At 63.1% G+C, this 57,671-nt stretch carries 46 protein-coding genes, 1 other RNA gene and 2 pseudogenes (2 of these 49 running past the window's edge); 16 read left to right on the plus strand and 33 right to left on the minus strand.

Features of this window, described 5'->3' with window-relative positions:
- The 6 genes from J3A71_RS09255 to puuE all read right to left on the minus strand — a co-directional run.
- A protein-coding gene (locus J3A71_RS09255) for an outer membrane protein OmpK (RefSeq protein ID WP_023047851.1) crosses the window boundary here: on the minus strand, positions 1-596 show its 5' portion. The gene continues 190 nt to the left of window position 1, outside the view; the window shows 596 of its 786 coding nt (coding positions 1-596); its start codon is at positions 594-596; the stop codon falls past the left edge of the window.
- 140 nt (positions 597-736) lie between these two features.
- Positions 737-2,092 carry a nucleobase:cation symporter-2 family protein gene (locus J3A71_RS09260; protein ID WP_016488367.1) on the minus strand — a complete coding sequence of 452 codons (1,356 nt, stop codon included), beginning with the start codon at positions 2,090-2,092 and terminating at the stop codon, positions 737-739.
- Positions 2,093-2,317: 225 nt separating this feature from the next.
- A complete protein-coding gene (locus tag J3A71_RS09265; protein WP_016488366.1) occupies positions 2,318-3,646 on the minus strand; it encodes a urate hydroxylase PuuD in 1,329 nt (442 codons plus the stop codon).
- A gap of 43 nt (positions 3,647-3,689) precedes the next feature.
- On the minus strand, positions 3,690-4,193 hold the full coding sequence (locus J3A71_RS09270) for an ureidoglycolate lyase (protein WP_016488365.1): 504 nt from the start codon (positions 4,191-4,193) through the stop codon (positions 3,690-3,692).
- A gap of 48 nt (positions 4,194-4,241) precedes the next feature.
- Complete coding sequence (uraD, locus tag J3A71_RS09275; RefSeq protein ID WP_016488364.1) at positions 4,242-4,757, minus strand: 2-oxo-4-hydroxy-4-carboxy-5-ureidoimidazoline decarboxylase; 516 nt, start codon at positions 4,755-4,757, stop codon at positions 4,242-4,244.
- Complete coding sequence (gene puuE, locus J3A71_RS09280) at positions 4,757-5,683, minus strand: allantoinase PuuE (protein WP_016488363.1); 927 nt, start codon at positions 5,681-5,683, stop codon at positions 4,757-4,759. The genes uraD and puuE overlap by 1 nt, the downstream gene beginning before the upstream one ends.
- Before the next feature lie 399 nt (positions 5,684-6,082).
- Between puuE and uraH the strand changes: the two genes are divergently transcribed.
- Positions 6,083-6,436 carry a hydroxyisourate hydrolase gene (gene uraH, locus J3A71_RS09285; RefSeq protein WP_003254328.1) on the plus strand — a complete coding sequence of 118 codons (354 nt, stop codon included), beginning with the start codon at positions 6,083-6,085 and terminating at the stop codon, positions 6,434-6,436.
- A 200-nt stretch (positions 6,437-6,636) separates the two neighbouring features.
- Positions 6,637-6,870 (plus strand): annotated as a pseudogene (locus tag J3A71_RS09290) (RHS repeat-associated core domain-containing protein); the annotation flags it as partial.
- 492 nt (positions 6,871-7,362) lie between these two features.
- Here J3A71_RS09290 and J3A71_RS09295 read toward each other — a convergent pair.
- The gene (locus tag J3A71_RS09295; RefSeq protein WP_219740318.1) at positions 7,363-8,682 is read right to left on the minus strand and encodes an NCS2 family permease; all 1,320 of its coding nucleotides are present in this window, start codon (positions 8,680-8,682) and stop codon (positions 7,363-7,365) included.
- A 313-nt stretch (positions 8,683-8,995) separates the two neighbouring features.
- On the opposite strand from J3A71_RS09295, the gene J3A71_RS09300 reads away from it, so the two are divergent.
- Together J3A71_RS09300 and aqpZ are read left to right on the plus strand one after the other, a co-directional pair.
- A complete protein-coding gene (locus tag J3A71_RS09300; RefSeq protein WP_012273431.1) occupies positions 8,996-9,751 on the plus strand; it encodes a GntR family transcriptional regulator in 756 nt (251 codons plus the stop codon).
- A 150-nt stretch (positions 9,752-9,901) separates the two neighbouring features.
- Positions 9,902-10,600, plus strand: a complete 699-nt coding sequence (gene aqpZ / locus J3A71_RS09305) for an aquaporin Z (protein ID WP_096426581.1) — start codon at positions 9,902-9,904, stop codon at positions 10,598-10,600.
- On the opposite strand, the gene guaD is transcribed toward aqpZ, so the two are convergent.
- The 4 genes from guaD to xdhA are packed head-to-tail and all read right to left on the minus strand — an operon-like array spanning position 10,597 to position 16,654.
- Complete coding sequence (gene guaD / locus J3A71_RS09310) at positions 10,597-11,901, minus strand: guanine deaminase (RefSeq protein WP_016488360.1); 1,305 nt, start codon at positions 11,899-11,901, stop codon at positions 10,597-10,599. The two genes, aqpZ and guaD, sit on opposite strands and share 4 nt — an antisense overlap.
- Before the next feature lie 10 nt (positions 11,902-11,911).
- Positions 11,912-12,757, minus strand: a complete 846-nt coding sequence (gene xdhC / locus J3A71_RS09315; protein WP_016488359.1) for a xanthine dehydrogenase accessory protein XdhC — start codon at positions 12,755-12,757, stop codon at positions 11,912-11,914.
- Positions 12,758-12,807: 50 nt separating this feature from the next.
- Positions 12,808-15,207, minus strand: a complete 2,400-nt coding sequence (gene xdhB, locus J3A71_RS09320; RefSeq protein WP_096426580.1) for a xanthine dehydrogenase molybdopterin binding subunit — start codon at positions 15,205-15,207, stop codon at positions 12,808-12,810.
- The gene (xdhA, locus tag J3A71_RS09325) at positions 15,200-16,654 is read right to left on the minus strand and encodes a xanthine dehydrogenase small subunit (protein ID WP_060519350.1); all 1,455 of its coding nucleotides are present in this window, start codon (positions 16,652-16,654) and stop codon (positions 15,200-15,202) included. Before xdhA ends, xdhB begins: the two co-directional genes overlap by 8 nt.
- 268 nt (positions 16,655-16,922) lie before the next feature.
- Between xdhA and J3A71_RS09330 the strand changes: the two genes are divergently transcribed.
- From J3A71_RS09330 to ffs, 5 genes are all read left to right on the plus strand, one after another.
- Positions 16,923-17,582 carry a GntR family transcriptional regulator gene (locus J3A71_RS09330; RefSeq protein ID WP_016488356.1) on the plus strand — a complete coding sequence of 220 codons (660 nt, stop codon included), beginning with the start codon at positions 16,923-16,925 and terminating at the stop codon, positions 17,580-17,582.
- Between the two features lie 3 nt (positions 17,583-17,585).
- Positions 17,586-21,074 (plus strand): chromosome segregation protein SMC, encoded by a 3,489-nt coding sequence (gene smc, locus J3A71_RS09335; protein WP_096426579.1) that lies wholly within the window; start codon positions 17,586-17,588, stop codon positions 21,072-21,074.
- A gap of 205 nt (positions 21,075-21,279) precedes the next feature.
- Positions 21,280-22,173, plus strand: a complete 894-nt coding sequence (gene zipA / locus J3A71_RS09340; RefSeq protein ID WP_016488354.1) for a cell division protein ZipA — start codon at positions 21,280-21,282, stop codon at positions 22,171-22,173.
- Between the two features lie 232 nt (positions 22,174-22,405).
- Entirely contained in the window at positions 22,406-24,736 is a 2,331-nt protein-coding gene (ligA, locus tag J3A71_RS09345) for an NAD-dependent DNA ligase LigA (protein ID WP_095116919.1), read from the plus strand.
- Between the two features lie 293 nt (positions 24,737-25,029).
- Positions 25,030-25,126, plus strand: an RNA gene (gene ffs / locus J3A71_RS09350) — signal recognition particle sRNA small type.
- Positions 25,127-25,154: 28 nt separating this feature from the next.
- Here ffs and J3A71_RS09355 read toward each other — a convergent pair.
- Positions 25,155-25,566, minus strand: a pseudogene (locus tag J3A71_RS09355) (MerR family DNA-binding protein).
- A 120-nt stretch (positions 25,567-25,686) separates the two neighbouring features.
- On the minus strand, positions 25,687-26,454 hold the full coding sequence (locus J3A71_RS09360) for an ABC transporter substrate-binding protein (protein WP_095116925.1): 768 nt from the start codon (positions 26,452-26,454) through the stop codon (positions 25,687-25,689).
- A gap of 124 nt (positions 26,455-26,578) precedes the next feature.
- Between J3A71_RS09360 and dnaX the strand changes: the two genes are divergently transcribed.
- From dnaX to recR, 3 genes are all read left to right on the plus strand, one after another.
- The gene (dnaX, locus tag J3A71_RS09365) at positions 26,579-28,648 is read left to right on the plus strand and encodes a DNA polymerase III subunit gamma/tau (protein WP_096426577.1); all 2,070 of its coding nucleotides are present in this window, start codon (positions 26,579-26,581) and stop codon (positions 28,646-28,648) included.
- 64 nt (positions 28,649-28,712) lie between these two features.
- On the plus strand, positions 28,713-29,048 hold the full coding sequence (locus tag J3A71_RS09370) for a YbaB/EbfC family nucleoid-associated protein (RefSeq protein WP_016488349.1): 336 nt from the start codon (positions 28,713-28,715) through the stop codon (positions 29,046-29,048).
- A gap of 187 nt (positions 29,049-29,235) precedes the next feature.
- On the plus strand, positions 29,236-29,838 hold the full coding sequence (gene recR / locus J3A71_RS09375) for a recombination mediator RecR (RefSeq protein ID WP_003254304.1): 603 nt from the start codon (positions 29,236-29,238) through the stop codon (positions 29,836-29,838).
- Between the two features lie 132 nt (positions 29,839-29,970).
- Here recR and J3A71_RS09380 read toward each other — a convergent pair whose 3' ends face one another.
- From J3A71_RS09380 to ccoN (J3A71_RS09460), 17 genes are all read right to left on the minus strand, one after another.
- A complete protein-coding gene (locus J3A71_RS09380; RefSeq protein WP_009683910.1) occupies positions 29,971-30,519 on the minus strand; it encodes an adenine phosphoribosyltransferase in 549 nt (182 codons plus the stop codon).
- A 55-nt stretch (positions 30,520-30,574) separates the two neighbouring features.
- Positions 30,575-31,309 (minus strand): Crp/Fnr family transcriptional regulator FnrA, encoded by a 735-nt coding sequence (gene fnrA, locus J3A71_RS09385; RefSeq protein WP_012273416.1) that lies wholly within the window; start codon positions 31,307-31,309, stop codon positions 30,575-30,577.
- A 186-nt stretch (positions 31,310-31,495) separates the two neighbouring features.
- Positions 31,496-32,878, minus strand: a complete 1,383-nt coding sequence (hemN, locus tag J3A71_RS09390) for an oxygen-independent coproporphyrinogen III oxidase (protein ID WP_016488348.1) — start codon at positions 32,876-32,878, stop codon at positions 31,496-31,498.
- Between the two features lie 105 nt (positions 32,879-32,983).
- Positions 32,984-33,667: a sulfite exporter TauE/SafE family protein gene (locus J3A71_RS09395; protein ID WP_095116933.1), complete on the minus strand. Its 684-nt coding sequence runs from the start codon at positions 33,665-33,667 to the stop codon at positions 32,984-32,986.
- Positions 33,660-33,875, minus strand: coding sequence for a cbb3-type cytochrome oxidase assembly protein CcoS (ccoS, locus tag J3A71_RS09400; protein ID WP_016488346.1), 216 nt, complete (start codon positions 33,873-33,875; stop codon positions 33,660-33,662). The genes J3A71_RS09395 and ccoS overlap by 8 nt, the downstream gene beginning before the upstream one ends.
- Positions 33,854-36,328 (minus strand): heavy metal translocating P-type ATPase, encoded by a 2,475-nt coding sequence (locus J3A71_RS09405; RefSeq protein WP_096426576.1) that lies wholly within the window; start codon positions 36,326-36,328, stop codon positions 33,854-33,856. Before J3A71_RS09405 ends, ccoS begins: the two co-directional genes overlap by 22 nt.
- 139 nt (positions 36,329-36,467) lie before the next feature.
- A complete protein-coding gene (locus J3A71_RS09410) occupies positions 36,468-36,998 on the minus strand; it encodes a FixH family protein (protein ID WP_016488344.1) in 531 nt (176 codons plus the stop codon).
- A 15-nt stretch (positions 36,999-37,013) separates the two neighbouring features.
- Positions 37,014-38,429, minus strand: coding sequence for a cytochrome c oxidase accessory protein CcoG (ccoG, locus tag J3A71_RS09415; RefSeq protein WP_060519318.1), 1,416 nt, complete (start codon positions 38,427-38,429; stop codon positions 37,014-37,016).
- Positions 38,430-38,738: 309 nt separating this feature from the next.
- Positions 38,739-39,719, minus strand: a complete 981-nt coding sequence (ccoP, locus tag J3A71_RS09420) for a cytochrome-c oxidase, cbb3-type subunit III (protein WP_096426575.1) — start codon at positions 39,717-39,719, stop codon at positions 38,739-38,741.
- Positions 39,716-39,907, minus strand: coding sequence for a CcoQ/FixQ family Cbb3-type cytochrome c oxidase assembly chaperone (locus J3A71_RS09425; RefSeq protein ID WP_024718181.1), 192 nt, complete (start codon positions 39,905-39,907; stop codon positions 39,716-39,718). The genes ccoP (J3A71_RS09420) and J3A71_RS09425 overlap by 4 nt, the downstream gene beginning before the upstream one ends.
- A 5-nt stretch (positions 39,908-39,912) precedes the next feature.
- Positions 39,913-40,521, minus strand: coding sequence for a cytochrome-c oxidase, cbb3-type subunit II (ccoO, locus tag J3A71_RS09430; RefSeq protein ID WP_016488340.1), 609 nt, complete (start codon positions 40,519-40,521; stop codon positions 39,913-39,915).
- Complete coding sequence (gene ccoN, locus J3A71_RS09435; protein WP_016488339.1) at positions 40,521-41,963, minus strand: cytochrome-c oxidase, cbb3-type subunit I; 1,443 nt, start codon at positions 41,961-41,963, stop codon at positions 40,521-40,523. The genes ccoO (J3A71_RS09430) and ccoN (J3A71_RS09435) overlap by 1 nt, the downstream gene beginning before the upstream one ends.
- A 726-nt stretch (positions 41,964-42,689) precedes the next feature.
- Complete coding sequence (locus J3A71_RS09440) at positions 42,690-43,625, minus strand: IS110 family transposase (protein ID WP_016489612.1); 936 nt, start codon at positions 43,623-43,625, stop codon at positions 42,690-42,692.
- 284 nt (positions 43,626-43,909) lie between these two features.
- Positions 43,910-44,851, minus strand: coding sequence for a cytochrome-c oxidase, cbb3-type subunit III (ccoP, locus tag J3A71_RS09445; protein WP_016488338.1), 942 nt, complete (start codon positions 44,849-44,851; stop codon positions 43,910-43,912).
- Complete coding sequence (locus J3A71_RS09450) at positions 44,848-45,051, minus strand: cbb3-type cytochrome c oxidase subunit 3 (protein WP_016488337.1); 204 nt, start codon at positions 45,049-45,051, stop codon at positions 44,848-44,850. Before J3A71_RS09450 ends, ccoP (J3A71_RS09445) begins: the two co-directional genes overlap by 4 nt.
- Before the next feature lie 5 nt (positions 45,052-45,056).
- On the minus strand, positions 45,057-45,665 hold the full coding sequence (gene ccoO / locus J3A71_RS09455; protein ID WP_016488336.1) for a cytochrome-c oxidase, cbb3-type subunit II: 609 nt from the start codon (positions 45,663-45,665) through the stop codon (positions 45,057-45,059).
- A gap of 13 nt (positions 45,666-45,678) precedes the next feature.
- Complete coding sequence (gene ccoN / locus J3A71_RS09460) at positions 45,679-47,103, minus strand: cytochrome-c oxidase, cbb3-type subunit I (protein WP_016488335.1); 1,425 nt, start codon at positions 47,101-47,103, stop codon at positions 45,679-45,681.
- A gap of 50 nt (positions 47,104-47,153) precedes the next feature.
- Between ccoN (J3A71_RS09460) and J3A71_RS09465 the strand changes: the two genes are divergently transcribed.
- Positions 47,154-47,846 carry an alpha/beta family hydrolase gene (locus J3A71_RS09465; RefSeq protein ID WP_016488334.1) on the plus strand — a complete coding sequence of 231 codons (693 nt, stop codon included), beginning with the start codon at positions 47,154-47,156 and terminating at the stop codon, positions 47,844-47,846.
- A gap of 51 nt (positions 47,847-47,897) precedes the next feature.
- On the opposite strand, the gene J3A71_RS09470 is transcribed toward J3A71_RS09465, so the two are convergent.
- Positions 47,898-48,182, minus strand: coding sequence for a pyrimidine/purine nucleoside phosphorylase (locus J3A71_RS09470; protein WP_016488333.1), 285 nt, complete (start codon positions 48,180-48,182; stop codon positions 47,898-47,900).
- A gap of 74 nt (positions 48,183-48,256) precedes the next feature.
- Positions 48,257-48,808, minus strand: coding sequence for an exonuclease domain-containing protein (locus tag J3A71_RS09475; RefSeq protein ID WP_016488332.1), 552 nt, complete (start codon positions 48,806-48,808; stop codon positions 48,257-48,259).
- Between the two features lie 171 nt (positions 48,809-48,979).
- Between J3A71_RS09475 and J3A71_RS09480 the strand changes: the two genes are divergently transcribed.
- Both J3A71_RS09480 and J3A71_RS09485 read left to right on the plus strand, forming a co-directional pair.
- Complete coding sequence (locus J3A71_RS09480; protein ID WP_016488331.1) at positions 48,980-49,780, plus strand: transporter substrate-binding domain-containing protein; 801 nt, start codon at positions 48,980-48,982, stop codon at positions 49,778-49,780.
- Between the two features lie 63 nt (positions 49,781-49,843).
- Positions 49,844-50,857 (plus strand): GNAT family N-acetyltransferase, encoded by a 1,014-nt coding sequence (locus J3A71_RS09485; RefSeq protein ID WP_095116937.1) that lies wholly within the window; start codon positions 49,844-49,846, stop codon positions 50,855-50,857.
- Between the two features lie 115 nt (positions 50,858-50,972).
- On the opposite strand, the gene J3A71_RS09490 is transcribed toward J3A71_RS09485, so the two are convergent.
- On the minus strand, positions 50,973-51,503 hold the full coding sequence (locus J3A71_RS09490) for an RNA polymerase factor sigma-70 (protein WP_023048844.1): 531 nt from the start codon (positions 51,501-51,503) through the stop codon (positions 50,973-50,975).
- Between the two features lie 305 nt (positions 51,504-51,808).
- Here J3A71_RS09490 and J3A71_RS09495 point away from each other — a divergent pair, with 305 nt between their 5' ends.
- Positions 51,809-57,671 carry the 5' portion of a non-ribosomal peptide synthetase gene (locus J3A71_RS09495; RefSeq protein WP_096426574.1) on the plus strand. It continues 7,091 nt past the right edge of the window, so the window shows 5,863 of its 12,954 coding nt (coding positions 1-5,863); the start codon lies at positions 51,809-51,811; the stop codon falls past the right edge of the window.

The following is a 57,671-nucleotide window of genomic DNA, read 5'->3' on the forward strand; positions in this document are numbered from 1 at the left end:
GTGCCCCGACGTGTCTGGTCGTTGTCGGGGACCCAGTCCATGTAACCGTCGATCAGAATGTCCGACCTGCCCACCGGGATGGTGTAGGACCAGCCGGGGGTGATCTGCCAGACGTTGTCGCCTGGGCGGCTGCCTTCGGTGTTGCGCACGTAGAAGTTGAGGGTGAAATAGTTGAAGCCGGGGATGTTCAGGTCAAAGCCGGGGCCGATCAGGTAGGCTTCGTTGTCGCCTTCGCCCCGCTCGTAGGTCATGGCCAGCAGCACGTCCTTGATCGGGCCGAAGGCCAGCTTCTGGTCGAAGATCTTGCCGAACGACAGGCGCGGGCTGAACTCGCCGTAGTAGGTGGTCACGCCTTTGCTGGCGTCGGCTTTGCCGTTGTAGAAGATCTTGTCGACGAACATGAAGGTGTCGCCGTACTTCCATTTGTTGGCGTGCTCGAACGTGATGGTCTGTTGGATATCAGGGTTGACCTTGAAGTCCTTGCCATACAGGTATGTCAGGCTTTCGCCATGCCATTGCAGCCATTCGCCTGCATGCGAGGGTAGGGTGGCCAGCAGGCTGCTGCCCAACAACAGGGACGTGGTGATGCGCTTCATGTTGTGATTCCCGGACTTATTGTTTTTGTTGGCGGTTTTTTTGGCGCAAAAGCACCCCGGGCGACCCATTCCGGCGGGTCGACGGCGTAGCGGTTACTGCAGGTGTAGGTGAGGGGCGGCAATGCGCCGCCCCTGCAGGCTCAATGCTGGTGACAGACGTCGTTGTGCACCGCGCGGTCGGCGCCACCGAGGATGTTGAACAGAACGTTCAACACCAGGGCACTGACCGTGGCCATGGCGATACCACTGTGGGTGATGGGTTCCATCCACTGCGGCATCTGGGCAAAGAACTCAGGACGCACCACGGGAATCAACCCGAAGCCGACGCTCACCGCCACCAGCAACTGGTTGCGGCGGTCGCCGATGTCCGCCTCCTGAAGAATCTTGATCCCGGTGGCGGTGACCATGCCGAACATGGCAATGGAGGCACCGCCCAGTACCGCAGGCGGGATCGAGGCAATCAGGAAGGCCGCCTTGGGCAGCAGGCTGAGCAGGATCAGCAATGCACCGGCCACGATGGTGACAAAGCGGCAGCGCACCCCGGTCATCTGCACCAGGCCGATGTTCTGGGCGAACGAGGAGTGGGTGAAGGTGTTGAAGAAGCCGGCAATGAACGATGCACCGGCATCGCACAGCAGGCCGCGACGCAGCATCCCTGGCGTGACTTCGCGATCAGTCACCTTGCCCAGGGCCAGGAACATGCCGGTGGACTCGACGAAGATGATCACCACCACCAGGCACATCGACAGGATCGGCGCCAGGCTGAAGGTCGGCATGCCGAAGTGCAGTGGAGTTACCACCTGCAACCACGGAGCGTCTTTCAGGCCAGACAGGTCGACCATGCCGATGGAGCCGGCCAGGATGTAGCCAAGGCCCATGCCTACCAGTACCGACACGTTGACCCAGAAGCCGCGCATGAAGCGGTTGATCAGCAATATCACCGCCAGCACCAGACCGGCCACCAGCAGGTAGATGGGCGAGCCGAAGGTTTCGGCTTCATGGCCGCCACCGGCCCAGTTGACCGCCACCGGGAACAGCGACAGGCCAATCGAGGTGATCACCGTACCGGTGACCAGCGGCGGGAAGAAGCGCACGACTTTGGACATGAACGGCGCGATCAGCATGCCGAAGAACCCGGCGGCGATGGTCGCGCCGAAGATCCCCTGCAGGCCTACGCCGGGCATGCCGGCCATGGCCACCATGCTGCCGACGGCAGCGAAACTGGCACCCATCATCACCGGCATGCGGATGCCCACCGGGCCGATACCGAACGACTGGATAATGGTGGCGACGCCAGCGACCAGCAGGTCGGCGTTGATCAGGAATGCGACTTCTTCACGGGACAACCCGGCGGCTTGGCCGATGATCAACGGCACGGCAATCGCGCCACCGTACATCAGCAGAACGTGTTGCAGGCCAACCAGGAACAGTTGGAACAGGGGCAAGGGTTCGCGCGGCGGCGCAATGGGAATATACGCCTTGCGTGACTCGGACATGCAGCACCTCGAGTTTTGTTTTTATTCTCGGATCCAAGCGACAAGCTCCAAGCGGCAAGCTTCAGGAAGAAGCTTGGATTTCCCGCTGTGAATGCTGACGCTCGATGCTTGCTTGTTGCGTAACACATGAAGCTTTGAGGCCGGGGCTACCGGCCTGTTCGCGGGCAAGCCCGCTCCCACAGGGGAGGTGATCCCCCTGGGAGCGGGTTGGCTGGCGAGGTGCTATCAGTTGACCTGGGCGCCTTTGGCGATCCAGTCGCCGACGAGCTTGCGCTCTTCGGTGGTCATCTGGGTGATGTTGCCCAGCGGCATGATCTGGCTGGCGACCGCTTGCGCCTGGATGCGCGCGGCCTGGGCCTGGATCTGCTGCGGGGTGTCGAACATCACGCCGGCAGGGGCGGCGCTGAACAGTGGGCTGGTCGGCTTGGACGAGTGGCACACGGTGCAGCGTTCCTGGATGACATTGTGGATCTTGTCGAAGTCGCCACCGCCGGCCTGGGCAGCGGCCTGGGCCGGTGCTTGCGCAGGTGCAGCCGGCGCTTCGGCAGCCTTGGCGGCGTCTTCGGCGCGCTGCTCGGCAGCGGTCTTGCCACCGACGGCAGTCGCAGGCAGCGGCTGGTACTCCACTTTCGCTGCGGCTTGCTCAGGGCTTACGGCCATCGGTTTCGGACCGGTGACGTAGGCCAGGCAGATCATCGCCAGGGCGCCGACCGGCAGGGTCCAGGCGTACTTGTTGCTGTCGTGGCGGGTGTTGAAGTAGTGGCGGATCAGAACCGCAGCTACCGCAATACCGGCCAGGATCAGCCAGTTGTACTGGCTACCGTAGGTGCTCGGGAAATGGTTGCTGATCATGATGAACAGCACCGGCAGGGTGAAGTAGTTGTTGTGACGCGAGCGCAGCAGGCCCTTGGCCGGCAGTACCGGGTCGGGTGTCTGGTTGTTCTCGATCGCCGCCACCAGCTGGCGCTGGGCCGGCATGATGATGCGGAACACGTTACCGACCATGATGGTGCCGATGATCGCGCCGGTGTGCAGGTATGCACCACGGCCGCTGAACACCAGGCTGAAGCCCCAGCAGGCGGCGATGATCAGCACGAACAGCACACCGCCGAGCAGCGCTGGCTTCTTGCCCAGGGGCGAGTCGCACAGGAAGTCGTAGATGAACCAGCCAGCGATCAGCGAGCCGATACCGATGGCCACGCCTTCGGCACCGCTCAGGGTGCTGCCAGGTGCCAGCAGGTACAAGGCTGGGTTCCAGTAGAACACCACGCACAGCAGGGCGATACCGGACATCCAGGTAAAGTAGGCTTCCCATTTGAACCAGTGCAGGTTCTCGGGCATTTTCGGGGGCGCGAGTTTGTATTTCTCCAGGTGGTAGATACCACCGCCGTGAATCGCCCAGAGATCACCCGACAACCCATCGCGCGGGTTGCTTCGGTTCAGGTGGTTCTCCAGCCAGACGAAGTAGAACGATGCACCGATCCAGGCGACACCGGTGATCATGTGAACCCAGCGAATGCTCAGGTTCAGCCATTCGTGAAGGTGTGCTTCCACAGTATGTACCTCTGCCGATCACCTTGCGATGATCGACCTTTTCTTATTGGTGGGGATTGAGGATCAGCATCTGTTCCTCGGTGAAGTAATGCTCATCGCAGTTGTTGCCAGAACCACTGCGATCAACCACCAGGAAATCATCCCGCTTTTCGATCGTGAGCACCGGGTGGTGCCAAACGCCGCGATGGTAATTGATGCCCTGCCTGCCATTACTGCGGAAGGCGCGGACCAAGCCTGATACAGGTGCATCGCCAACGGGCGCGACCACGATCAGAAAGGGGTTGCCGAGCAGCGGGATGAAAGCCTGGCTGCCCAGCGGATGGCGTTCCAGCATGCGCACGGTCAGCGGCATGTCCAGCGCGTCGGCGCGGAAGATGCTGATGATCGCCTTGTCTTCGGGCTCGGCGGTCTCGACCGTGGCGAGCTTGTGGAAGCGCATGGTCGAGCCGTTGTTGATCATGAAGTGGTCGCTGCCGTCGGTTTCGATCACGTCTCCGAACTGGGCGAAGGCTTCTTTGGTCAGGGGCTCGATCATCAGGGTGCGCATGCGGGTCTCTCTTATATATTCGTTGTACTGAAAAGGTTCGGCTGCCGTTTACAACTGCAGCAGGCGGAACAGGGCGATCAGGTTGATCTGCGCCAGGGCTTCCTTGAATTCGGCATCGGCATCGTTGTGAATGCGCTTTTCAAAGGCGGCGAGGATCTGGTGCCGGTTGCTGCCCTTCACCGCCATGATGAACGGGAACTGGAACTTGGCCTTGTAGGCATCGTTCAGCTCGGTGAAGCGGGCGAACTCTTCGGCGGTGCACTGGTGGATACCGGCGCCGGCCTGTTCGTTAGTGCTCGATTCGGTCAGCTCGCCCTGGATGGCGGCCTTGCCGGCCAGGTCCGGGTGAGCATTGATCAGCGCCAGCTGGTCGGCGTGGTTGGCGCTGAGCAGGATGTCGCTCATGCGCTGGTGCAGCGCTTCGATCTCGTCCAGCTCGCTCAGCTGACCCAGGTCGTAGGCTTTTTCGGCAACCCAAGGCGAGTGCTCGTAGATGTCGGCGAAGGCCTCGACGAAGGCGTCACGGCTCAGGGCGGAGGGCTTGAGGGTGTTGAAGGCGGTCATCAGGCGTTCTCTTTCTTGTACGGGTGGGTGGCGTGCCAGTGGCGGGCGATATCCACGCGACGGGCGAACCAGACCTGGTCATGGCTTTTTGCGTAATCGACGAAGCGCTTGAGTGCAGCCAGGCGTGCCGGGCGGCCGACCAGGCGGCAGTGCAGGCCGATGGACAGCATTTTCGGTGCTTCGGCGCCTTCGGCGTACAGCACATCAAAGGCGTCTTTCAGGTACTGGAAGAACTGCTCGCCGCAGTTGAAACCCTGTACCTGGGTGAAGCGCATGTCGTTGGTGTCCAGGGTGTAGGGGATCACCAGGTGCGGCTTGCCGGTGGGGTTGTTCGGCTCCCAGTAGGGCAGGTCGTCGTCGTAGGTGTCGCTGTCGTACAAGAAACCACCTTCTTCCATCACCAGGCGGCGGGTGTTCGGGCCGGTGCGGCCGGTGTACCAGCCTACCGGGCGCTCGCCGGTGAGTTCGGTGAGGATGCGGATGGCTTCGAGCATGTGCTCGCGCTCCTGGGCCTCGTCCATGTTCTGGTAGTCGATCCAGCGGTAGCCGTGGCTGCAGATCTCGTGGCCGGCTTCGGCCATGGCGCGGATCACGTCGGGGTGGCGCTGGGCGGCCATGGCCACGGCGAAGACGGTCAGTGGCACGCCGCTGTCCTTGAACAGCTTCAGCAGACGCCACACGCCAGCACGGCTGCCGTATTCGTACAGCGACTCCATGCTCATGTTGCGCTGGCCCTGCAGCGGCTGGGCAGCGACCATCTCGGACAGGAAGGCTTCGGACTCTTTGTCACCGTGCAGGATGTTGCGTTCGCCACCTTCCTCGTAATTGAGGACGAAAGACAGCGCGATGCGAGCGTTGCCCGGCCATTGCGGGTGAGGAGGGTTGTTGCCGTAACCGATCAGGTCGCGAGGGTAGTCAGCGCTCACTGCAGTCTTCCTTCTTGTGCGTTAGTGCGGGTGGTGGGCGGGCCGCGTCGGTATGTCGCACCACCGGATGGGCTGATTGTATACAACTTCTGAAATCTTTTGTAAGCCTGTTTTTCCGCATTTCTTTCCTTTTGTCGCCGCGCAGCGACCTTGCAACACAGTGCAAGAAACCTGCCTGATTGGTCAGCTAATGACGTTTGCCTCGTTACGGTGCCTGTATTTGCGACCGGTGGGTCGTTTAAGGGCACGAAACGCTGGGGGCGACAGATGGGTTCAAAAAATTGTGTACAATTTAGCGATGGAATGTCTTAATGGCGTCATTCCCGCCTGCCGCAGGCGCTATGCTGGTGCGATGGCTGAGTATTTTTTGCCCACAGATTGAACAAGAGGCGACACGCAATGGGACGTTTGACCACACACGTACTGGATGCCGCGCATGGCTGCCCGGGCAGCTCGATCAAGGTCGAGCTGTACCGCGTCGAAGGCCAGCAGCTGGAGCTGGTGAACACCGCCCTGACCAACAGCGATGGCCGCGTCGACGCGCCGCTGCTGCAGGGTGACGACTACCGCACCGGTGTTTACCAGTTGCAGTTCAGCGCGGGTGATTACTACCGCGCCCGTGGCGTGCAGTTGCCGGCCCAGGCGTTTCTGGATGTTGTTGTGCTGCGCTTTGGCATCGACGAGTCGCAGGAGCACTACCACGTGCCGCTGCTGATCTCGCCGTACAGCTATTCGACCTATCGTGGAAGCTAGTTGGTCGCTAGAAGAATCTTCGTAGGTCCTTTGGCCCGCTCTCACACTGGCGGGCTTTTTTTCGTCTGCTGTATTTACATAGTGAAGTGAAACAACCCTTCGACTCACATTTTTGTCAGTAGTCGCATTTGGCGGTGTCTGTAATGATCAAGTGCACAACTCGTACTTGAGGACCACGCTTGGTGAACGCAAAAAATGTATATTCGCCTTATGGCTATCACTTGCCTAGCCAGGGTGTGCTCGGTTTCGAGGGTGATCGACGGGATCCAGTCACCGGACATTACCATTTGGGTAACGGTTATCGAGCATTCAACCCCTCTTTGATGCGGTTCAATAGCCCGGACAATCTGAGTCCGTTCGATCGAGGTGGCTTCAACGCCTATGCCTATTGCCAAGGGGACCCGGTGAATTACCAGGACCCAAGCGGTCATAGCATTTGGAGAATGCTGGCGAGCGCTCTACAGACGCCTAAGCGAGTGGAAACGATGACTGCGGTTTCCCGCGAGGTGAAATTTACACAATTACTGGGGTGGCATGGGACGAGTCGCAAAGAGCTGCCCTCGCTGCTCAAAGGTCTATCGTCAGGGCATTCAGAGGTTCATAGACAAGCTCAAGGGCCGGGGTTCTATGTTGCGCCAAGCCGTGATCATGCCCAAAAATACGCTGACGTCCACCCCGACGGTATCGTCTTGGCGGTAGTTGCAAGCGACGATATGAGCTTGGTTCCCGGCATTGGTTATAAAAAGGATGTGTTTGATGTAGTGGTTGTGAGAGAGCCCGCATTTGACGTTGTCAGGGTGCGTGAAGAGGTTCCGGAAGGAGCGACACGGGCTCGACTTCCTCGAACCGGTATCTTCGCGAAAATACCCGCACCGATTAGATAAAAATGAACGGGCGCCGAAACGCCCTTTTTAATGAACGCCTGCTCAGAGGAACACGAACTTTGCAATAAAGATCGCGCACAGCACCCACAGGCTGGCTGAGATTTCCTTGTACTTACCGGTACCCGCCTTCAGCGCCACGTAGCTAATAAAGCCCAGGGCAATGCCGTCGGCGACCGAGAAAGTCAGCGGCATCATGATCACCGTGACAATCGCCGGAATGCTGTCGGTAGCCTCATCCCAGTGTATGTGCGCCATGCTGCCCATCATCAGCATCGCTACATAGATCAGCGCCCCCGCCGTTGCATAGGGCGGAATCATCCCGGCCAGTGGGGCGAAGAACATCGCGGCGATGAACAGCAGGCCGACCACCACTGCCGTAAGGCCCGTACGGCCACCTGCGGCGACACCTGCGGCACTTTCCACATAGCTGGTGACCGGCGGCACGCCGACCACGGCCCCGAACACACTCGAAGCACTATCGGCCTTCAGTGCCTTCGACAGGTTTTCGATACGCCCGTCCGGCGCCACCAGGTTGGCCCGTTGCGCCACCCCCATCAAAGTGCCAGCCGTGTCGAACATGTGCACGAACAGAAACGCCAGCACCACGCTGATCATGCTGACGTTGAACACCCCGGCCACGTCCATGGCCATCCAGGTCGGTGCCAGGCTTGGCGGCATCGACATCACCCCGCCAAACGTGACCAGGCCCAGGCCCCAGCCTGCCAGGGTGACGCCAATGATGCTGATCAGGATCGCGCCGAATACCCGCTTGTAGCTGAGGATGGCAATCAGCAGAAAGCACACGGCCGCCAGCAGCGGCCCCGGCTCATGCAGCGAGCCCAGCTTGATCAGTGTGGCGGGGCTGTCGACGATGATGCCTGCCGTCTTCAGGCCGATCAGCCCGAGAAACAATCCGACGCCGGCCCCCATGGCATGGCGCAGGCTGACCGGGATGCTGTTGAGCAACCATTCGCGCACTTTCGACAAGGTCAGGAACATGAACAGCACGCCCGAGACAAACACTGCCCCCAGTGCCGTTTCCCAGTTGTAGCCCATGGTGCCGACCACGGTGTAGGTGAAGAAGGCGTTAAGCCCCATGCCCGGTGCCAGGCCCACCGGCCAGTTGGCGTACAGGCCCATCAGCAGGCAGCCCAGCGCGGCGGCGATGCAGGTGGCGACGAAGGCGGCACCATGGTCGATGCCGGCGTCGGCCATGATGTTGGGGTTGACGAAGATGATGTAGGCCATGGTGATGAAGGTGGTCACCCCGGCGATCATTTCGGTTTTGACGGTGCTGCCGTGTTGCTTGAGTTTGAAAATCCGCTCCAGCCAGCTCGTTTCGAGTGGTGGGGCGAGATCCAGCGTAGGGGCTTCGGATTTGCGGCTTTCCACAGCAGGTACTCCTCAAGTCTTTCTTGTTGTTATGGAGCCAGTTTCCTGCGCAATGCACTTGGCGGCTCCGCGAGGGAAGGCAGACGTCTGACCGTTTTGTTGACTCATGGGTCAAGAAGTTGCTCGGTGGATTATGCTTTTGTGTACAAAGAATGCAAATAATGTTTTATGTTTTGTGTGCGCAATGCGTCGTACAACGGCTATATAGGTAAAACGCCCCCTGCGGAATCGCCTCAGCCTGTGTACAATGGCGCCATACTTTCTCTTCGTGCCTCGAGAGCCCATGAACGAACAGCTGCAACCTCTGAAGAAACCTGCACGTGTCGGCAAGGCCGGCCGCAGCGGTACCCAGGACGATATCGTCTACGCGCACATTTTCGAGGCGATCCTCGAGCAGCGCCTGGCGCCGGGCACCAAGTTGAGCGAGGAAGCGCTGGGCGAAATCTTCGGCGTCAGCCGCACCATCATCCGCCGCGCCCTGTCGCGCCTGGCCCACGAAAGCGTGGTGCTGCTGCGGCCGAACCGCGGTGCAGTGGTGGCCAGCCCGACGGTGGAAGAGGCGCGCCAGGTGTTCTTCTCGCGACGCATGGTGGAGCGGGCCATCACCGAACTGGCCGTGCAGCACGCCACCCTGGATCAACTCAACGAGCTGCGGCAGATGGTGCGTGAGGAGCGCGACAGTTTCTCGCGCGGTGACCGCGGTGCCGGTATTCGTCTTTCCGGCGAGTTCCACCTCAAGCTGGCCGAAGCGGCGGGCAATGCACCCCTGGTGAGCTTCCAGCGCAGCCTGGTGTCGCAAACCTCACTGATCATTGCCCAGTACGAAAGCGGCAACCGCTCGCATTGTTCGTACGATGAGCACATGCAGCTGATCGATGCCATCGAGGCGCGTGATGCCGAGCAGGCCGTAAGCTTGATGATGCACCACATGGACCACATTGACAGCAAGCTGAACCTGGACGAGGAGAGTGCCTCGGACGATCTGCATGCGGTGTTCTCGCATTTGCTGAAAAAGCCCAAGGTTTCAGCGAAGGGTTGATCGTTTGCAAGGTGATTGAAGGGGGCTGCTTTGCAGCCCCCAGTCATTTCTGGCCATCAGCCAAAGGTCTGCTAAATTCTTGTGAGCAAACCTTCATCAAGCAGTTGGGCTTGCGCATTCGTTGCGTTCAACTTCTTGAGGAATGGGTTCATGAGCATGTCTTTGGGTAAACGTATGGGTGCCGAGCTGATCGGCACCTTCTGGTTAGTGCTTGGCGGCTGTGGCAGTGCAGTACTCGCAGCCAGTTCCCCTCTCGGCATCGGTGTGCTCGGTGTCGCCTTCGCCTTCGGCCTCACAGTGCTGACCATGGCCTTCGCCATCGGCCATATCTCTGGCTGTCACCTCAACCCTGCCGTGTCGTTCGGGCTGGTGGTGGGTGGGCGCTTTCCGGCCAAAGAGCTGCTGCCCTACGTGATCGCGCAGGTGATTGGCGCCATCCTGGCGGCCGGGGTGATCTACCTCATCGCCAGCGGCAAGGCCGGTTTCGAGTTGTCTTCGGGATTGGCTTCAAACGGCTACGCCGACCACTCGCCCGGCGGTTATACGCTGGGGGCGGGGTTCATCAGTGAAGTGGTGATGACGGCGATGTTCCTGGTGGTGATCATGGGCGCGACCGATTCGCGGGCGCCGGCAGGTTTTGCACCGATTGCCATCGGCCTGGCCCTGACCCTGATCCACCTGATCTCCATTCCGGTGACCAATACCTCGGTCAACCCCGCGCGTAGCACGGGGCCGGCCTTGTTCGTCGGCAGCTGGGCCCTGCAACAGCTGTGGCTGTTCTGGGTGGCGCCGCTTATTGGTGCTGCTATCGGCGGCGCGCTTTACCGGGGGCTTGCCAAAGAACCTTAGCGCTGGTGCACGCAACGCCCTGCAGCGTAGGTTTCACGCACAGTGCGGTCGTCGCCCAGGGTGGTGAGCACAAACAGGGTCTCTTCGATGCTGTTGGACTGCTGAATGCGGTAGTCCAGCAGCGGCGTGGCCTTGTAGTCCAGCACCACGAAGTCGGCATCGTTGCCCGGGCGCAGGCTGCCGATGCGGTCGTCCAGGCGCAGGGCGCGGGCGCCGCCGAGGGTGGCCAGGTACAGCGACTTGTACGGGTGCAGGCGCGCGCCCTGCAGCTGCATCACCTTGTACGCTTCGTTCAGGGTGTTGAGCAGCGAGAAGCTGGTGCCGGCGCCGACGTCGGTACCCAGGCCCACGTTGACTTTGAAGCGCTCGGCCTGGGGCAGGTTGAACAAGCCGCTGCCCAGGAACAGGTTGGAAGTGGGGCAGAAGGCCACGGCCGAGCCGGTTTCGGCCAGGCGCTGGCATTCGTCGTCGCACAGGTGCACGCCGTGGGCAAACACCGAGCGCTCGCCCAGCAGCTCGAAGTGGTCGTACACGTCCAGGTAACCCTTCTGCTCGGGGAACAGCGACTTGACCCAGTCGATTTCCTTGAGGTTTTCCGACAGGTGCGTGTGCATGTACACGCCGGGGTGTTCCTTCAGCAACTGACCAGCCAGTGCCAGCTGTTCAGGCGTGCTGGTCGGGGCGAAACGCGGGGTAACCGCGTAGTGCAGGCGGCCCTTGCCATGCCAGCGCTCGATCAGCGCTTTGCTGTCGGCGTAACCGGATTCGGCGGTGTCGGTCAGGTAGTCCGGCGCGTTGCGGTCCATCATCACCTTGCCGGCGATCAGGCGCAGGTCCAGGCGCTCGGCCTCTTCGAACAGGGCGTTGACCGATTCCGGGTGCACGCTGCCGAACACCAATGCAGTGGTGGTGCCGTTGCGCAGCAGTTCCTTGAGGAAGATTTTCGCCACCTGGTCGGCGTGCGCTTTGTCGGCGAACTGCTTTTCGCAGGGGAAGGTGTAAGTGTTCAACCAGTCCAGTAATTGCTCGCCGTAGGAGCCGATCATGCCGGTTTGCGGGAAATGGATATGGGTGTCGATAAAGCCTGGGGTGATCAGCGCGTCCTGGTAGTGCTCCACCGGGATGCCTGCGTCCAGGGTCGGCAGCAGTTCGCTGGCGTGGCCAATGGCGCTGATGCGCCCATCGTCGACCACCAGCAGGCCGTCTTCGAAGTACTCATGGGAAGCCTCCAGGCCCACCTCGGCCGGGTCGGCGATGCTGTGCAGGATGGCGGCGCGGTAGGCTTTACGGGTAACGGTCATAACACACTCGTCAAATAGCTTGGCTGCGCCGGGAGGGCGGCAGCAACTGGGCAATGGGGCCGGCATTGGCCGCAGCGTCGTGCTGGCCGAAGCAGGCGTTGTAGGTGGCGATGATTTCGCCGGCGATGGACACGGCGATCTCGATGGGCAGCTTGCCCTTTACCTCGGGCAGGCCCATCGGGCAGCGCATACGCGCCAGCACGGCCTCGTCGTAGCCGCGCTCGCGCAAGCGGTGCTCGAACTTGACCCGTTTGGTCTTCGAGCCGATCAGGCCGAACCAGGTGAAATCGTTGCGCTTGAGAATGGCGGCGGTCAGCTCCAGGTCGAGCTGGTGGTTGTGGGTCATGACGATGCAGTAGCAGCCTGGTGGCAGGCCTGCGACTTCGTCGACCGGTTCCTCACTGACGACCTTGGTCACCCCGTTGGGGATGAGCTCGGGGAATTCCTGTTCGCGCGAATCGATCCAGCGCACCCGGCAGGGCAGCGCGGCGAGCAAGGGTACCAGAGCCCGGCCGACATGGCCCGCGCCGAACACGGCGATCTGCGCCTGCACGGCGGCCATCGGCTCGAACAGCAGCACGGTCACGCCGCCGCAGCACTGGCCCAGGCTGGCGCCGAGGCTGAAGCGCTCCAGGTGCGGCGTGGTGCGCTGCTCTTCGAGCATTTGCCGGGCGATGTGCAGCGCCTTGTATTCCAGGTGGCCGCCGCCGATGGTGTCGAACAGGCCGCTGGCGCTGACCACCATCTTCGAGCCTGCGTTGCGCGGGGTCGAGCCGCGCTCCTCGATGATGGTCACCAGCACGCACGCTTCGCCACGGGACTGGTGGTCGGCGAGGGCGTTGATCCATTGGTGCATGATGCAGATCCTCTTCAGTGCAACGCGGTCGGCTTTGTGTAGGAGCGGCGTTACTGAGTCACAGTTTCCAACTCTGGGGCTTCAGGTTGCGCTGCAGCCACTGCCTTGCGCATCTGTTCACAGCCCCACAGCACCCGTTCCGGTGTCGCCGGCGCGTCAATGTTCGGCTGCACGCGGTAGTCAGCCAGGCTGGCCACGGCATCCTTGATCGCACACCAGGCCGCAATGCCGAGCATGAACGGCGGCTCGCCCACGGCCTTGGAGTGGAACACGGTGTCTTCCGGGTTCTTGCGGTTTTCCACCAGCTTCACCCGCAGGTCCAGCGGCATGTCGGCGACTGCCGGGATCTTGTAGCTGGCCGGGCCGTTGGTCATCAGTTTGCCCTTGGCGTTCCACACCAGCTCTTCGGTGGTGAGCCAGCCCATACCCTGGATGAAGCCGCCTTCCACCTGGCCGATGTCGATGGCCGGGTTCAGCGAATCGCCCACGTCGTGCAGGATGTCGGCGCGCAGCATCTTGTATTCGCCGGTCAGGGTATCGACGATCACCTCCACGCAGGCGGCGCCAAAGGCGAAGTAGTAGAACGGCCGGCCGCGTGCCTGGCTGCGGTCGTAGAAGATTTTCGGCGTGCGGTAGAACCCGGTGCTGGACAGCGACACCTGGGCGAAGTACGCCTGCTGCACCAGTTGCTCGAAGCTGACGATCTGGTCGCGCACGCGTACATGGCCGTTGCGGAATTCGACATCTTCCTCGGTCACCTGATAGTGCCGTGCGGCGAACTCGGTAAGGCGCCGCTTGAGGATTTCGGCAGCGTTTTGCGCTGCCTTGCCGTTCAGGTCGGCACCACTGGAGGCGGCGGTCGGCGAGGTATTGGGAACCTTGTCGGTATTGGTGGCGGTGATCTGGATGCGGCTGAAATCCACCTGGAAGATCTGCGCCACCACCTGTGCCACCTTGGTGTTCAGGCCCTGGCCCATCTCGGTGCCGCCGTGGTTAAGGTGAATGCTGCCATCGGTGTAGATGTGGATCAGCGCACCGGCCTGGTTGAGGAAGGTGGCGGTGAACGAGATGCCGAACTTGACCGGCGTCAGCGCCAGGCCTTTCTTCAGGATCGGGCTGTTGGCGTTGAAGCGCCGGATCGACTCGCGTCGCTCGGCGTAGTCGCTGCTGGCCTCCAGCTCGGCGGTCATCTCCTCGAGCATGTTGTGCTCGACGGTCTGGTAGTAGTGGGTAACGTTGCGTTCGGTCTTGCCGTAGTAGTTGGCCTTGCGCACGGCCAGGGGGTCACGGCCCAGGTGGCGGGCGATATGGTCCATCACCTGCTCGATGGCGACCATGCCCTGCGGGCCGCCAAAGCCGCGGTAGGCGGTGTTGGAGGCGGTGTTGGTCTTGCAGCGGTGGCCATGCACGGTGGCATCGCCCAGGTAGTAGGCATTGTCGGAGTGGAACATGGCGCGGTCGACGATCGAGCCGGAGAGGTCGGGCGAGTATCCGCAGTTGCCGGCCAGGTCGAAATTGATGCCGTGCAGGCGGCCGTTGTCGTCGAAGCCCACATCGTATTCGACATAGAACGGGTGGCGTTTGCCGGTCATGGTCATGTCTTCGACCCGTGGCAGGCGCATCTTGGTCGGCTGCCCGGTCAGGCGCGCCACCACCGCGCACAGGCAGGCAGGGCTGGCGGCCTGGGTTTCCTTGCCGCCAAACCCGCCACCCATGCGGCGCATGTCCAGCACCACCTTGTTCATCGGCACGTCGAGCACTTCGGCGACCAGTTTCTGCACTTCGGTGGGGTTTTGCGTGGAGCAGTAGACGATCATGCCGCCGTCTTCGGTGGGCATTACCGAGGAAATCTGGGTTTCCAGGTAGAAGTGTTCCTGGCCGCCGATGTGCAGGGTGCCCTGAATGCGGTGCGGGGCGCTGGCCAGGGCGGTAGCTGAATCACCGCGCTGGTGGGTGTGGCTGTCGAGCACGAAGTGCTTCTTGCGCAGCGCATCGACCACATCCAGCACCGGCTCCAGGTCTTCGTATTCGACGATGGCGGCCATGGCCGCGCGGCGCGCGGTTTCAAGGTCACGGGCCGCAACGGCAAGCACCGGCTGGCCGAAGAACTCGACCTTGTCGATGGCCAGCAGCGGGTCACCGGCCACCACCGGGCCGATGTCTTTCAGGCCGGGGATGTCCTCGTGGGTGATGGCGATGCGCACACCCTCGAAGGCATAGCACGGCGTGGTGTCGATGCGCAGGATACGCGCATGGGCGCGGTCGGCGGTGCGCGCATAGACGTGCAGCTGGTTGGGGAATTCCAGGCGGTCGTCAATGTACAGCGCCTCGCCAGATACATGCTTGTCGGCGCTGTCGTGCTTGACGCTGCGGCCAACCCCGGTGGTCAGGTCCTGGCTGAACAGCTCGGCCATCTCGGCCTGGCTCTTGGCTACGTGATGGTTAGACATAAGCGGTCACCCGGGTTTCGATGTGCGGCGTTTGCTGTTCGATGAAGTACTTGCGCAGCAGGTTTTGTGCGGTCAGCAGGCGGTATTCCTTGCTGGCGCGGAAGTCGCTGAGCGGGGTGAAATCCTCGGCCAGCGCCTGGCAGGCCCGCTCGATGGCGGCCTGGTTCCACGGCTTGCCGCGCAGCGCTGCTTCGCAGGCGCGGGCCCGTTTAGGGATGGCCGCCATGCCGCCGAAGGCGATGCGCACACCGCTGACCACGCCGTTTTCGATGCTGAGGTTGAAGGCCGCGCACACGGCAGAAATGTCGTCGTCCAGGCGCTTGGATACTTTGTAGGCGCGGAACGCCCAGTCATTGGTGGCGCGAGGCACGATGATCTTCTCGATGAACTCGCTGTCCTGGCGGGCGGTGATGCGGTAATCGATGAAGTAGTCTTCCAGCGCCATGGTGCGCTGGCGCTCGCCTTGGCGCAGTACGATCTGCGCGTCCAGGGCAATCAGCAGGGGAGGCGAGTCGCCGATGGGCGAGGCGTTGCCAATATTGCCGCCCAGCGTGCCCTGGTTGCGGATCTGCAGCGAGGCGAAGCGGTGCAGCAGGTCGCTGAAGTCCGGGTATTCCTCGTGGAGTGCGCCGTAGCAGTCGGTGAGCGGGGTGGCAGCGCCGATTTCCAGGTGGCTGGCAGTTTTTTCGATGCGTTTGAGCTCGGCCACGTGGCCGACATAGATCATCACCGGCAACGTCCTGTGGAACTGGGTCACTTCCAGGGCCAGGTCGGTACCGCCGGCCAGCAAGCGGGCTTCGGGGTGTGAACTGTACAGGTCGGCCAGGTCGGCCACGGTCAGCGGCACCAGGCAACGCTTGTCGCCGCTGTTCAGTTCGCCGGTCTGGGTTGGTGCAATGGCCTTGAGGCGGCTGATGGTTTGCGCCTGCTGGGCATCGAACTGGTCGCGACAGGGCTGGCGGCAGCTCTGCTCGGCGGCTTCGAGGATGGGGCGGTAGCCGGTGCAACGGCACAGGTTACCGGCCAGGGCTTCCTGGGCCTGGTGCAGGTCCGGGCCGCTGCTGTTTTTTTGCAAGGCGAACAGCGACATGACAAAGCCAGGGGTGCAGAAGCCGCATTGTGAACCGTGGCAATCGGCCATGGCCTGTTGCACGCTGTGCAGTTGGCCCTGATGCTTGAGGCCTTCGACGCTGATCAGTTGCTTGCCGTGCAGCGACGAGACAAAGGTGAGGCACGAGTTGAGGCTGCGGTAGCGCAGGCTGTCGTTGCCTTGCTCGTCCTGGCTCAGTTCGCCGACGACCACGGTGCAGGCGCCGCAGTCACCACTGGCGCAGCCCTCTTTGGTGCCGGGTTTGCCCAGGTGCTCGCGCAGGTACTGCAGCACCGTCATGTTCGGGTCCAGGGCGTGCTCACTATGCAGCTCCTGGTTGACGAGAAACTGGATCACGGGGATAGCCTCGCAATGGTTTTATTGTTGTTGGGCGGACTCTAAGCAACACCTGTCCAGCAGGTCAATATTTTTCTGACTCAAAGGTCAAGAAATTACGCATGTAGCCGCCCGGCCGAACACGTTGCCCATACAACAAGCATAGATCGCGCCGGGCGCGCGGCTGTCTGGCGGGTCAAATAAACCGCCTGGCCCCTCTGCGCGATTACCGCCCAAGTACGCTACAATCCGCCCCTTGTGCCCAGTTCAATGATTTTGAAGGAAAACCATGACGTTCAAGGCCCCGGACAGCCTCTCCGAGCAGATTGCCGATTACCTGGCCGAACGCATCATCCGCGGCGAGCTGGCGCCAGGCGAGCGTATCCAGGAGCAGAAGGTGACCTTGGCCCTCAACGTCAGTCGTGGCTCGGTCCGTGAAGCGCTGCTGATCCTCGAGCGCCGGCACCTGGTGGCGATTTTGCCGCGCCGGGGTGCCCACGTGACCGTGCTGGACGAGCGCAGCGTGCGTAGCCTGTGTTCCTTGATGGGCGAGTTCTACATCCTGCTGGGCAACGCGGTTGCGCAAAAATGGCGCACTGATGCCGACCTGCGCCCGTTTCTGGATATTCAGCAGCGTTTGCAGCGCGCCCATGACCAGCTCGACATCAAGACGTTTGTCGCCGAGAGCTTCGCGGTGATGCGCGCGGCCTATCCGTTCGCCGACAACCCGTTCCTGCAGGAAACCGTGGAAAACCTGCAACCGGCGATGAGCCGTGCCTACTATTTGTCGCTGGACCAGCGCCAGGCCAACATGATCGATTACCTGGACCTGTTCGCCCGCCTGCTCGACGCCGTGGTCGCCCGCGACCTGCCACGTATCCGAGAGGTGCTAACTGCCTACGGCCAGCGCAGCTGCGAACTGGTGCTGGCGGCGCTGGCCCGAGGCTGACCGATGCGCCTGAAGTGCATTCGCCTGGCCGGGTTCAAGTCGTTCGTCGACCCGACCACGGTCAATTTCCCCAGTAACATGGCGGCCGTGGTCGGCCCCAACGGCTGTGGCAAGTCCAACATCATCGACGCGGTGCGCTGGGTGATGGGCGAGAGTTCGGCAAAGAACCTGCGCGGCGAGTCGATGACCGACGTCATCTTCAACGGCTCCAGTGGCCGCAAGCCGGTCAGCCAGGCCAGCATCGAACTGGTGTTCGACAACAGCGAAACCACCCTGGTCGGCGAGTATGCCGCCTATGCCGAAATCTCGATCCGCCGCAAGGTTACCCGCGACGGGCAGAACAGCTATTACCTCAACGGCACCAAGTGTCGGCGGCGTGACATCACCGATATTTTCCTCGGTACCGGCCTTGGACCACGCAGCTATTCGATCATCGAACAGGGCATGATCTCCAAGCTGATCGAGGCCAAGCCCGAGGAACTGCGCAACTTCATCGAAGAAGCGGCCGGCATCTCCAAGTACAAGGAGCGGCGCCGCGAAACCGAGAACCGCATCCGCCGCACCCAGGAAAACCTCGCGCGCCTGACCGACCTGCGCGAAGAGCTGGAGCGCCAGCTGGAGCGCCTGCACCGTCAGGCCCAGGCCGCCGAGAAGTACCGCGAGTACAAAGCGCAGGAACGCCAGTTGAAGGCGCGCCTTTCGGCCTTGCGCTGGCGCGGCCTGGACGAACAGGTACGCCAGCGCGAGTCGGTGATTGGCGACCAGGGTGTGTCCCATGAAGCACTGGTGGCCGAGCAGCGCAATGCCGATGCCAGTATCGAGCGCCTGCGCGATGGCCATCATGAATTATCCGAGCGCTTCAACCAGGTGCAGGGCCGCTTCTACTCGGTAGCCGGTGATATTGCCCGGGTCGAGCAGAGTATCCAGCATGGCCAGCAGCGCCTGCGGCAGTTGCAGGACGACTTCAAGGAAGCCGAGCGCACGCGCCTGGAGACCGAATCGCACCTGGGCCACGACCGCACCTTGCTGGCCACCCTGGGCGAAGAGCTGGCCATGCTCGAGCCCGAGCAGGAAATGACCCTGGCCGCCGCCGAAGAGGCCGCTGCGGCCCTTGAGGAAGCCGAGGCGGGCATGCACGGCTGGCAGGAACAGTGGGACAGTTTCAACAGCCGCTCCGCCGAACCACGTCGCCAGGCCGAAGTGCAGCAGGCGCGCCTGCAACAGCTGGAAGCCAGCCTGGAGCGTTTGGCCGAGCGCCAGCGCAAGCTGGGCGAGGAGCGCGAGCAACTGGGGAGCGACCCGCAGGATGCCGCCATGCTCGAACTGGCCGAGCAACTGGCCAGCAGTGAAATGCTGCTGGAAGAATTGCAGCTGTCCGAAGAACAGGTGGTCGAGCGCCTGGAAGGCGCGCGCGAGCAACTGCAACAGGCCACCCAGGCCCAGCAGCAGGCGCAGGGCGACCTGCAGCGCCTGGGTGGTCGTCTGGCCTCGCTCGAAGCCTTGCAGCAGGCCGCCCTGGAACCGGGCGCGGGTGCTGCAGGCTGGCTGCAAGGCCAAGGTCTGGAGCAACAGCCACGCCTGGCTGAAGGCTTGCGCGTAGAGCCGGGTTGGGAGTTGGCAGTAGAAACGGTGCTTGGCGCCGATCTGCAGGCGGTGCTGGTGGATGATTTCGATACGCTCGATTTCACAGGCCTTGAGCAAGGTGAGCTGCGTTTGCTGCAGGCCAGCGTCAAGGGTTCATCGTTGCCTGGCAGCCTGCTGGAAAAGGTCGCAGGTCGCATCGACCTGGCGCCCTGGCTGGGCCAGGTCAAGCCTGTGGAGGACTTGGCCCAGGCACTGGCGCAGCGCGTGTCGCTTGGCGAAGGCCAGAGCCTGGTCAGCCGCGATGGCTACTGGGTTGGCCGGCACTTCCTGCGGGTGCGCCGTGGTGGTGAAGCTGAAGGCGGCGTGCTGGCGCGTGGCCAGGAAATCGAGCGCCTGGGGCAGGAGCAACAGGAGCAGGAAGCGGCACTGGAGCAGCTTGAGCAACAGTTGCAGGCCCTGCGCGAGCAGCAGCTGGACCAGGAAGAGCAGCGCGAACAGCTTCGCCGCCGTACCCAGGAAGAAAACCGTCTGCATGGCGAACTGAATGCCAGGCTCTCGGCCAGCCGCGCCCGAGCCGAGCAGGTCGCGTTGCGCCGTCGGCGCCTGCTTGAAGAACTGGCCGAGCTTGAAGAGCAGCGCGCCGTGGAGCACGAACAGCTAGGCGAAGCGCGCCTGCTGCTGCAGGAGGCCCTGGAGCTGATGGCCCAGGACACCGAGCAGCGCGAGCAACTGATGGCCCGCCGCGACACCCTGCGCGAAGCCCTCGACCGGGTGCGCCAAGAGGCCCGCCAGCACAAGGACCACGCCCACCAGTTGGCCGTGCGCTGGGGCTCGCTGCGCGCCCAGCACGACTCCACCCGTCAGGCCCTGGAGCGCCTGGAGCAGCAGGCAGCGCGCCTGACCGAGCGCCAGGAGCAACTGAGCCTGAACCTGGAGGAGGGCGAGGCCCCGCAGGAAGAACTGCGCCTGAAGCTCGAAGAGCTGCTGGAGCGGCGTATGAGCGTCGACGAGGAAATGCGCTTGGCCCGCCTGCACATGGACGAAGCCGACCGTGAACTGCGTGATGCCGAAAAGCGCCGCACCCAGGCCGAGCAGCAAGCTCAGTTGCTGCGCGGCCAACTGGAGCTATTGCGCCTGGAGTGCCAGGGGCTGGATGTACGACGCAAGACCTTGCAAGAACAGCTGCTGGCCGATGGCTACGACCTGCAAGGCGTGCTCACCACGCTGGAGGCCGAGGCCAGCGAGCAGGGTACCGAACAGGAGCTGGAGCAGCTTGAAGCACGCATCCAGCGCCTGGGTGCGATCAACCTGGCTGCCATCGAGGAATACCAGCAGCAGTCCGAGCGCAAGCGTTACCTGGACGCGCAGGACGCCGACCTGGTCGAAGCCCTCGAGACCCTGGAAAACGTCATTCGCAAGATCGACAAGGAAACCCGCAACCGCTTCAAGGATACCTTTGATCAGATAAATGCCGGATTACAGGCACTTTTCCCAAAAGTTTTCGGTGGTGGCAGCGCTTATCTGGAACTGACGGGCGAAGATTTACTCGATACAGGGGTGACGATCATGGCGCGACCCCCGGGCAAGAAGAACAGCACCATTCATTTGCTGTCCGGCGGCGAGAAGGCACTGACCGCTTTGGCGCTGGTGTTTGCCATCTTCAAGTTGAACCCCGCACCGTTCTGCATGCTCGACGAGGTCGATGCACCGCTGGACGATGCCAACGTCGGGCGCTATGCGCGCCTGGTCAAGGAAATGAGTGAAAGCGTGCAGTTCATCTACATCACGCACAACAAGATTGCCATGGAGATGGCGGACCAATTGATGGGGGTGACCATGCATGAACCCGGTTGCTCACGCCTTGTTGCAGTTGATGTGGAGGCGGCCATGGCCATGGTCGACGCTTGATGCGCGACGATGCGGGCACATTCTGTAGCGAAATGCCCCCGTCATGTGCGACAGACGGTGTAAAGTTGTCTTTGGTCGTGCTAGCTTAATGTCACTCGTTTTTTGCGTGGGTAAAACGCCTGTCAGAACATAGAGTTGGCGCCACGTGTTAAAGGGCTTTGAACCCTTTGTTTTCAAGCATATTTTTATAGAGGCACGGGATTACATGGAAATCGGTCTGCGCGAGTGGCTGATCGTCATCGGCATCATTGTCATTGCCGGGATTCTTTTCGACGGCTGGCGCCGCATGCGCGGCGGGAAAGGCAAGTTGAAATTCCGTCTGGATCGCAGTTATTCCAACCTGCCGGAAGAAGAGGGTGGCGGCGCCGAAGTGCTCGGCCCGTCGCGCGTGCTGGACGCCCACAAGGAGCCTGAGCTGGACGAAAGCGACTTGCCGTCGCTCAGCGCCTCTTCGCGTGACCGCGAACGCGAGCCCAAGCCGGCCAAGGCCAGCAAGCGCAACAAGCGCGCCACCGTAGCGGCTGATGTACAGCAGGGTGACCTGAACCTGAGTGCCGACACGCGCGAGCCCGACCTTTTTGCTGACAGCAATGACGACTTTGCCGCCGACAACACCCGCAGCAGCACGGGTACAGCGCCTGCCAGTAGCGTCAAGGAGCTGCCACCGGCCGAGGAAGTGCTGGTGATCAGTGTTATCTCCCGTGACGAAGGCGGCTTCAAGGGCCCGGCGTTGCTGCAGAACATTCTGGAAAGCGGCCTGCGCTTCGGCGAAATGGACATTTTCCACCGCCACGAGAGCATGGCCGGCCACGGCGAAGTGCTGTTCTCCATGGCCAATGCGGTCAAGCCAGGCGTGTTCGACCTGGACGATATCGACCACTTCAGCACCCGCGCTGTGAGCTTCTTCCTTGGTCTGCCGGGCCCGCGTCATCCGAAGCAGGCGTTCGACGTGATGGTCGCTGCGGCACGCAAACTGGCCCACGAACTCAACGGCGAGCTCAAGGACGACCAGCGCAGCGTGCTGACTGCCCAGACCATCGAGCACTACCGCCAGCGCATCGTCGAGTTCGAGCGCCGCGCGCTGACCCAGAAGCGCTGACAGATCCAGACGAAAGAGCAGCCTGAGGGCGTGCTGGTCGGTTCGGGAGTTACTGCCCGACCCGGCCCTATCGCCGGCAAGCCAGCTCCCACAGGAGTACCACTGCCCTCCAGGCTTGTGGTGTACCTGTGGGAGCTGGCTTGCCGGCGATAGGGCCCGGTCAGGCAATTACCAATCCAGGCCCCAGACACCACCCCAGGCTGCTCTTTTTGCTTTGCAAGAGACCCTGAAAATGACCGCCGAAACCCGTATCCACGAACTGCGTGCCGAACTCGACCAGCACAACTACCGCTACTACGTGCTCGACGAGCCCAGTGTGCCCGATGCCGAATACGACCGCCTGTTCAACGAGCTCAAGGCGCTTGAGGCTGAACACCCCCACCTGGTAACCCCTGATTCGCCCACCCAGCGCGTCGGCGGCCAGGCGTTGTCCGCATTCAGCCAGGTGCGCCATGAAGTGCCCATGCTCAGCCTGGGCAACGCTTTCGAAGAAACCGACCTGCGTGAGTTCGGCCGCCGCGTGGTAGACGGCCTCGACCAGCCCGGTGCGGTCGACTTCAGCTGCGAACCCAAGCTCGACGGCCTGGCGGTGAGCCTGCTGTATCGCGACGGTCAGCTGGTGCAGGGCGCCACCCGTGGTGACGGCACCACTGGCGAGGATATCAGCGCCAACGTGCGCACCGTGCGTAACATCCCGCTCAAACTGCAGGGCGAAGGCTGGCCAGCGGTGCTGGAAGTGCGCGGTGAGGTGTACATGAGCAAGGCCGGTTTCGACCGGCTCAATGCCGCCCAGGCCGAAGCCGGCGGCAAGACCTTCGCCAACCCGCGCAACGCCGCTGCCGGCAGCCTGCGTCAGCTGGATTCAAAGATTACCGCCAGCCGCCCGCTGGAGTTCTGCTGCTATGGCGTTGGCCAGGTGTCCGAGAGCATCGCCGACAGCCACATCGGCACCCTCGAGCAGCTCAAGGCCTGGGGCCTGCCGATCAGTCGCGAGCTCAAGCACGCGGCAGGCATCGATGAGTGCCTGGCCTACTACCGCGATATCGGCGAACGGCGCAACAGCCTGCCCTATGAAATCGATGGCGTGGTGTTCAAGGTCAACAGCCTGGCCGCCCAGCGCGAGCTGGGCTTCCGTGCCCGCGAGCCACGCTGGGCGATCGCCCACAAGTTCCCGGCCATGGAAGAGCTGACCGAGGTGCTGGACGTCGAGTTCCAGGTTGGCCGTACAGGGGCAGTAACGCCTGTGGCGCGCCTGAAACCGGTCAAGGTTGCCGGTGTGACCGTGTCCAATGCCACCTTGCACAACATGGACGAAATCGCCCGCCTGGGCCTGCGCATCGGCGACACGGTAATCATCCGCCGTGCCGGTGATGTGATCCCGCAGGTGATGCAAGTCGTGCTGGAGCGCCGCCCGGAAGATGCCCGCCCGGTCGAAGTGCCGAGCGTGTGCCCGGTCTGTGGTTCGCAGGTCGAGCGTACCCAGCTGGTCAAACGCAGCAAAGGCAAGGCAACCACCAGCGAAGGCGCGGTGTACCGCTGTGTGGGTCGCTTGGCCTGTGGCGCCCAGCTCAAACAGGCGATCATTCACTACGTGTCCCGCCGTGCGATGGACATCGACGGCCTGGGCGAGAAGAGCGTCGAGCAATTGGTGGATGAAGGCCTGATCGGCTCGCCGGCTGATCTGTACAAACTGGAGTTCGAGCAGGTTGTCGGGCTTGAAGGCTTTGCCGAGGTCTCCAGCAAGAAGTTGCTCGATGCCATCGAAGCCAGCAAGCGCCCGAGCCTGGCGCGCTTCATCTATGCCCTGGGCATTCCCGACGTGGGCGAAGAAACCGCCAAGGTACTGGCCCGCTCGCTGGGCAGCCTGGCCCGTGTGCAGCAGGCGTTGCCACAAGTGCTGACCTACCTGCCGGATATCGGCCTGGAGGTGGCCTACGAAATCCACAACTTCTTCGAAGACGAGCACAACCAGAAAGTCATTGAACAGCTTCTGGCCAGCGGCATGAAAATACAGGACGAGGGCGAACTGGCTGCCGAATTTGCTGCCAGCACCACCTTGGCCGGGATGATCGCCAAGCTCGACATCCCCTCCGTTGGCCCGACCGGTGCCGAGAAGCTGGTGGCCAGGCTCGACAGCCTGGACAAGATCATCGCCGCCGACGGCATCGACCTGCGCCAAGCCCTGGCGGCCAAGCAGGCTGACGCAGTGCGTGAGTTCTTCAAGGATGAAGCGAATCAGAAGCTGGCGCGGGACATCGAAGCCCAGTTGCTGGCGTTCGGCATGCATTGGAGCAGCGAGAAGAAGGTAGCCGAAGGCTTGCCGCTGGCCGGGCAGACCTGGGTGCTGACCGGTACGCTGGAGCGCATGAGCCGCGACATCGCCAAAGACAAGCTGGAAAGCCTGGGGGCCAAGGTGGCCGGCTCGGTGTCTGGCAAGACCCACTGCGTGGTGGCAGGGCCGGGGGCAGGGTCCAAGCTGGCCAAGGCCGCTGAGCTGGGCGTTAAGGTGCTGGACGAAGATGCCTTTGTCACATTCCTGGCCGAACAGGGCATCGCTATCTGAAGCCCTGCGCTATCCCCGACCCCAACATTCTGGCTCGATACCCAGATTCAGAAGCTTGTACGGTCCCTGTAGGAGCTGGCTTGCCGGCGATCACCGGCAAAGCCGGTGCCATCCACTGCGGCGCCTTCTTCGCGGGCGCGCCCGCTCCCACAGGTTTGCGCGCCAGTTCAGCGCCCATGCGCCTGACAAGTCATTGAGAAATGATGACTTTTTCTACCTCAGAGGTTGTATCTGCCCTCAAGACCGGTACAATGGCGCCACTCGCTGCTCAGCGAGGCATGTAGTGGTGGCCCCATCGGTCCCCCCGCATTGATTACCCGTTAACCTGGTCAGGCCCGGAAGGGAGCAGCCATAGCGGGAACATCGAGTGCCGGGGTGTGGCTGGTGGGGCCGCCTCCATTTCTGGGGTCGGAAAACCTCAGTCTGCAACGAACGCCTTCCTTCTTGCCTGCTTTCCGCCCAATGCTCCGGCCGCCGACAGCTTCATCAGCCGCTGGAATTTCGGGCATGCCAGATGATCCTCCTCCGGGCACTGCGCCGCATGCCGCAATCCCTTGCTCATCGCTTGCAACCGCCTGATTCGCGCATCCAGCTCGTCCGCCTTGGCGATCAGCATCTGCCGGTCGACCTGCAGGTCCACCAGCATCGCCCCTACTTCATCCAGCGAAAACCCCGCAGCCTGCCCCAGGGCGATCAGTGCCAGCCGGTCTGCCACATCAGCCGCAAACTGCCGCCGCTGGCCGCGCCAGATGCCCCGGTTACAGCGAACCCCCGATCAGAGTGCGCACTTTTAAGAACTTTGTGGGAGCGGGCATGCCTGCGAAGAACATTACTCGGTGGATGGCACCGGCTATGCCGGTGTTCGCGGGCATGCCCGCTCCCACAGGGTTTGCACAAGCTTTCACAAATTGAGCAGGGCAGTAAGTTGTGCCGGCATTTTGCTGGGCATTTCAGGGGCGGGCCACAGACATATTGTCCGGGTCGCCCGCTCCCCCATACCGCTGCACAATCCGCTCGATCTCACCCGACTGCTTCATTCTTACCAGCGCCCGCAACAGCGCTTGTGTCGGTATCGCCGGATCGTTGCGCACCATGCACCCCAAATCCTGTTCTTCCAGCACCGCCAGCGCCTGCAATTGCTGTTCAGCTGGCAACCCCTGGTTGAACCACTGCAACGACAACTGGTTGCTCACCGCATGCCGATACCGCCCGGCCTGCAGCTTTTGCAGCACCAGCAACTGGCTGCGGCTGTCCTCACGGTGCAGCTGGCCCTTGTCCAGCAGCGGTTGCAGGGTTGAATAGGTGTAGCCCAGCACCGTGCCGATAGCCTGGGGTGGCAGCTGCTCCAAGAGCATCGGGGTGTCGTCGCTGGCGCGGCCAACCAGCACGTCGCGCTGGTGAATCAGCGGGATACTCCACACAAAATCCCCCGGCCGGTCATTGAGCCATCGGGTACTGACGTAGCAACGCACATCTATGTCGCCGCTGCTCATGGCCTCCTCCAGGCGCAGGCGGGCCATGACGTGGTAGTTGGGGCGAGCCCCCACTTCCTTGGCCATGGCCTGCATCAGGTCGTAAAGCAATCCCTCCACTGGCTGATCGCCTTCGATGCGTACCAGCGGCATGCCCCAGCTCTCCGCTACAGAGAAGCGCAGTGCCGGCTGTTCAGCCAGGCTGTGGGTGGTCCAGAGCAACAGCAGGGCCAGCAATCTTCGCAAAGGCGTATCCTCCCTGAACAGCGCGCCTGCCTCAAAGCTTAGACGACGCGCGCAGGGTGCAATTTTGCCCCCGCTCCGCTAGCATTAGCGATCTTCCGCTCTATCAGGCTACGATGGTTTTTCGATGAGTTATCAGGTTCTTGCACGTAAATGGCGTCCGCGCTCGTTTCGCGAAATGGTCGGCCAGGCCCATGTGCTGAAGGCCTTGATCAATGCCTTGGACAATCAGCGCCTGCACCACGCCTACCTGTTCACCGGTACCCGGGGCGTGGGCAAGACGACCATCGCCCGTATTATCGCCAAGTGCCTGAACTGCGAAACCGGCATCACCTCCACGCCCTGTGGCACCTGTTCGGTGTGCCGTGAAATCGACGAAGGCCGTTTCGTCGACCTGATCGAGATCGACGCCGCCAGCCGCACCAAGGTCGAAGACACCCGCGAGCTGCTGGACAACGTGCAGTACGCCCCAAGCCGTGGGCGCTTCAAGGTCTACCTGATCGACGAAGTGCACATGCTGTCGACCCACTCGTTCAACGCCTTGCTCAAGACGCTGGAAGAGCCGCCGCCCTACGTCAAATTCATCCTCGCCACCACCGACCCGCAGAAGCTGCCGGCCACCATCCTGTCGCGCTGCCTGCAGTTCTCGCTGAAGAACATGAGCCCGGAGCGGGTGGTTGAACACCTCAGCCACGTACTGGCTGCCGAGAACGTGCCGTTCGAGCCGGATGCCCTGTGGCTGCTGGGCCGCGCGGCCGATGGCTCGATGCGTGACGCCATGAGCCTCACCGACCAGGCCATCGCCTTTGGCGAAGGCAAGGTGCTGGCCGCTGATGTGCGGGCCATGCTTGGCAGCCTGGATCACGGCCAGGTCTACGGCGTGTTGCAGGCGTTGCTCGAAGGCGATGCCCGGGCATTGCTGGAGGCCGTGCGCAGCTTGGCCGAGCAGGGCCCGGACTGGGCGGGCGTGCTGGCCGAAATGCTTAACGTGCTGCACCGTGTGGCCATTGCTCAGGCGCTGCCAGAGGCCGTGGACAACGGCCAGGGTGACCGCGACCGAGTACTGGCGCTGGCTTCGGCATTGCCGGCCGAGGACGTGCAGTTCTATTACCAGATGGGCCTGATCGGCCGCCGAGACCTGCCGTTGGCGCCGGACCCGCGTGGTGGTTTCGAGATGGTCCTGCTGCGCATGTTGGCGTTCCGCCCGGCTGATACCGACGACGCGCCGAGACCGGTGCTAAAGCCAGTGGGGATCAGCCAAGCCACAGCTGATCCTGCAGCGCCGGTGGCAGCCTCGGCCTTGGCCGTGCCGTCATCGCCTGTTGCGGCCGTGCCGGCAGAACCCGCGGCCGCCGCCCCACAGCTGGAGGTGCCTGCACCTGCGACAGCCGACCATGAGCCGGAGGCCGAGCCAGACGCCGAGCTGCAGGCCGAGATCGAGGCCATTTCGGTACCTGAGCCTGTCGCGGAGGTGGTCGACCTGCCGTGGGAAGAGCCGGCAGTTGCACCTGCGCCGGTAGCGGCTGAACCTGTGCCCGCACCTGCGCCCGAGCCTGTTGCCCCTGCACCGGCGCCACAGCCCACAGCGGCAAGCGACGAGCCGCCTTTCGACCCCTCCGCCTACGCTGCCGTAGGCATGGATCGCGATGATGAGCCGCCGCTGGACGAAGACTATTACAGCGGTGAAAGCGACCCGGTCGGTTTCAGCTATCTGGACGAGTTGGCTGAACATGTGCAGGAAGAGGTATCGAAGCCGGCTGCCGAGCCGCTGCCAGCAGCTAAACCGGCCACCGGGCTGGCCCTGCAATGGCTGGAATTATTCCCACAGTTGCCTGTGTCCGGGATGACAGGCAACATCGCGGCAAACTGTACGCTGATTGCCGCCGATGGCGACGACTGGCTGCTGCACCTGGACCCTGGCCAAGGCGCACTGTTCAACACGACCCAGCAGCGTCGCGTGAACGAAGCGCTCAACCAGCACCTGGGGCGCACCCTGAACCTGCGTATCGAGCTGATCCTGCCTGAGCAGGAAACCCCGGCCCAGGCGGCATCGCGCAAGCGTGCAGAGCGCCAGCAGGACGCGGTCACCTCTATCGAACAGGATCCGTTGATCCAGCAGATGATCAAGTTGTTCGGTGCCAAGGTGCGGCACGATACTATTGAGCCTGTAGAGGCCCTGGCCAAACAGGGCCAGTAACGGATAACCATGCGGCTGGCCCTGCGCCGGGCCGCATCACATGACCCAATCGAGGTATACCCCCATGATGAAAGGTGGCATGGCCGGCCTGATGAAGCAGGCCCAGCAGATGCAGGAAAAGATGCAGAAAATGCAGGAAGAGCTGGCCAACGCCGAAGTCACCGGCCAGTCCGGCGGTGGCCTGGTGAGCGTGGTGATGACGGGGCGTCACGACGTCAAGCGCGTCAGCATCGACCAAAGCCTGATGTCGACCGACGAGGACGACAAGGAAGTGCTGGAAGACCTGATCGCCGCCGCGCTGAACGATGCCGTGCGCAAGATCGAGCAAAGCAGCCAGGAAAAGATGGGCGGCATGACCGCCGGCATGCAACTGCCGCCGGGCTTCAAGATGCCGTTCTAAGCGCATTGCGATACCGAAAACCGCCGCTGATATCAGCGGCGGTTTTTTTTGAGCGATTTCAACCCAGGCGCGGTCTGCTTTTTATGTGATAGCAACAGCAGGCCGGGTAGGCTTGGGGTGACCTTATTTGACGCCGCCGCCCCCGCTGGGTATAAACCGCCTCTTATTGATTTGTCAGGCCATTCCCATGAGCTTCAGCCCCCTTATCCGCCAACTGATCGACGGCCTGCGCATCCTGCCAGGCGTTGGCCAGAAGACCGCACAGCGCATGGCCCTGCAATTGCTGGAGCGCGACCGCAGTGGCGGGCTGCGCCTGGCTCAGGCCTTGACCCAGGCCATGGAAGGGGTAGGGCATTGCCGCCAGTGTCGCACCCTCACCGAGCAGGAACTGTGCCCGCAGTGCGCCGACCCGCGCCGCGACGACACCCAGCTGTGCGTGGTGGAGGGGCCGACCGATGTGTATGCGGTGGAGCAGACGGGCTACCGTGGCCGCTACTTTGTGCTCAAGGGGCACCTGTCGCCGCTGGACGGCCTGGGCCCGGAGGCCATTGGCATTCCTCAGCTTATGGCACGCATCGAGGAGCAGGGCACCTTCACCGAGGTGATTCTGGCGACCAACCCGACGGTGGAAGGGGAGGCGACGGCGCATTACATCGCGCAATTGTTGAGCGAGAAGGGGTTGGTGGCGTCTCGCATTGCCCATGGTGTACCGCTGGGCGGCGAGCTGGAGATGGTGGATGGCGGCACCTTGGCCCATGCCTTTGCAGGGCGCCGGCCAATTTCGCTCTGATTCAAAAATGCTGGGGCCGCTTTGCGGCCCATTCGCGGGACAAGCCCGCTCCCACAGAGATATAGCGATGCTTCACTGTGTGGGAGCGGGCTTGTCCCGCGAATGGGCTGCAAAGCAGCCCCAAAAGCCAACTCAGTACTCGCTGAGGGAAAACTCGGTCAGGCAGAAGGTAGGCACCCCGGCCGCCTGCAACCGACGCGACCCGTCCAATTCCGGCAGGTCGATAATCGCCGCCGCCTCGAACACCTGCGCCCCGGTACGGCGTACCAGGTTGGCTGCAGCCAGCAGCGTACCGCCGGTGGCAATCAGGTCATCGAAGATCAACACCGAATCCCCCTCGCACAGGCTGTCGGCATGCACTTCCAGGAAGGCTTCGCCGTATTCGGTCTGGTAACCCTCGCTCAGCACGTCAGCCGGCAGCTTGCCTTGCTTGCGGAACAGGATCAGCGGCTTGTTCAACTGGTGGGCGATGATTGAGCCAATCAGGAAGCCCCGCGCGTCCATGGCACCAATGTGGCTGAACTCAGCCTCGACATAACGCTCGATGAACTGGTCAGCTACATAGCGCAGCCCGCGCGGCGATTGGAACAGCGGGGTGATGTCGCGAAAGATCACGCCCGGTTTGGGGAAGTCCACTACCGGGCGGATCAGGGCTTTGAGGTCGAAAGCGTCGCTGTGCATTGTTGCGGGTATCCTGGGAAAACGAATGCCAAAGTATACCCGCTAAACGCCGGCCTCAGGCCTCGATTGCACCACCGGCCAGCGCACACAGCTGGATCGGGTCGAGGATGTGCACTTCCTTGCCCTCGGCGCGCAGCAGGCCGTTCTGCTGGAAGCGCGTGAACACCCGCGACACGGTTTCTACTGCCAGGCCCAGGTAGTTGCCGATTTCGTTGCGCGACATGCTCAGGCGGAACTGGTTGGCCGAATAGCCGCGGGCGCGGAAGCGTGCCGACAGGTTGACCAGGAAGGTGGCAATACGCTCGTCGGCGGTCTTTTTCGACAGCAGCAGCATCATTTGCTGGTCGTCGCGGATTTCCCGGCTCATGACCCGCATCAGCTGGCGACGCAGCTGCGGCAGTTGCACCGACAGCTCGTCAAGCCGCTCGAAGGGGATTTCGCACACCGAAGTGGTTTCCTGCGCCTGGGCCGACACCGGGTAGGCTTCGGTGTCCATGCCTGACAGGCCGACCAGCTCGCTGGGCAGGTGGAAGCCGGTGATCTGTTCTTCGCCGCTGTCGCTGAGGCTGAAAGTTTTCAGGGCACCGGAACGTACGGCGTAGACCGAGCCGAAATTGTCACCCTGGCGGAACAGGAACTCGCCTTTCTTCAGCGGGCGGCCGCGTTTGACGATTTCATCCAGTGCATCCATGTCTTCCAGGTTCAGCGAAAGAGGCAGGCACAGGGGGGCCAGGCTGCAATCCTTGCAATGGGCCTGGTTGTGTGGGCGCAGTTTGACTGGCTCGGACATTTGAATCGATCCTTGTGGGAAAGCACACATAAGTCGTAAGGGTAACCCACGACACAGGGTGTAGGCCAGCGTGCGCGTTGATGGTGCGCCCTGGCGAAACCCCGGCAGCCGTCCTGCCGGGAGTCCTTGTGTGCCCATAGTGTGCCTGGCAAGGAGGCTTGTCCATGCGGTTGAACGACTCGGTTTTCAGATAACCCGCGAGAAACGCTGGCGGTTGTGCATCGCCAGGTAGGCGTCGAACACCATGCACACCGAGCGCGCCAGCAGGCGGCCAGCCGGCAGGATGCGAATGCCCTTGGCGTCCAGGCTGATCAGGCCGTCGCGCTGCAAGGTCAGCAGTTCGGGCCAGAGCTCGTTGAAATAACCGCGAAAATCGATGGTGAAGGCCTGTTCGATCGGCTCGAAGTCCAGCTCGAAATGGCAGATCAGTTGCTGGATCACCGCCCGCCGTATGCGGTCGTCGTGGTTGCATACCAGGCCGCGCTGGGTGGCCAGCTGGGCGTTGGACAGGCTGTCCTGGTAGGTGTTGAGGTCGCTGCTGTTCTGGCAGTACAGGTCGCCGATCTGGCTGATGGCCGACACGCCCAGGCCGATCAGGTCGCAGTGCCCGTGGGTGGTGTAGCCTTGGAAGTTGCGCTGCAGGGTGCCTTCTTCCTGGGCGATGGCCAGTTCGTCGTCCGGCAGGGCGAAGTGATCCATGCCGATGTAGCGGTAGCCGGCGGCGGTCAACTGGTCAATGGTGGTGTGCAGCATCTCCAGCTTGGCGGCCGGGCTGGGCAGGTCGTTGTTGTCGATGCGCCGTTGGGGCATGAAGCGCTCGGGCAGGTGGGCATAGTTGAACACCGACAGGCGGTCTGGCTGCAGGCGGATCACTTCTTCGACCGTGCGGGCAAAACCTTCGGGTGTTTGTTTGGGCAGGCCGTAGATCAGGTCCAGGTTGACCGAGCGGAACTGCAGGGTGCGCGCAGCCTCGATCAGGGTGCGGGTCTGCTCCAGGCTCTGCAGGCGGTTGATCGCGCGCTGCACGGCCGGGTCGAGGTCTTGTACGCCCAGGCTGACGCGGTTGAAGCCCAGTTCGCGGAGCAGGCCCATGGTCGACCAGTCGGCCTCGCGCGGGTCGATCTCGATGCCGTAGTCGCCGGAATCGTCGTCCAGCAGGTGGAAGTGCTGACGCAGGGTGGCCATCAGTTGGCGCAGTTCCACATGGCTGAGGAACGTCGGCGTGCCGCCGCCAAAATGCAGCTGTTCAACACGCTGCTGCGGGCCCAGGTGGCAGGCGATCAGCTGGATTTCCTGCTCCAGGCGCTGCAGGTAGGGTGCGGCGCGCGCGCGGTCCTTGGTGATGACCTTGTTGCAGGCGCAGTAGTAGCAGATGTTGGCGCAAAACGGCACATGCACGTACAGCGACAGGGGGCGCACGGCTCGACGGCTCTCGCGCAGGGCGTGGAGCAGGTCGAACGAGCCCACCTCGCTGTGCAGTTGCACGGCGGTCGGGTAGGAGGTGTAGCGTGGCCCGGCCAGATCGTAGCGGCGGATCAGGTCGGTATCCCAACGTAGGTCGTCGAGCATGAGGGCGGTCCCCGGAAAGAGCAGCAGTGCACCGGACTATATGGCTGTCTGTAGGGGTGTGTGTTGATTTGTATCAAGGGCGTTGGGGCTGCACAGCAGCCCCCGTCAATGCCCCATCAGCCAGTGCTGGTGTGGGCCCGGCAGGGTCCAGACCCCAAACAGCATCACCAGCACACCGCCCGCCACACGCACGCTGCGGCGCCTCAACAAGGCGTTTACCCGTTCGGCAGCCAGCCCGGTGGCCAGCAACACCGGCCAGGTTCCCAGGCCGAACGCGAGCATCAACGCCGCGCTGTACCCGGCGTTGCCCTGGCTGGCGGCCCACAGCAGGGTGCTGTAGACCAACCCGCACGGCAGCCACCCCCACAAGGCACCCAGCAGCAACGCCCGGGGCAGGCTGGACACCGGCAACAAGCGCGACGCCACCGGCTGGATATGCCGCCACAGCCCGCGCCCCAGGGCTTCGATGCGGGTCAGCCCGCTCCACCAGCCGGCCAGGTACAGCCCCATGGCAATCAACAACAGCGCTGCCACTACCCGCAGCCCCAGGGCGGCGGGGCTGTTGGCCACCGCCCAGCCGGCCAGGCCGAGCAGCAGGCCGGCGCTGGCATAACTGAAAATGCGCCCAAGGTTGTACGCCAGCAGCAGGCGCAAGCGCCGGCTACGTTGTTCCGGTGGGATGGCCAGGGTCAGCGCGCCCATCAGGCCGCCGCACATGCCCAGGCAGTGGCCGCCGCCAAGCAGGCCCAGGACCAGTGCCGAGCCCAGCAGGGGAAGCAGGTCAGGCACGGGGTGGTGGTTCCTTGTCGGTATCGCCCGGTGTGTCGTCAGGCTTCACCGCGGCCTGGTGGCGCGGGTCCTGGTCGTCGAACAGGATGCTGTGGGCAGGGCCTTCGAGGTCGTCGTACTGGCCGCTGTCCACTGCCCAGAAGAAGATGTACACGGCCACGCCGACCAGCAGCAAGGCTGCGGGGATCATGACATAGAGGGCGGGCATGGTGTCTTCCTCCCGGGCAGGGGTGCTTCGGTTTTCGGCAGGTTCGATGCCAACGGCATGCGGGTCAGGCGCAGGGCATTGAGCACCACGATCAGCGAGCTGACCGACATGCCGATGGCGGCCCACACCGGGGTGATCCAGCCAAGCGCGGCAAACGGCAACATCAGGCCATTATACAGGGTGGCCCACAGCAGGTTCTCGAGGATGTTGCGACGTGTGCGGCGGGCCAGGTCCAAGGCCTGCACCAGTGCCTGCAGGCGGTTGGACAGTAGCACGGCGTCGGCGCTGGTCTTGGCAAGGTCGGTGGCGCTGCCCATGGCAATGCTGATGTCGGCGGCGGCCAGCACCGGCACGTCGTTGACCCCGTCGCCGAGCATCAGCACCTTGCGCCCGGCCGCCTGCAGCGCCTTCAGCCGATCCAGCTTGTCGTCCGGGCGCAGGCCACCAATGGCCTGGTCGATGCCCAGTTGCGCGGCCACCTCGGCGACCATCGGCGAACTGTCGCCCGACAGCAGCAGCGTGCGCCAGCCTCGGGCCTTGCAGGCGGCGAGCAGCGCCGGTGCGTCGTCGCGCAGCCGGTCGTCCAGGCCAAACCACGCCAGAGGCCCGTGGCGGTCACCCAGCAGCAGCCACTGGCCGCGTGGTTCCGGCACGGCGGGGATTTGCGCAGCGCTCAGGGCGCAGACGAAGGTGGCCTGGCCGATACGCAGGCGTTGGCCGTCTACTTGCCCTTCCAGGCCCAGACCTGGCACGGTCTGCACGTTTTCGGCCGGTATGGCGGTGCGGCCGAAGGCGCGGGCGATCGGGTGTTCGGAGCGGTTTTCCAGGGCGGCGGCCAGGGCCAGGCAGCGGTCAGCGGGCAGGTTGCCGAGCGGGCGAATGCTGCGCAACGTGAGGCGGCCTTCGGTCAGGGTGCCGGTCTTGTCGAAAATCACCGTGTCGATCTGGTTCAGGCCCTCCAGTACATGGCCGCGGGTTACCAGCAGGCCCAGCTTGTGCAAGCTGCCGGTGGCGGCGGTCAGCGCCGTTGGCGTGGCCAGCGACAGTGCACAAGGGCAGGTGGCCACCAGCATGGCCAGCACGATCCAGAAGGCCCGTGCAGGGTCCAGGTACCACCACCACAGGCCGATGGCCACGGCAGCCAGCAGCGACAACAGCAGGAACCATTGCGAAGCCCGGTCGGCGATTTCGGCCAGGCGCGGCTTTTCGGTCTGAGCGCGTTCCAGCAGGCGGACGATGGCCGAGAGCCGCGAATCGTGGCCGAGTGCTTCGACTTCCACGTTCAAGGTGCTTTCGACATTCAGCGTACCGCCGGTGACCCGTTCGCCCACCCGGCGTGGTTGCGGCAGGTATTCGCCGGTGAGCAGTGATTCGTCCACGCTGGAGCGGCCTTCGACAATGCGCCCGTCGGCGGGGATCACCGCGCCGGGCAGCACTTGCACCGTGTCACCGCAGTGCAATTCGCTGAGCAGGATGCGCTCGCTGCGGCCGATGGCGTCCAGGCGCAGGCACGAGGCCGGCAGCAGGTTGACCAGCTGAGCGGTGGCCGCAGCCGTGCGTTCGCGGGCGCGGCGCTCCAGGTAGCGGCCGGTGAGCAGGAACAGGGCGAACATGCCCACTGTGTCGAAATACAGCTCGCCGCTGCCGGTGATGGCCGTCCAGATGCCGGCGCCGAAGGCCAGGGCGATGGCCAGCGACACCGAAACGTCCATGGTCAGGTGGCGGGTGCGCAGGTCGCGCGCCGCGCCCTTGAAAAAGGGCGCGCAGCTATAGAACACAATGGGAATGGTCAGGAACAGCGCCACCCAGCGCAGGATGGTGTGCAACTCGGGGGACAGGTCGATGTTGAATTCTGGCCAGGTGGCCATGGTCGCCATCATTGCCTGGAACCACAGCAGCCCTGCCACGCCCAGGCGGCGCAGGGCGCTGCGGTTCTCGCGGGCCAGCTGCTCGGCGGCCTGGTCGGGCTGGTAGGGGTGGGCGGCATAGCCGATCTGGCGCAACTCGGCGAGCAGGCGTGAAAGTGGCAGTTGCTTGTCGTCCCAGCTCAGCAGCAGGCGGTGGTTGGAGAGGTTCAGGCGCGCCTCGGCGACACCGGGCAGGTTGCGCAGGTGCTTTTCGATCAGCCAGCCGCAGGCGGCGCAGCTGATGCCTTCGACCAGCAAGGTGGTTTCGGCCAGCTGGCCCAGGTGGCGCACGAAGCTCTGCTGCACGTCGCTGCGGTCGTACAGGGCCAGTTCGTCTTGCAACTGCCTGGGCAGGGCCTCGGGGTTGGCGCTGTTGTCACTGCGGTGCTGGTAGTAGTGCTCCAGGCCACCGGCGACGATCGACTCGGCCACCGCCTGGCAGCCGGGGCAGCAGAACTGCCGCGGCTGGCCGAGGACCACGGCGGTGAAGCGGCTGCCGGGGGGGACGGGCAGGGCGCAGTGGTAGCAGGGGGTGGGCTGGGTCATAAGGTAAGCACGACTGCTCAGGCAGATATGAAACCCTGTGGGAGCGGGCGTGCCCGCGAAAGCGTCAGGCCTGAAAACACCTTTGCCTGAGCTACCGCATTCGCGGGCATGCCCGCTCCCACAGGGATTTGCGATGATGCTACTGTTGGTGCTCGGCACCTTGCAGGGCTTCGTCACCCAGCTGCAAGGTCACACCATGTTCCACTTTTTCCTCTTCGAACAAGCGCCACACCTGGCCCCCTTCGCTGCCCAGCAGTTCCACAAAGCGCCGCCCGTCGACCTTGTCCTCCAACTGCCCCACATAGCGCCCCGCGTCGACCCTGCTCAGCAGTACCCTGCGGTCCTTCTCCGGCTGCGTGGGCGAAATCAGGTTCAGCTCCAGGTTTTGCGGGCCGCTGCTGCCGGTCAGGCGCAGGTCCACTTCGCCGGTCAGCTCGTCCAGGTGCACGCTGGCTTTCAGGCCCAGCTGCTGCGCCAGCAGTTCGCGGTCCAGCGAGCGGTTGATGCCTTTGCCTGCCTCGTAGTAGTTGTCGTTCACCAGATTGTCCGGGTTGCGTACGGCAATGCTGACCATGGTCAGGCTCAGGCACACCGAGGTGGTGAGGATACCAATGATGATCCAGGGCCAGAGGTGCTTGTACCAGGGGCTGGCGGCAGTGGCGGCAGGCATTGTGCGTTATCTCTCTTAGCGGATCTGTGGGCCGATGAAGCGGCTCTTGGCTTCAACCTGGGCGTCGCTGTCGTCGGCGCTCTTGAGGGTGAAGGTGATTTCATTGGTGGTCGATGGCAGTTTCTCGGGTGCGACCGACAGCTGCACCGGCAGGCTGACGATATCACCGGCAGCCACGCGGATTTCGCGCTGGCCTTCGAGCTTGAGGTCCGGCAGGCCGACGGCATCCAGCACGTACACATGGTCGCGCTGGTCCTTGTTCATTACCTTCAGGCTATACACGTTCTCGATCCGGCCCTGGGCGTTCTCGCGGTACAGCACGCGGTCCTTGCTGACGTCGAAGCCAACCAGCGAACGGGTGGCAAAGGCGGTCGCCAGGCCGACAATCATCACCAGCAGCACCGCGGCATAGCCGATCAGGCGCGGGCGCAGCATGTGGGTTTTCTGCCCGGACAGGTTGTGCTCGGTGGTGTAGCTGATCAGCCCTTTGGGGTAGTTCATCTTGTCCATGATGCTGTCGCAGGCGTCGATGCACGCCGCGCAGCCGATGCACTCGATCTGCAGGCCGTCACGGATGTCGATGCCGGTAGGGCAGACCTGCACGCACATGGTGCAGTCGATGCAGTCGCCCAGGCCCTGGGCCTTGTAGTCGGCGTCTTTTTTACGTGGCCCGCGGGTTTCGCCACGGCGCGGGTCGTAGGACACGATCAGCGTGTCCTTGTCGAACATCACGCTCTGGAAGCGGGCGTAGGGGCACATGTACACGCACACTTGTTCGCGCAGCCAGCCGGCGTTGCCGTAGGTGGCGAGGGTGAAGAAACCGACCCAGAAGTAGGCCCAGCCATCGGCCTGGCCTGTAAAGAATTCGATGACCAGCTCGCGGATGGGCGAGAAGTAGCCGACAAAGGTCATGCCGGTGACAAAGCCGATTAGCAGCCACAGGCTGTGCTTGGCGAACTTGCGCAGGAACTTGTTGCCGCTCATGGGGGCTTTGTCGAGCTTCATGCGCTGGTTGCGGTCGCCTTCGGTGACCTTTTCGCACCACATGAAAATCCACGTCCACACGCTTTGCGGGCAGGTGTAGCCGCACCACACACGGCCTGCGTAAACGGTGACGAAGAACAGGCCGAAAGCGGCGACGATCAAAATGCCCGACAGCAGGATGAAGTCCTGCGGCCAGATGGTGGCGCCGAAGATGTAGAACTTGCGTTCGGGCAGGTTCCACCACACGGCCTGGTGGCCGCCCCAGTTCAGCCACACGGTGCCGAAGTACAGCAGAAACAGCACTGCACCGCCGACCATGCGCAGGCGGCGGAACAGGCCAGTGAAGGCGCGGGTGTAGATCTTTTCCCGGGAGGCGTAGAGGTCGACGGAATCCTTCCCTTTGCTGGCAGGCGGGGTCACATCATGTACCGGAATTTGCTTGCTCATCATCAAGTCCCACGGCAGTGGAGAAACGCCGCAGCCAGTGCGTGCCGGCCGCAGTCTCGCGCAATCTGCTAGCGCTCTGCGGTCCATGATACGCCGCTGATGGCAGTATGGGGCCGCACTGCGACCTTTAGTCGCGTTGGGTTCGTGGTATGAATCGTGTTATGGCGGGTGTCAATTGATCCAGGTCATCCTGGGTGGCATTTGCCGGCCCTTTCGCGGGGCAAGCCCGTTCCCACAAGTCACCCGTTGTTCCGGATTCGGTGGTGTACCTGTGGGAGCGGGCTTGCCCCGCGAAGAGGCCAGGCCTGCTTACTCGGCCTTGGCCTGCGCCTGATCCCGTTGCGACAGGCTGTAGACATAAGCGGCCAGCAAATGCACCTTGTCGTTACCCTGCAGCTGTTCTTGCGCCGGCATCTGCCCTTGGCGACCATAGCGAATGGTCTGCTGCAACTGGGCAAAGCTCGAACCGTAGATGAACGCCTGTGGGTGGGTCAGGTTTGGGGCACCCATGGCTGGGGTACCTTTGCCTTCCGGCCCGTGGCAGGCCACGCAGTTGGCGGCGAAGATCTTCTGCCCGTTCTCGGCATCGGCCTTCGCGCCCTCAGGCAGTGTGCGGCCATCGAGTTTGCTGATCACGAATGCAGCTACGTCGGCCACGCCCTGATCACCGATCACTTCAGCCCAGGCTGGCATTACGCCGTGGCGGCCGCCCATGATGGTGGTCTTGATGGTTTCCGGCTCGCCGCCCCAGCGCCAGTCGTTGTCGGTCAGGTTAGGGAAGCCGAAGGCACCCTTGGCATCGGAGCCGTGGCACACGGAGCAGTTGGAGGCGAACAGCCGCGCGCCCATTTTCAGCGCCTGAGGGTCCTTTGCCACCTCCTCGATGGGCATGGCGGCGAACTTGGCGAAGATCGGCCCGAAGCGAGCGTCGGCCTTGGCCATTTCCTTTTCCCACTCGTGCACGCCGGTCCAGCCCGCCTGGCCGTTGGAAAACTCGGTCTGCTTGTCGTTATCCAGGTACGAGTAGCCCGGCAGGATGCCTTTCCAGTTGCCCAGGCCCGGGTACAGCACCAGGTAGCCGAGGGCAAAGATGATGGTGCCGACGAACAGCCAGAACCACCATTTTGGCAGCGGGTTGTCATATTCCTCGATGCCATCGAAGGCATGCCCGACGGTTTCGTCGGTCACCTCTTCGCGCTGGCCCTTGCGGGTCGACAGCAACAGCCAGGTCAACGAGAAGATGGTGCCCAGGGTCAGGACGGTAACGTACAGACTCCAGAAGGTTGTCATTGTTTTTTGCTCCCAGAAGCTTTTGCTTGCTCGACGTGCCGGGTGGCCTCGGGGTCATCCGCGAAGGGCAGTTGGGTCGCTTCGTCGAAGTCCTTTTTACGCCGTGGGTTGAACACCCACAGCGCCAGGCCCACGAAGGCCACCATCACCACGACGGTGCCCAGGCCGCGAATCATCCCGATATCCATCAGCGTCACCGTTTGCTCTTGATGATGGTGCCAAGACCCTGCAGGTACGCGACGATGGCGTCCATTTCGGTCTTGCCCTTGACCGCGTCACGCGCGCCGGCGATGTCGGCATCGGTGTACGGGGTACCGAGTGTGCGCAGCACTTCCAGCTTCTTCGCGGTGTCCTTGCCGTCGAGCTTGTTCTCGACCAGCCACGGGTAGGACGGCATCTTCGACTCCGGTACCACGTTGCGCGGGTTGTACAGGTGCGCGCGGTGCCAGTCATCGGAGTAGCGGCCACCCACCCGGGCCAGGTCCGGCCCGGTGCGCTTGGAGCCCCACAGGAACGGGTGGTCCCACACACTCTCGCCGGCCACCGAGTAGTGGCCGTAGCGCTCGGTTTCGGCGCGGAACGGGCGGATCATCTGCGAATGGCAGCCTACGCAGCCCTCGCGGATGTAGATGTCGCGGCCTTCTACCTCCAGCGCGGTGCGCGGCTTCATGCCTTCAACCGGTTTGTTGGTGACGTCCTGGAAAAACAGCGGGACGATCTGGGTCAGGCCACCGACGCTGACGGCGATGACCATGAAGAAGGCCAGCAGGCCTATGTTCTTCTCGACGGCTTCATGCTTCATCAGTGCGCTCCCACAACGACGATCTTGGCGGCTTCTTCAGCCTGTGCCGGGTTGGCGGCACGTACGGTACGGAACACGTTGTAGGCCATCAGCAGCATGCCGCTGGCGAAGAACGCACCGCCCAGGGCGCGGACGATATAGCCAGGGTGGCTGGCCTGCAGGGCTTCGACGAACGAGTAGGTGAGCGTGCCGTCATCGTTGATGGCGCGCCACATCAGGCCTTGGGTGATGCCGTTGACCCACATCGAGGCGATGTACAGCACGGTGCCGATGGTGGCCAGCCAGAAGTGCGCGTTGATCAGGCCGATGCTGTGCATCTGCTCGCGACCGTAAAGTTTCGGGATCATGTGGTACACGGCACCGATCGAGATCATTGCCACCCAGCCCAGGGCGCCGGCGTGGACGTGGCCGATGGTCCAGTCGGTGTAGTGCGACAGGGAGTTCACGGTCTTGATGGCCATCATCGGGCCTTCGAAGGTGGACATGCCGTAGAACGCCAGGGACACGACCAGGAAGCGCAGGATCGGGTCGGTGCGCAATTTGTGCCAGGCACCGGATAGGGTCATCATGCCGTTGATCATGCCGCCCCAGCTTGGCGCCAGCAGGATGATCGACATCACCATGCCCAGCGACTGCGCCCAATCGGGCAGCGCGGTGTAGTGCAAGTGGTGCGGGCCGGCCCAGATGTACAGGGTGATCAGCGCCCAGAAGTGCACGATCGACAGGCGATACGAGTAGATCGGCCGCTCGGCCTGCTTGGGCACGAAGTAGTACATCATCCCCAGGAAGCCGGTGGTGAGGAAGAAGCCCACGGCGTTGTGGCCGTACCACCACTGGATCATTGCGTCGGTGGCACCGGCGTAGGCCGAGTACGACTTGAACAGGCTCACCGGCAGCGAGATGTGGTTGACGATGTGCAGCATCGCGGTGACCACGATGAAGGCACCGTAGAACCAGTTGCCGACATAGATGTGCTTGGTCTTGCGCTTGACGATGGTGCCGAAGAACACCAGCCCGTAGGTGACCCAGACAATGGCCAGCAGGATCGCCAGCGGCCACTCGAGCTCGGCGTATTCCTTGGTGGTGGTGTAGCCCATCGGCAGGGTGATCAGCGCGCCGACGATCACCGCCTGCCAACCCCAGAAAGTGAAGGCGGCCATGCTGTCGGAGATCAGCCGGGTCTGGCAGGTGCGCTGGACCACGTAGTAGCTGGTGCCGAACAGCGCACAGCCCCCGAAGGCGAAGATCACCAGGTTGGTGTGCAGCGGGCGCAGGCGGCCGAAGCTGGTCCAGGGCAGGTCCAGGTTCAGTTGCGGCCATACCAGCTGCGAGGCGATGAAGACGCCGAGGCCCATGCCAAGGATCCCCCAGACCACCGTCATGATGGCGAACTGGCGGACGACCTTATAGTTATAAGCAGTCGGACTGATTGCTGTGCTCATTCTAAGGTTCCACGGTTTTGATGTTCTTGTTGGTCGAAAAATCGGCGCCAGTATTGATAACCAGCAAGGCTACTGCAACGCAACTTTGGTACGCCGACCCGTGTCCGGGCCCGTTCACTGATGTCCCGCAGCGAATGGGTCCGGACGATTGTACACAAATAAATATTTGTAATGTGTACCGTTTTTCACCTTTTTCTGATCGATCGGTCAAGCTTTTTCAGGGGCGGCGACAGGCTATGCGCCGCGTCTGCTTCAGTCCTTTCGGAGCGAAGCCCACTGAGGCAACAAGCTTAGTTGTGTTCGGAGGGGGTGCAAGGGAGGGGGAAAGGCGGTGGGGGTATGGTTTGAGGGGGATGGTGGGCGGGGGTGTAAGGTTTGATGGTTATGGTGGGGCGGATAGCGAGCGCCGCCCGCGCGGCGCATCGCGACGCAAGGCCGCTCCCACATTTGTTTCGGGCCAGTCCCTCCTGTGTCAGGGGCGCGCGACCGCCTTGTTGGTACGACGCGATATCGAGTCATGCGCCAAGGCGCTCGCGCGCAAACGCCACAGGAATAATTGGCCTGAAACAAATGTGGGAGCAACTGTCTTGCTCAACTTCTAAAAGCTGGCGCGATCCCTGTGGGAGCGGGCTTGCCCCGCGAACACGGGCGAAGCCCGTGCCATCCACACGGTGTCTTCTTCGCGGGTAAACCTGCTCCCACCCTGATTTGAGCTGCGCTATGTTTTCATGGCTGCGGTAAGTCATCCCGCCACGGCGTGCCCGATCTGAGCATCGCGTTGAGGCGCACGATGAAGATTCTCATGCAGGCCACAATCGCAACCTTGGCAAGTTTCCCCCGCCCACGCAGCGCTTCATATCGGGCTTTGAGCGTTGGATTATGTTTCACCGCCACCAGGCACGCCATGTACAGCGCACGCCTGACCTCAAATCGGCCTCCTGAAATAAAGCGCTTGCCCACGGACTTTCCGCTGTCGTGATTGAAGGGGGCCACGCCGACCAAAGAGGCTATTTCCCTGGACTCCACATGCCCCAGTTCCGGCAAGAGCGCTACCAGCTTGGTCGCGGTTACCATCCCGATGCCTTTGACTTCGTCCAATTTGGCAATCCGTTCATCGTTGAGCACTGTGGCCTGCTGCTTGATCGCTTGCTCCACCAACTTTATCTGCGAGGCAAAGTGCTGGAGATTGGTGTTCAGGAAAATGGCGACCATCGCTGACTGAGCCTGCTTCAGGCGCCGCCGGTCGTCATCTCGCTGTTGGACTAGGCGATCACGCTGCTGAAGGAGTTCCCGTAACAGGGCCCTTTCAGGGCTTGTCTTCAGGGTTGGCTTATCTGGAATGACCTCAGCGAAATGGGCCAGCACTGCGGCGTCGATGGCATCGGTCTTGGCCTTGATACCCAAGGAATCCGCGAATGATCTGGCTCGTGTGGGGTTTACGCGTATGACCTTGTAGCTGGCGTCTTGGAGAAAGCGCATGACATCACGCTCGTAGCCGCCTGTAGCTTCCAGCAAGACGCGCTTGATGCTGAGCCCTCGAAGGCTCTTCACCAGTTCCTCAAAGCCCGCTGGATCATTGCGCACGCTGATCTTGATGCCCTGGGGCCGCACCAGTGCATCAAGGGAAAGACTGGATACATCGATACCCAAGAAGGAAGCCATCACCAAAACCTCCTAGACTTAACAGTGTGAGAGAGCTTTGGCTTGGCCCACGCTTGTGGTTCGAGATTAGGCCCTCATCCAACTGTTCGGGCTCTCGCCAAAGTGGAACGGTGAATGGCAGCTTGTGCTCCCACACGTGCTCAAGGCACCTTCGGCATTCAGCTTGCCATTCACCGCTCTCACTCCAAATTCTAATCCCCTCTCAAGACACAAGCGGCCTTGCGTCGCGATGCGCCGCGCGGGCGGCGCTCGATCTCACAGACGCCGAATTTCTCCCGGCGAACTCACTGGGCAGTCACAGATTCAGCAGCACTCTCCTGCGACAGGCTATACACATAAGCCGCCAGCAGGTGCACCTTGTCATTGCCCTGGATATCGGCCTGCGCCGGCATCTGCCCTTGGCGACCATAGCGAATGGTCTGTTGCAGCTGGGCAAAGCTCGAACCGTAGATGAACGCCTGCGGGTGGGTCAGGTCGGGTGCGCCCATGGCAGGGGTACCCTTGCCTTCGGGCCCGTGGCAAGCCACGCAGTTGGCCGCGAAGATTTCCTTGCCCTTGGCAACGTCAGCCTTGCTCCCTTCAGGCAGGCTGCGACCGTCCAGGTTGGTCAGCACGAATGCGGCCACATCGGCCACGCCCTGCTGGCCGATCACCTCAGCCCAGGCCGGCATCACGCCGTGACGGCCATTCATGATCGAAGCCTTGATGGTTTCTGCTTCGCCGCCCCAGCGCCAATCCTTGTCGGTGAGGTTGGGGAAGCCGAAGGCACCCTTGGCGTCAGAGCCGTGGCACACCGAGCAGTTGGAGGCAAACAGGCGGCTGCCCATTTTCAGCGCCTGCGGGTCCTTGGCGACTTCCTCCACCGGCATGGCGGCGTACTTGGCAAAGATCGGCCCGAACCTGGCGTCAGCCTTGTCCATCTCTTTTTGCCATTCGTTGGCGCCGGTCCAGCCATTTTCATAGCCCGGCAAAATGCCTTTCCAGTTGCCCAGGCCCGGGTAGAGGATCAGGTAGCCGACCGAGAACACCAGGGTGCCGACGAACAGCCAGAACCACCACTTGGGCAGCGGGTTGTCGTACTCCTCGATGCCGTCGAAGCTGTGGCCCATGGTCTGGTCGGTGGTGTTTTTGCTCTCGCCCTTGCGGGTGGCGAGCAGCAGCCAGGTCAGGCCGATCAGGCTACCGATGGTCAGCACGCTGATGTACGTACTCCAGAAGGTGGTCATTGCCCGTTACTCCTTGCAGCAGTCGTGGCAGCAGGTTCCTGCCCGCTAGTGGGCAGGTGGTCGTCGACGAAGGGCAGCAGGCGCGCTTCGGCGAAATCACGGTCGCGGCGGCGGTTGAATACCCACAGGGAGAGGCCGATGAAGGCGATCATCACCACCAGGGTGCCCAGGCCGCGGATCATGCCGATGTCCAGTTCCATCGCATTTACCTCTTGTTCTTGATCGCGGTGCCGAGCACCTGCAGGTAGGCGACCAGTGCATCCATCTCGGTCTTGCCTTTGACTGCGTCACGGGCGCTGGCAATGTCGTCGTCGCTATACGGCACGCCCAGGGTGCGCAAGGTGCGCATCTTGACGTCGGTGTGGCTGTTGTCGACCTGCTGGGCGACCAGCCACGGGTACGACGGCATCTTCGATTCCGGCACCACGTTGCGCGGGTTGTACAGGTGCGCGCGGTGCCAGTCGTCCGAGTAGCGGCCACCGACCCGGGCCAGGTCCGGCCCGGTGCGCTTGGAGCCCCACAGGAACGGGTGGTCCCACACGCTCTCGCCGGCCACCGAGTAGTGGCCGTAGCGCTCGGTTTCGGCGCGGAACGGGCGGATCATCTGCGAGTGGCAGCCCACGCAGCCTTCGCGGATGTAGATGTCGCGGCCTTCCAGTTGCAGCGCGGTGTAGGGCTTCATGCCTTCCACCGGCTTGTTGGTGACGTCCTGAAAGAACAGCGGGACGATCTGGGTAAGGCCGCCGATACTGACGGCGAATACCATCAGCAGGGCCATCAGGCCGACGTTTTTCTCGATGACTTCATGTTTCATCAGGCGTTTCTCCTCAAGCCAACTGGGCGTTCGCAGGGGCGACGTCAAGCGCTGGCGAACGCACGGTGCGCCAGGTGTTCCAGGCCATCAGGAACATGCCGCTGAGGAAGATCGCGCCGCCGACGAAGCGCACGACAAAGCCTGGGTGGCTGGCCACCAGGGTTTCCACGAACGAATAGGTGAGCGTGCCGTCGCTGTTGACTGCGCGCCACATCAGGCCCTGGGCGATGCCGTTGACCCACATCGAGGCGATGTACAGCACGGTGCCGATGGTGGCGAGCCAGAAGTGCGCGTTGATCAGGCCAAGGCTGTACATGCGTTCCTTGCCGAACACTTTCGGGATGGTGTGATACAGCGCACCAATCGAGATCATTGCCACCCAGCCGAGGGCGCCGGCATGCACGTGGCCGATGGTCCAGTCGGTGTAGTGGGACAGGGCGTTGACTGTCTTGATGGCCATCATCGGGCCTTCGAACGTGGACATGCCGTAGAACGCCAGCGATACCACCAAAAAACGCAGGATCGGGTCGCTGCGCAGTTTGTGCCAGGCGCCCGACAGGGTCATCATGCCGTTGATCATGCCGCCCCAGCTCGGTGCCAGCAGGATCAGCGACATCACCATGCCCAGCGACTGCGCCCAGTCAGGCAGGGCGGTGTAGTGCAGGTGGTGCGGGCCGGCCCAGATGTACAGGGTGATCAGTGCCCAGAAGTGCACGATCGACAGGCGATAGGAATACACCGGGCGCTCGGCCTGCTTGGGCACGTAGTAGTACATCATCCCCAGGAACCCGGCAGTCAGGAAGAAGCCTACGGCGTTGTGACCGTACCACCACTGCACCATCGCGTCGGTGGCACCGGCGTACACCGAGTACGACTTGGTCAGGCTGACCGGCAATTCCAGGTTGTTGACGATGTGCAGAAGCGCCACGGTGAGGATGAAGGCACCGAAGAACCAGTTACCCACGTAGATATGCTTGGTGTTGCGCTTCATCAGCGTGCCGAAGAACACGATGGCGTAAGCCACCCAGACGATGGTGATCAGGATATCGATCGGCCATTCCAGTTCGGCGTATTCCTTGGAGCTGGTATAGCCCAGCGGCAGGCTGATGGCCGCCAGCAGGATCACCAGTTGCCAGCCCCAGAAGGTGAACGCGGCCAGGCCCGGTGCGAACAGGGTGGTCTGGCAGGTGCGTTGCACCGAATAATAGGAGGTGGCAAACAGCGCGCAGCCGCCGAAAGCGAAGATCACCGCATTGGTATGCAGGGGGCGCAGGCGGCCGAAGCTGGTCCAGGGGAGGTCGAAGTTGAGGGAAGGCCAGGCAAGCTGGGCGGCGATGAAGACGCCGAGCCCCATCCCGACGATTCCCCACACCACCGTCATGATGGCGAATTGGCGGACCACCTTGTAGTTATAGGCGGTACTGCTGGTTGTGTTCATGTATGGGTTCCCATCCACGGTTATTTGGCAGGCTTTACAGCGAGGCAAGCATGATTAATGGGCAAAGTGCCGGTATTGACGGGGATCAATGGGCGAAGGTCGGAAATGTCCCAGGCTTGCGCTGCGATCTTCCACAGGTTCAGGGCAAGGACGGCTACAGGGGCTGCCTGATCCTGGCCCATGGTGCAGGTGCGCCGATGGACAGCGGGTTCATGGACGAAATGGCGCAAAGGCTTGCGGCGCTTGGGGTAGCGGTGGTGCGCTTCGAGTTTCCGTACATGGCCGAACGCAGGGTTACCGGCGGCAAACGGCCGCCGAACCCACAGAAGGTGCTGCTTGAATGCTGGCGCGAGGTGTACCGGCAGGTGCGACCTTTGGTCGCGGGCAAGCTGGCCGTGGGTGGCAAGTCCATGGGCGGTCGCATGGCGAGCCTGCTGGCTGACGAATTGGGCGCGGATGCGCTGGTGTGCCTGGGCTATCCGTTCTACGCGGTGGGTAAACCCGAGAAGCCACGGGTGGAACACCTGGCCGGGCTGAAAACACCGACGTTGATCGTGCAGGGCGAACGGGATGCGCTGGGTAACCGCGAGGCGGTGGCGGGGTATGCGTTGTCGCCGGCAATCGAGGTGAGCTGGCTAGTGGCGGGTGACCATGACCTGAAGCCGTTGAAGGCCTCGGGGTTCAGCCATGAGCAGCATATGCAGACGGCGGCGGAACGCGTTGCTGATTTCCTGAAGGATTAGTGCCGGCCTCTTCGCGGGCATGCCCGCGAAGAGGCCGGCACAGGCTGACGCTTAGTCGCGGTACTCGCACAGGTAAGCGGTATCCACCTTCACCTGCAGCTGGAACTTGCTGTCGGCGGCAACATTGAACTTGTCGCCCGCATTGAAGGTTTCCCAGTTGTCGCTACCTGGCAGCTTGACGGTCAGGGCGCCCGATACCACGTGCATGATCTCGCGCTTGGCAGTGCCGAACTCGTATTCGCCCGGGGCCATGACGCCGACAGTGGCCGGGCCTTCTTCGCCCGCGAATGCGATCGACTTGACGGTGCCGTTGAAGTACTCGTTGACCTGGAACATGGGCGACTCCTGAAAAGGGGGGATGAAAAAGGGCTGGCCAGTATGCCCAAGCCCACAGGCCTCGTCATCTGCTTTCAGGGGCTGTTGGCGGGCAGGGTCAACGGTAGTAGCCGCGCCGTGTTGCGCGCATCTTCAAGGGCCCGGTGCTGCTGCCCGCAAAAGTGCATGCCGGCCAGGTGCAGGGCACCGTTCAGGCCGGTGGGGCGCTGCAGGTGGCGGGCCTTGGCAAAGCGTTGCTTGAGGTTGATGTGCGGCAACGTCCGTAGCAGGCTGTCGAGCCCGTGCAGCTGCCACTCCTGGTGCAGTTGCTGGCGGTCGTAGTCGCCCCAGCTGACCCAGGCCTGAAGCTGCTCACGGTGGTGCTCCAGCCAGCGCTCGAAGCTTGCCCACACCTCGCGAAACGGTGCAGCGCGATCCACATCATGTTGGCTTATGTGCGTCAGTTCGCGGCAAAACGGGGTCAGCTGTGGCCGCCGGCGTGGCCGCACGAAACACTGAAAGTGGTCGACCTCGCGGCCATCGCGGGTGACCAGGCTAGCGCCGATTTCAATGACTTCCATCTCTGTAACCGGCCATCCACCCTCGTCGGTGGTGGCTTCCAGGTCGATTACCAACCAATGGCCCATACCAGGCTCCCTTGCAGATCCTGCTAGAGCGTAGCCAAAGTCCGCGCATACGGCATCCCGTGGCATATTGCCGCCTGCTTTGGCACAACGAGCGCGCTCCAGCAGTTGTGCCGCTTCCGGAAAACGCCTAGCTTAAGCGGACCCAGGCATGAACCGTGATGAGCGTCCGTCTTGACTCCAGCACCCGGCCTCAAGGCTTTGTCCACCCTGATGTTGCTGGCCGTGTATTGGCTAGCGGTGCCGGCATGGGCTGCCGATGCCGTCGAAGTGAAGATTGGTGCGGCCCATTTCCCGCCCTACACGGTGCGCCCTGAACAGGGGGCTGACACCGGCCTGTTGCCGCAATTGGTCGATGCGCTCAACCGCTTGCAGCAGGGTTACCACTTCGTCCTGGTGCCCACCTCCATCCAGCGGCGTTTCGGCGACTTCCAGCAAGGCCGTACCGACATGGCGATTTTCGAAAACCCGCAATGGGGCTGGGAGCAGATTGCCCACCAGACCGTGGACATGGGCCTGGAGGACGCCGAAGTGTTCGTTGCCCGCCAGGCCAATGGCAGCGACCCGTCGTACTTCGATGACCTGCGCGGCAAACGTTTGGCATTGTTCAACGGCTATCACTACGCGTTCGCCCGCTTCAATTCCGACCCGGACTACCTGCGCACAACCTATAACGCGACCCTGACCTACTCCCACGACAGCAACCTGCTGATGGTGCAGGCTGGGCGCGCCGACATCGCCCTGGTCACCCGCTCGTACCTCAGCGATTTCCTGGCGCGCAACCCGGCCAGCAGGGCGCAGCTGCTGCCTTCGCAACGCATCGACCAAATCTATCACCACTACGCCCTGCTGCGCCCGGGGGCGCCTATCGACGAGCAGTCGTTTGCCGGCTTGCTGCGCGACCTGCGTGCCAGCGGTGAACTGGCCCGAATCTTCGAGCCCTACCGCATCACGGTCTCGGTGCCCAAGGACTAAATTCACGCACTTTCGCAACGTTCTCAGCAGTGAGCCTTTTCTTCATTTTTCGTGAGACAAGCCATGCCGTTCGATGCCGCTTCGCAGCCCCTGTCACCGCCACGCTGGCGCAGCCTCAGTGCCGAGGAGGGTGACAGCTGGCTAGGCCTCTCCCTCGAAGGTCGCCCACTGATCCAGGTGCGCCTGGAGGCGGGCGCTACCCTGCACGTTCACCTTGAGCGCCTGTGTCCCGAGCGCCCTTATCAAGCCTTGTGGTCGGCCTGCTATTGGTTGTTGTCCCGTGATACCACCTGTCAGCGCCTGGTCTGGCACTTGCCCGAAGTGCAGCCGCAGGCGCTGGCCAGTGGCTTGCTGCGAGTGGCTGAGCAGCCGGGCCAGTATCTGTGCGAGCGTGCGCTGTTCTGGCAGCTGCCACAGCCTTGGCTGGGCGATGCGCAGGCTGCGGTGTACCCACAGCAGATGCAGATCAGCAACGGCAAGCGCCACCCATGCCGCGCGCCCAAGCCCCGTGGTGAGGTATACCGGCGCTTCGATGCGCGGCTGGGTAGCTGGGTGTCGCTGCGCACGCTGGAGATCGAACATGACCTGGAGCGCTTCAACCGCTGGCAGAACAACCCGCGGGTGGAGGCGTTCTGGCAGGAGGGGGGCACGCTGGCCCAGCACCGCGAGTACCTGGACAAGCTCGAGGCCGACCCGCACACCCTGACGCTGATCGGTTGCTTTGACGATGAGCCGTTTGCCTACTTCGAGGCTTACTGGGCCAAGGAAGACCGCATTGCGCCGTTCTACCCGGCCGATGATTACGACCGCGGCATACACATGCTGGTGGGGGAGGAGAACCACCGAGGGCCGCACAAGGTGGCCAGCTGGCTCTCGGCGCTGGTGCACTACCTGTTCCTGGATGACCCGCGTACCCAGCGGGTGGTGGCCGAGCCGCGTGCCGACAACGGCAAGATGATCGGCTACATGCACGACCAGTGCTTCCACTGCGACAAGGAGTTCGACTTCCCGCACAAGCGTGCGGCGCTGATGATTCTGGGGCGAGAGCGGTTTTTCGAGCGCTGCAAGCTGGCTTGATACCGAGTTGGCTTCTTCGCGGGCATGCCCGCTCCCACAGGATCACCACAGGCTTCAAGAGCAGTGGGGTACCTGTGGGAGCGGGCATGCCCGCGAAGAAGCAAACCCTGTGTGGTCAGGCCTGCCGGTTGGCCGTCTTGCGGCAATGCACCAGCGCATCGCGGATCATGAAGTTGACCAGTGTCGGCGATACCCCCAGCTCTTTGGCAATGTCTTTCTGCGGCACGCCATGCAGGCGGTACATCTCGAACGCATAGCGGGTGCGCTGCGGCAGTTCGTTCAGCGCCTGGGCAATGTCATCCAGCGCGGCAAGGTTGATGTGAGTGGCTTCGGGCGAGGCGTTCTGGATGACCACGTTCAGCCCTTCCTCCTCGCTGCCGGAGTATTTCAGCTCCATTGCCTGCTTGCGGTAGTGGTCGATCGCAAGGTTGCGCACGATCTGAAACAGGTAGCTGAGCTGCGCCTTGAACGACGAGGTTATCTGCGGGGCGGCGTTGAGCCGGAAGAAGGCATCCTGCACCACATCTTCGGCGCGCGAGCGGCAGCCGGTGATGCGTGCAGCGATCTTGACCAGGATGCTGCGGTTGTCGACGAAGGCCTGCAGTAATGGTGAATCGCACTTACTTGTGGATAGTTGTTCCGCCATGGAAATCACCTTGTCACAGAGGGGAAAGGAGGCCCCCAAGGCTGGGAAGCTTCCTACGACGTGCGACAAGCTATTCAGAATGATAATGATTGTCAAATACGAAACGTAATTAGTATCTATATCTTTCAGGTCTAAGGTCATCGTGTGACAGCGTTCACCTTTGGCCCCGCCTGCCACTGCGTAATCCCCGCTAATTTCTGCCTGCGCCCATCCGTTCCCCTGTGTACATCTTCGATCGCCCTTTGCTGTCCGCACACGTTCGCGGTGCAGCCGGCGCGCCCCAACAGACACTGGCAGGAACCCCCATGACGGACGCCTTCGAACTCCCGCTCTCGCTGGTCCAGGCACTTGCGCAACGCGCCACGCAGACCCCGGACAAGATCGCCCTGCGCTTTCTGGCCGACGCCCCCGGCGAGCAGGCTGTGCTCAGCTACCGGGACCTCGACCAGCGTGCACGCACCATCGCCACTGCGTTACAGGCCCGTGCCAGCTTCGGCGACCGTGCGGTGCTGTTGTTCCCCAGTGGTCCTGACTACGTGGCGGCGTTCTTCGGTTGCCTGTATGCCGGAGTGATCGCGGTACCGGCTTACCCGCCAGAATCCGCGCGCCAGCACCATCAGGAGCGTTTGCTGTCGATCATCGACGATGCCGAGCCGCGCCTGCTGCTGACCGTCGCGGCGTTGCATGACGGCCTGCAAGGCTTGCCAGCGCTGTCGGCGCACAACGGGCCTGAGCTGCTGGCAGTGGACAGCCTGGACCCGGCGCTGGCCGCAAACTGGCGCGAGCCCGTGCTCAAAGGTGATGACATCGCCTTCCTGCAATACACCTCGGGCTCCACCGCGCTGCCCAAGGGTGTACAAGTCAGCCACAGCAACCTGGTGGCCAACGAGCAGTTGATCCGCTGTGGTTTCGGCATCGACCTCAACCCCGACGACGTGATCGTCAGCTGGCTGCCGCTGTACCACGACATGGGGCTGATTGGCGGTCTGCTGCAGCCGATCTTCAGCGGCGTGCCGTGCGTGCTGATGTCGCCGGGTTACTTCCTGGCCCGGCCGCAGCGCTGGTTGCAGGCCATGAGCGAATATGGCGGCACCATCAGCGGTGGCCCCGACTTTGCCTACCGTCTGTGCAGCGAGCGGGTCAGCGAGGCCTCGCTGGCCGGGCTCGACCTGAGCCGCTGGCGCGTGGCCTATTCTGGCTCCGAGCCGATTCGCCAGGACAGCCTGGCAACCTTCGCCGACAAGTTCCAGGCCAGCGGCTTCGACCCGCAGAGCTTCTTCGCCAGCTACGGCCTGGCCGAAGCCACCCTGTTCGTCAGTGGCAGCCGCCGTGGCCAGGGCATCGACGCGCTGGAGCTGGACGCCGAAGCCTTCGCCGCTAACCGCGCCGAGCCGGGCAAAGGCAGCGTGCTGATGAGCTGCGGCTACCCGCAGCCCGGTCACGCGGTACGTGTCGTGGAGCCGCAGCACTTGCAGGTGCTGGGCGACAACCAGGTCGGCGAAATCTGGGCGGCTGGCCCGAGCATCGCCCGGGGTTACTGGCGCAACCCCGAAGCCAGCGCACGCACCTTCGTTGAAATGGACGGCCAGACCTGGCTGCGCACCGGCGACCTGGGCTTCATGCGCAACGGTGAAGTGTTCGTCACCGGGCGCCTGAAAGACATGCTGATCGTGCGCGGGCAGAACCTGTACCCGCAGGACCTGGAAAAAACCCTCGAACGTGAAGTTCAAGTGCTGCGCAAAGGCCGTGTGGCCGTGTTTGCCGTCGAGCAGCAGGGCGAGGAGGGCATCGGCGTGGCGGTGGAGATCAGCCGCCACGTGCAAAAGGCAATCGAACCCCAGGCGCTGGTCAAGACCCTGCGCCAGGTGATCGCCGACGCTTGCCGCCAGGCGCCGGCCGTGGTCCTGCTGCTGAACCCGGGCGCGTTGCCCAAGACCTCCAGTGGCAAGCTGCAACGTTCGGCCTGTCGCCTGCGTATGGACGATGGCAGCCTGGACTGCTACGCCCGCTTCCCAGATGTGAGCGAAACGGCTGCAAGCGCGGCTGCCGGCAATGAGCTCCAGGCACAGATCGCCGCAGTGTGGCGGGACATTCTCAAAGTAGAGGCGGTTGCGGCAGACGACCACTTCCTGCTGCTGGGCGGCAACTCCATCGCCGCCACCCAGGCCACCGCACGGCTGGCCGATGAGCTGGGTATCAACCTGGGCCTGCGCACCCTGTTCGAAGCGCCGGTACTGGCCGATTACAGCAGCGCTGTGGCGTTGATCATGGCCGACGGCGCTGCTGGCACTGCCACCATTGCACCGCTGGAGCGCACCCAGGCCTTGGCCCAGTCGTTGGCGCAAAACCGCTTGTGGTTGATGTGGCAGTTGCAGCCACAATCGGCTGCCTACAACATCCCCGCCGGCCTGCAGCTGCGCGGTGAGCTGGACGAAAGCGCCCTGCAAGCCGCCTTCCAGGCGCTGGTGGCGCGCCACGAATCCCTGCGCACCGTATTCAGCGAAGAAAACGGCCAGCCCCTGCAACGCATTGTGGCGCAACAGCCGTTCAGCCTGCGCCGCCTGGACCTCGAAGGCCAAACGCTGGAGCAGGTCAGCGCCCAGCGGGAAGCCGAGGCCCGTCAGCCGTTCGACCTCACTCAGGGCCCCTTGCTGCGGGTGACCCTGGCACGCCTGGACGACGAAGACCATCAGTTATGGGTGACCCTGCACCACATCGTCGCGGATGGCTGGTCGCTGAATATCCTGCTGGATGAATTCGCCAAACTTTACGCAGCCCGCTGTCAGGGCCTGGAGGCCAACCTGGCGCCGCTGGGCCTGGGTTATGCCGACTACGGCACCTGGCAGCGTCAATGGCTGGCCGCCGGTGAAGCCGAACGCCAACTGCAGTACTGGAAGGCGCAGTTGGGCGGTGACCTGCCGGTGCTGGACCTGTGCACCGACCACCCCCGCGCCAGCCAGCGCGAGCACAGTGCTGCCCGGTTCAACCTCAAGGTACCGGCCACGCTTGCCGAAGCACTCAAGGGCCTGGCCCGCGAACAGCAGGCCAGCCTGTTCATGGTCCTGCTGGCCGGCTGGCAGGCGCTGCTGCACCGCTACAGCGGCCAGGCCGACATCCGTGTCGGTGTGCCCAACGCCAACCGCCCGCGCCTGGAAGCCCAAGGCATGGTCGGCTTTTTCATCAATACCCAGGTACTGCGTGCACAGCTCGATGGTCGCCTGCCATTCACGCAGTTGCTGGCCCAGGTGCGCCAGGCCACCCTTGCGGCGCAGGCTAACCAGGACTTGCCGTTCGAACAGCTGGTCGAAGCCCTGCCGCAAGCCCGTGAGCAAGGCTTGTTCCAGGTCATGTTCAACCACCAGCAACGCGACCTGTCGGCCCTGCGCCGCCTGCCGGGGCTGCTGGCCGAGGAGTTGCCATGGCACAGCCGCGAAGCCAAGTTCGACCTGCAGCTGCACAGTGAAGAAGACCACCAGGGCCGCCTGAGCCTGGCCTTCGACTATGCTGCGGAGCTGTTCGAAGCCAGCACCGTCAAACGCCTGGCTCATCACCTGCTGGCGCTGCTGGAACAGGTGTGCGCCGCGCCGCAGCGGGCGCTGGGCGAGGTGCAATTGCTGGACGAGCCTGCCCGTGCGCAATTGCTGGGCTGGGGCCGGGCACCGGCTACCGCGCCGCCAGGCCTGCTGGTCGAACAGCTCAACGAACAGGCCCGCCTGACCCCGCAACGCACCGCGCTGGCCTGGGACGGCGGCAGCCTCGACTACGCCGAACTGCACCAGCAGGCCAACCGCCTGGCCCACTACCTGCGCGACAAAGGCGTCGGCCCCGACACCTGCGTCGCCATCGCCATCGAGCGTTCGCCACAGTTGCTGGTCGGCCTGCTGGCCATCCTCAAGGCCGGCGGCGCTTACGTGCCGCTGGACGTCGACTACCCGGCCGAACGCCTTGCCTACATGCTGGCCGACTGCAATGCCGGGCTGCTGCTGAGCCACAGCAGCCTGCTGGGCAAGCTGCCACAGGTCGACGGCGTCAGCGCCATTGCCCTCGACCAGTTGCACCTGGACAGCTGGCCCAGCCACGCGCCTGGCCTGCACCTGCACGGCGATAACCTGGCCTACGTGATCTACACCTCCGGCTCCACCGGCCAGCCCAAGGGCGTGGGCAATACCCATGCGGCGCTGGCCGAGCGCTTGCAGTGGATGCAGGCGACCTATGCGCTGGATGACAGCGACGTGCTGATGCAGAAGGCGCCGATCAGCTTCGACGTGTCGGTGTGGGAATGCTTCTGGCCGCTGGTCACCGGCTGCAAGCTGGTGCTCGCCGGCCCCGGCGAACACCGCGACCCGCAGCGCATCGCCGCGCTGGTGCAGGCCCATGGCGTGACTACGCTGCACTTCGTGCCGCCGCTGTTGCAGGTGTTCGTCCAGGAGCCGCAGGCGGGTGCCTGCAGCAGCCTGCGCCGGGTGTTCTCCGGTGGCGAAGCATTGCCCGCCGCGCTGCGTGACCGCGTGCTGCAGGTGCTGCCGCAGGTGCAGCTGCACAACCGCTACGGCCCGACCGAAACCGCCATCAACGTCACCCACTGGCACTGCCAGGTGGCGGACGGCGAGCGCTCGCCAATCGGTCGCCCGCTGGGCAATGTGCTGTGCCGCGTGCTGGACGATGAGCTTGAACTGACTGCCCCCGGCGTGTCGGGCGAGCTGTACCTCGGTGGCGCTGGCCTGGCCCGTGGCTACCTGGGCCGTCCGGGTCTTACCGCCGAGCGCTTCGTGCCCCAGGCCGACGGCCACGGCGAGCGCTTGTACCGCAGTGGTGACCGCGCGCGCTGGCAGGTGCAGCTACAGGCCCTGGAATACCTCGGTCGCCTCGACCAACAGGTAAAGGTGCGTGGTTTCCGCGTCGAGCCTGAGGAAGTACAGGCCTGCCTGTTGGCACAGCCGGGTGTGGAACAGGCGCTGGTGCTGATCCATAAGGACGCCGTTGGTGCGCAACTGGTGGGTTACTACAGTGGCAGTGCGCACCCAGCCGAACTCCTGGCCGTGCTGGCTGAGCAACTGCCCGCGTACATGGTGCCGGCGCAGCTCATCCCGTTGGCACAGCTGCCGCTGGGCCCCAGCGGCAAGGTCGACCGCAAGGCGCTGCCGGCCCCGGTGTGGCAGCAACGCGAACATGTCGAGCCCCACACCGAGTTGCAACAACAGGTCGCCGCCATCTGGCGTGAGGTGCTGAACCTGCCGCGCGTCGGCCTGCAGGACGACTTCTTCGCCTTGGGCGGGCACTCGCTGCTGGCCACTCAGATCGTCTCGCGCAGCCGCCAGGCCTGCGATGTCGAGCTGCCGCTCAAGGCGCTGTTCGAAGCCAGCGAACTGGGCGCCTTCTGTGCCGAGATTGCACGTATCCGCGCGGCCGGCGAGCGCAACCTGCAAGGCGCAATCGCCCGCGTCGACCGGCGTCAGGCGGTGCCGCTATCGTATTCGCAGCAGCGCATGTGGTTCCTCTGGCAAATGGAGCCGGACAGCCCGGCGTATAACGTCGGCGGCATGGCACGCCTGCGCGGCACCCTGCATGTGGACGCTTTCGAGCGTGCGCTGCAGGCGTTGATCGTGCGCCATGAAACCTTGCGCACCACCTTCCCCAGCGTCGACGGGGTGCCGTACCAGTGCGTTGCCGAAGACAGTGGCCTGCACCTCGACTGGCAGGACTTCAGTGCCTTGCCCATCGATGCCCGCCAGCAACACCTGCAACAACTTGCCGACGACCAGGCGCACCAGCCGTTCGACCTGGAGCGCGGCCCGCTGCTGCGCGCCTGCCTGGTCAAGGCTGACGAGCGCGAGCATTTCTTCGTGCTCACCCTGCACCACATCGTCACCGAAGGCTGGGCCATGGACATTTTCGCCCGCGAGCTAGGCGAACTGTACGAAGCCTTTGTCGATGACCGCGAGTCGCCGCTGGCGCCGCTGCCGGTGCAATACCTGGACTACAGCGTATGGCAACGGCAATGGCTGGAAAGCGGCGAGGGCGCTCGTCAACTGGCCTACTGGAAGGACCGCCTGGGCGATGAGCACCCGGTGCTGGCGCTGCCTGCCGACCGCCCGCGCCCGGCAGTGCAGAGCCACCGCGGCGAGCTGTACCGCTTTGAACTCGACCCGGCGCTGGTCGCCCGCGTGC

The sequence above is a fragment of the Pseudomonas sp. PvP089 genome, from assembly GCF_017875165.1.
In the GTDB taxonomy this organism is placed as follows: Bacteria; Pseudomonadota; Gammaproteobacteria; order Pseudomonadales; family Pseudomonadaceae; genus Aquipseudomonas; species Aquipseudomonas fortuita.

Excerpts from the sequence above, each read along its gene's own strand:
- J3A71_RS09260 (WP_016488367.1), bottom strand. The coding sequence starts at position 2,092 with ATGTCCGAGTCACGCAAGGCGTATATTCCCATTGCGCCGCCGCGCGAA.
- J3A71_RS09270 (WP_016488365.1), bottom strand. The coding sequence starts at position 4,193 with ATGCGCACCCTGATGATCGAGCCCCTGACCAAAGAAGCCTTCGCCCAG.
- uraD (WP_016488364.1), bottom strand. The coding sequence starts at position 4,757 with ATGACCGCCTTCAACACCCTCAAGCCCTCCGCCCTGAGCCGTGACGCC.
- uraH (WP_003254328.1), top strand. The coding sequence starts at position 6,083 with ATGGGACGTTTGACCACACACGTACTGGATGCCGCGCATGGCTGCCCG.
- J3A71_RS09300 (WP_012273431.1), top strand. The coding sequence starts at position 8,996 with ATGAACGAACAGCTGCAACCTCTGAAGAAACCTGCACGTGTCGGCAAG.
- aqpZ (WP_096426581.1), top strand. The coding sequence starts at position 9,902 with ATGAGCATGTCTTTGGGTAAACGTATGGGTGCCGAGCTGATCGGCACC.
- guaD (WP_016488360.1), bottom strand. The coding sequence starts at position 11,901 with ATGACCGTTACCCGTAAAGCCTACCGCGCCGCCATCCTGCACAGCATC.
- xdhC (WP_016488359.1), bottom strand. The coding sequence starts at position 12,757 with ATGCACCAATGGATCAACGCCCTCGCCGACCACCAGTCCCGTGGCGAA.
- xdhB (WP_096426580.1), bottom strand. The coding sequence starts at position 15,207 with ATGTCTAACCATCACGTAGCCAAGAGCCAGGCCGAGATGGCCGAGCTG.
- J3A71_RS09330 (WP_016488356.1), top strand. The coding sequence starts at position 16,923 with ATGACGTTCAAGGCCCCGGACAGCCTCTCCGAGCAGATTGCCGATTAC.
- smc (WP_096426579.1), top strand. The coding sequence starts at position 17,586 with ATGCGCCTGAAGTGCATTCGCCTGGCCGGGTTCAAGTCGTTCGTCGAC.
- zipA (WP_016488354.1), top strand. The coding sequence starts at position 21,280 with ATGGAAATCGGTCTGCGCGAGTGGCTGATCGTCATCGGCATCATTGTC.
- ligA (WP_095116919.1), top strand. The coding sequence starts at position 22,406 with ATGACCGCCGAAACCCGTATCCACGAACTGCGTGCCGAACTCGACCAG.
- dnaX (WP_096426577.1), top strand. The coding sequence starts at position 26,579 with ATGAGTTATCAGGTTCTTGCACGTAAATGGCGTCCGCGCTCGTTTCGC.
- J3A71_RS09370 (WP_016488349.1), top strand. The coding sequence starts at position 28,713 with ATGATGAAAGGTGGCATGGCCGGCCTGATGAAGCAGGCCCAGCAGATG.
- recR (WP_003254304.1), top strand. The coding sequence starts at position 29,236 with ATGAGCTTCAGCCCCCTTATCCGCCAACTGATCGACGGCCTGCGCATC.
- J3A71_RS09380 (WP_009683910.1), bottom strand. The coding sequence starts at position 30,519 with ATGCACAGCGACGCTTTCGACCTCAAAGCCCTGATCCGCCCGGTAGTG.
- fnrA (WP_012273416.1), bottom strand. The coding sequence starts at position 31,309 with ATGTCCGAGCCAGTCAAACTGCGCCCACACAACCAGGCCCATTGCAAG.
- hemN (WP_016488348.1), bottom strand. The coding sequence starts at position 32,878 with ATGCTCGACGACCTACGTTGGGATACCGACCTGATCCGCCGCTACGAT.
- ccoS (WP_016488346.1), bottom strand. The coding sequence starts at position 33,875 with ATGCCCGCCCTCTATGTCATGATCCCCGCAGCCTTGCTGCTGGTCGGC.
- J3A71_RS09405 (WP_096426576.1), bottom strand. The coding sequence starts at position 36,328 with ATGACCCAGCCCACCCCCTGCTACCACTGCGCCCTGCCCGTCCCCCCC.
- J3A71_RS09410 (WP_016488344.1), bottom strand. The coding sequence starts at position 36,998 with ATGCCTGCCGCCACTGCCGCCAGCCCCTGGTACAAGCACCTCTGGCCC.
- ccoG (WP_060519318.1), bottom strand. The coding sequence starts at position 38,429 with ATGAGCAAGCAAATTCCGGTACATGATGTGACCCCGCCTGCCAGCAAA.
- ccoP (WP_096426575.1), bottom strand. The coding sequence starts at position 39,719 with ATGACAACCTTCTGGAGTCTGTACGTTACCGTCCTGACCCTGGGCACC.
- J3A71_RS09425 (WP_024718181.1), bottom strand. The coding sequence starts at position 39,907 with ATGGATATCGGGATGATTCGCGGCCTGGGCACCGTCGTGGTGATGGTG.
- ccoO (WP_016488340.1), bottom strand. The coding sequence starts at position 40,521 with ATGAAGCATGAAGCCGTCGAGAAGAACATAGGCCTGCTGGCCTTCTTC.
- ccoN (WP_016488339.1), bottom strand. The coding sequence starts at position 41,963 with ATGAGCACAGCAATCAGTCCGACTGCTTATAACTATAAGGTCGTCCGC.
- J3A71_RS09440 (WP_016489612.1), bottom strand. The coding sequence starts at position 43,625 with ATGGCTTCCTTCTTGGGTATCGATGTATCCAGTCTTTCCCTTGATGCA.
- ccoP (WP_016488338.1), bottom strand. The coding sequence starts at position 44,851 with ATGACCACCTTCTGGAGTACGTACATCAGCGTGCTGACCATCGGTAGC.
- J3A71_RS09450 (WP_016488337.1), bottom strand. The coding sequence starts at position 45,051 with ATGGAACTGGACATCGGCATGATCCGCGGCCTGGGCACCCTGGTGGTG.
- ccoO (WP_016488336.1), bottom strand. The coding sequence starts at position 45,665 with ATGAAACATGAAGTCATCGAGAAAAACGTCGGCCTGATGGCCCTGCTG.
- ccoN (WP_016488335.1), bottom strand. The coding sequence starts at position 47,103 with ATGAACACAACCAGCAGTACCGCCTATAACTACAAGGTGGTCCGCCAA.
- J3A71_RS09465 (WP_016488334.1), top strand. The coding sequence starts at position 47,154 with ATGATTAATGGGCAAAGTGCCGGTATTGACGGGGATCAATGGGCGAAG.
- J3A71_RS09470 (WP_016488333.1), bottom strand. The coding sequence starts at position 48,182 with ATGTTCCAGGTCAACGAGTACTTCAACGGCACCGTCAAGTCGATCGCA.
- J3A71_RS09475 (WP_016488332.1), bottom strand. The coding sequence starts at position 48,808 with ATGGGCCATTGGTTGGTAATCGACCTGGAAGCCACCACCGACGAGGGT.
- J3A71_RS09485 (WP_095116937.1), top strand. The coding sequence starts at position 49,844 with ATGCCGTTCGATGCCGCTTCGCAGCCCCTGTCACCGCCACGCTGGCGC.
- J3A71_RS09490 (WP_023048844.1), bottom strand. The coding sequence starts at position 51,503 with ATGGCGGAACAACTATCCACAAGTAAGTGCGATTCACCATTACTGCAG.